This window comes from Collinsella aerofaciens, from assembly GCF_028209395.1.
Taxonomy (GTDB): Bacteria; Actinomycetota; Coriobacteriia; order Coriobacteriales; family Coriobacteriaceae; genus Collinsella; species Collinsella aerofaciens_AZ.
The window spans coordinates 1-57,671 of sequence record NZ_JAQLDQ010000010.1 but is presented as its reverse complement, the minus strand read 5'-3'; the positions used below and the strand labels follow the sequence as shown (position 1 = coordinate 57,671).

Annotated in this window: 45 protein-coding genes and 1 pseudogene (1 of these 46 running past the window's edge); 35 read left to right on the top strand and 11 right to left on the bottom strand. The window is 58.9% G+C overall.

Annotation, left to right across the window (positions count from 1 at the left end; all coding sequences use genetic code 11):
* The 5 genes in view from PMW67_RS05685 to PMW67_RS05665 are tightly spaced (at most 16 nt apart) and all read right to left on the bottom strand, a layout consistent with a single transcriptional unit that may run on beyond the window.
* Window positions 1–1,777: the 5' portion of an FtsW/RodA/SpoVE family cell cycle protein gene (locus PMW67_RS05685; RefSeq protein ID WP_271739031.1), read on the bottom strand. 1,094 nt of this gene lie to the left of the window's left edge; only the first 1,777 of its 2,871 coding nucleotides appear in the window; it begins with the start codon at window positions 1,775–1,777; the stop codon falls past the left edge of the window.
* A 16-nt stretch (window positions 1,778–1,793) separates the two neighbouring features.
* A complete protein-coding gene (locus PMW67_RS05680; protein ID WP_271739030.1) occupies window positions 1,794–3,728 on the bottom strand; it encodes a Stp1/IreP family PP2C-type Ser/Thr phosphatase in 1,935 nt (644 codons plus the stop codon).
* On the bottom strand, window positions 3,725–4,141 hold the full coding sequence (locus PMW67_RS05675; protein ID WP_006235180.1) for an FHA domain-containing protein: 417 nt from the start codon (window positions 4,139–4,141) through the stop codon (window positions 3,725–3,727). The genes PMW67_RS05680 and PMW67_RS05675 overlap by 4 nt, the downstream gene beginning before the upstream one ends.
* Window positions 4,142–4,147: 6 nt before the next feature.
* Window positions 4,148–5,158, bottom strand: coding sequence for an FhaA domain-containing protein (locus PMW67_RS05670; protein ID WP_117564937.1), 1,011 nt, complete (start codon window positions 5,156–5,158; stop codon window positions 4,148–4,150).
* The gene (locus tag PMW67_RS05665) at window positions 5,155–7,008 is read right to left on the bottom strand and encodes a serine/threonine-protein kinase (RefSeq protein WP_271739029.1); all 1,854 of its coding nucleotides are present in this window, start codon (window positions 7,006–7,008) and stop codon (window positions 5,155–5,157) included. Before PMW67_RS05665 ends, PMW67_RS05670 begins: the two co-directional genes overlap by 4 nt.
* 439 nt (window positions 7,009–7,447) lie before the next feature.
* On the opposite strand from PMW67_RS05665, the gene PMW67_RS05660 reads away from it, so the two are divergent.
* The 6 genes from PMW67_RS05660 (at window position 7,448) to PMW67_RS05635 (ending at window position 13,059) form a co-directional block, all read left to right on the top strand.
* Entirely contained in the window at window positions 7,448–9,589 is a 2,142-nt protein-coding gene (locus PMW67_RS05660) for a helix-turn-helix transcriptional regulator (RefSeq protein ID WP_271739028.1), read from the top strand.
* Window positions 9,590–9,698: 109 nt separating this feature from the next.
* The gene (locus tag PMW67_RS05655; RefSeq protein ID WP_271739027.1) at window positions 9,699–10,031 is read left to right on the top strand and encodes a hypothetical protein; all 333 of its coding nucleotides are present in this window, start codon (window positions 9,699–9,701) and stop codon (window positions 10,029–10,031) included.
* A gap of 82 nt (window positions 10,032–10,113) precedes the next feature.
* Window positions 10,114–10,905, top strand: a complete 792-nt coding sequence (locus PMW67_RS05650; protein WP_271739026.1) for a hypothetical protein — start codon at window positions 10,114–10,116, stop codon at window positions 10,903–10,905.
* Between the two features lie 38 nt (window positions 10,906–10,943).
* Window positions 10,944–11,741, top strand: coding sequence for a hypothetical protein (locus tag PMW67_RS05645; protein WP_271739025.1), 798 nt, complete (start codon window positions 10,944–10,946; stop codon window positions 11,739–11,741).
* Window positions 11,742–11,770: 29 nt separating this feature from the next.
* Window positions 11,771–12,382, top strand: coding sequence for an ATP-binding cassette domain-containing protein (locus PMW67_RS05640; RefSeq protein WP_271739024.1), 612 nt, complete (start codon window positions 11,771–11,773; stop codon window positions 12,380–12,382).
* A 5-nt stretch (window positions 12,383–12,387) separates the two neighbouring features.
* Complete coding sequence (locus PMW67_RS05635; protein ID WP_271739022.1) at window positions 12,388–13,059, top strand: DUF5028 domain-containing protein; 672 nt, start codon at window positions 12,388–12,390, stop codon at window positions 13,057–13,059.
* 93 nt (window positions 13,060–13,152) lie between these two features.
* Here PMW67_RS05635 and PMW67_RS05630 read toward each other — a convergent pair whose 3' ends face one another.
* Window positions 13,153–13,869, bottom strand: a complete 717-nt coding sequence (locus PMW67_RS05630; protein ID WP_271739020.1) for a hypothetical protein — start codon at window positions 13,867–13,869, stop codon at window positions 13,153–13,155.
* A gap of 116 nt (window positions 13,870–13,985) precedes the next feature.
* On the opposite strand from PMW67_RS05630, the gene dnaX reads away from it, so the two are divergent.
* Both dnaX and PMW67_RS05620 read left to right on the top strand, forming a co-directional pair.
* Window positions 13,986–16,418 carry a DNA polymerase III subunit gamma/tau gene (dnaX, locus tag PMW67_RS05625; protein ID WP_271739018.1) on the top strand — a complete coding sequence of 811 codons (2,433 nt, stop codon included), beginning with the start codon at window positions 13,986–13,988 and terminating at the stop codon, window positions 16,416–16,418.
* Between the two features lie 54 nt (window positions 16,419–16,472).
* A complete protein-coding gene (locus tag PMW67_RS05620; protein ID WP_089573259.1) occupies window positions 16,473–16,733 on the top strand; it encodes a hypothetical protein in 261 nt (86 codons plus the stop codon).
* A gap of 22 nt (window positions 16,734–16,755) precedes the next feature.
* Here PMW67_RS05620 and PMW67_RS05615 read toward each other — a convergent pair whose 3' ends face one another.
* Window positions 16,756–17,223 (bottom strand): hypothetical protein, encoded by a 468-nt coding sequence (locus PMW67_RS05615; RefSeq protein ID WP_089573258.1) that lies wholly within the window; start codon window positions 17,221–17,223, stop codon window positions 16,756–16,758.
* Between the two features lie 338 nt (window positions 17,224–17,561).
* On the opposite strand from PMW67_RS05615, the gene PMW67_RS05610 reads away from it, so the two are divergent.
* From PMW67_RS05610 to PMW67_RS05585, 7 genes and pseudogenes are all read left to right on the top strand, one after another.
* A complete protein-coding gene (locus tag PMW67_RS05610) occupies window positions 17,562–17,882 on the top strand; it encodes a YbaB/EbfC family nucleoid-associated protein (RefSeq protein WP_006235174.1) in 321 nt (106 codons plus the stop codon).
* Between the two features lie 13 nt (window positions 17,883–17,895).
* Window positions 17,896–18,492, top strand: coding sequence for a recombination mediator RecR (recR, locus tag PMW67_RS05605; RefSeq protein ID WP_089573257.1), 597 nt, complete (start codon window positions 17,896–17,898; stop codon window positions 18,490–18,492).
* Between the two features lie 245 nt (window positions 18,493–18,737).
* Complete coding sequence (locus PMW67_RS05600; RefSeq protein ID WP_117564927.1) at window positions 18,738–19,643, top strand: hypothetical protein; 906 nt, start codon at window positions 18,738–18,740, stop codon at window positions 19,641–19,643.
* Window positions 19,640–21,484 carry a serine/threonine protein kinase gene (locus tag PMW67_RS05595; RefSeq protein ID WP_117736772.1) on the top strand — a complete coding sequence of 615 codons (1,845 nt, stop codon included), beginning with the start codon at window positions 19,640–19,642 and terminating at the stop codon, window positions 21,482–21,484. The genes PMW67_RS05600 and PMW67_RS05595 overlap by 4 nt, the downstream gene beginning before the upstream one ends.
* Window positions 21,485–21,487: 3 nt before the next feature.
* The gene (locus tag PMW67_RS05590; RefSeq protein ID WP_117584186.1) at window positions 21,488–22,426 is read left to right on the top strand and encodes an FHA domain-containing protein; all 939 of its coding nucleotides are present in this window, start codon (window positions 21,488–21,490) and stop codon (window positions 22,424–22,426) included.
* Window positions 22,427–22,750: 324 nt separating this feature from the next.
* Window positions 22,751–23,020, top strand: a pseudogene (locus PMW67_RS09775) (methyltransferase); the annotation flags it as partial.
* A 695-nt stretch (window positions 23,021–23,715) separates the two neighbouring features.
* Window positions 23,716–25,344 carry an ATP-binding cassette domain-containing protein gene (locus PMW67_RS05585; RefSeq protein ID WP_271739017.1) on the top strand — a complete coding sequence of 543 codons (1,629 nt, stop codon included), beginning with the start codon at window positions 23,716–23,718 and terminating at the stop codon, window positions 25,342–25,344.
* Window positions 25,345–26,440: 1,096 nt separating this feature from the next.
* Here the strand turns inward: PMW67_RS05585 and PMW67_RS05580 are convergent.
* A complete protein-coding gene (locus tag PMW67_RS05580; protein ID WP_147357148.1) occupies window positions 26,441–26,644 on the bottom strand; it encodes a hypothetical protein in 204 nt (67 codons plus the stop codon).
* Window positions 26,645–26,813: 169 nt separating this feature from the next.
* A complete protein-coding gene (locus PMW67_RS05575) occupies window positions 26,814–28,172 on the bottom strand; it encodes a radical SAM/SPASM domain-containing protein (RefSeq protein WP_082421808.1) in 1,359 nt (452 codons plus the stop codon).
* 516 nt (window positions 28,173–28,688) lie between these two features.
* Here PMW67_RS05575 and PMW67_RS05570 point away from each other — a divergent pair.
* From PMW67_RS05570 to PMW67_RS05555, 4 genes are all read left to right on the top strand, one after another.
* Entirely contained in the window at window positions 28,689–29,171 is a 483-nt protein-coding gene (locus tag PMW67_RS05570) for an FHA domain-containing protein (protein WP_271739015.1), read from the top strand.
* Between the two features lie 451 nt (window positions 29,172–29,622).
* Complete coding sequence (gene nifJ, locus PMW67_RS05565; RefSeq protein WP_271739014.1) at window positions 29,623–33,162, top strand: pyruvate:ferredoxin (flavodoxin) oxidoreductase; 3,540 nt, start codon at window positions 29,623–29,625, stop codon at window positions 33,160–33,162.
* A 122-nt stretch (window positions 33,163–33,284) separates the two neighbouring features.
* Window positions 33,285–33,800, top strand: a complete 516-nt coding sequence (locus PMW67_RS05560; RefSeq protein WP_271739013.1) for a helix-turn-helix domain-containing protein — start codon at window positions 33,285–33,287, stop codon at window positions 33,798–33,800.
* A complete protein-coding gene (locus tag PMW67_RS05555; protein WP_233504648.1) occupies window positions 33,743–34,648 on the top strand; it encodes an IS3 family transposase in 906 nt (301 codons plus the stop codon). Before PMW67_RS05560 ends, PMW67_RS05555 begins: the two co-directional genes overlap by 58 nt.
* Before the next feature lie 401 nt (window positions 34,649–35,049).
* Here the strand turns inward: PMW67_RS05555 and PMW67_RS05550 are convergent, their stop codons facing one another.
* Window positions 35,050–36,411, bottom strand: coding sequence for an ATP-binding protein (locus tag PMW67_RS05550; RefSeq protein ID WP_271739012.1), 1,362 nt, complete (start codon window positions 36,409–36,411; stop codon window positions 35,050–35,052).
* A gap of 659 nt (window positions 36,412–37,070) precedes the next feature.
* Between PMW67_RS05550 and arcC the strand changes: the two genes are divergently transcribed.
* The 6 genes from arcC (at window position 37,071) to PMW67_RS05520 (ending at window position 43,963) form a co-directional block, all read left to right on the top strand.
* Entirely contained in the window at window positions 37,071–38,033 is a 963-nt protein-coding gene (gene arcC / locus PMW67_RS05545) for a carbamate kinase (RefSeq protein ID WP_006235166.1), read from the top strand.
* A gap of 433 nt (window positions 38,034–38,466) precedes the next feature.
* On the top strand, window positions 38,467–40,362 hold the full coding sequence (locus tag PMW67_RS05540; RefSeq protein WP_271739010.1) for a BglG family transcription antiterminator: 1,896 nt from the start codon (window positions 38,467–38,469) through the stop codon (window positions 40,360–40,362).
* Between the two features lie 119 nt (window positions 40,363–40,481).
* Complete coding sequence (locus PMW67_RS05535) at window positions 40,482–40,808, top strand: PTS lactose/cellobiose transporter subunit IIA (protein ID WP_271739008.1); 327 nt, start codon at window positions 40,482–40,484, stop codon at window positions 40,806–40,808.
* 46 nt (window positions 40,809–40,854) lie between these two features.
* Window positions 40,855–41,148: a PTS sugar transporter subunit IIB gene (locus tag PMW67_RS05530; RefSeq protein ID WP_117648560.1), complete on the top strand. Its 294-nt coding sequence runs from the start codon at window positions 40,855–40,857 to the stop codon at window positions 41,146–41,148.
* Between the two features lie 9 nt (window positions 41,149–41,157).
* Entirely contained in the window at window positions 41,158–42,507 is a 1,350-nt protein-coding gene (locus PMW67_RS05525; RefSeq protein WP_117776361.1) for a PTS sugar transporter subunit IIC, read from the top strand.
* A gap of 1 nt (window position 42,508) precedes the next feature.
* The gene (locus tag PMW67_RS05520; protein ID WP_255413168.1) at window positions 42,509–43,963 is read left to right on the top strand and encodes a family 1 glycosylhydrolase; all 1,455 of its coding nucleotides are present in this window, start codon (window positions 42,509–42,511) and stop codon (window positions 43,961–43,963) included.
* A gap of 468 nt (window positions 43,964–44,431) precedes the next feature.
* Here the strand turns inward: PMW67_RS05520 and PMW67_RS05515 are convergent, their stop codons facing one another.
* Complete coding sequence (locus tag PMW67_RS05515) at window positions 44,432–45,262, bottom strand: C39 family peptidase (protein WP_233505690.1); 831 nt, start codon at window positions 45,260–45,262, stop codon at window positions 44,432–44,434.
* Between the two features lie 565 nt (window positions 45,263–45,827).
* On the opposite strand from PMW67_RS05515, the gene PMW67_RS05510 reads away from it, so the two are divergent.
* The 10 genes from PMW67_RS05510 to PMW67_RS05465 all read left to right on the top strand — a co-directional run bounded on the left by PMW67_RS05510 (window position 45,828) and on the right by PMW67_RS05465 (window position 57,411).
* Window positions 45,828–47,279 carry an APC family permease gene (locus PMW67_RS05510; protein ID WP_271739007.1) on the top strand — a complete coding sequence of 484 codons (1,452 nt, stop codon included), beginning with the start codon at window positions 45,828–45,830 and terminating at the stop codon, window positions 47,277–47,279.
* Window positions 47,280–47,410: 131 nt separating this feature from the next.
* Window positions 47,411–48,688: a metal-dependent hydrolase family protein gene (locus PMW67_RS05505; RefSeq protein WP_271739005.1), complete on the top strand. Its 1,278-nt coding sequence runs from the start codon at window positions 47,411–47,413 to the stop codon at window positions 48,686–48,688.
* A gap of 117 nt (window positions 48,689–48,805) precedes the next feature.
* Entirely contained in the window at window positions 48,806–50,191 is a 1,386-nt protein-coding gene (locus PMW67_RS05500; protein ID WP_271739003.1) for a sensor histidine kinase, read from the top strand.
* Between the two features lie 35 nt (window positions 50,192–50,226).
* Window positions 50,227–50,961, top strand: coding sequence for a LytR/AlgR family response regulator transcription factor (locus tag PMW67_RS05495; protein ID WP_271739002.1), 735 nt, complete (start codon window positions 50,227–50,229; stop codon window positions 50,959–50,961).
* A 92-nt stretch (window positions 50,962–51,053) separates the two neighbouring features.
* Window positions 51,054–51,998, top strand: coding sequence for a zinc dependent phospholipase C family protein (locus PMW67_RS05490; RefSeq protein ID WP_117584174.1), 945 nt, complete (start codon window positions 51,054–51,056; stop codon window positions 51,996–51,998).
* A 101-nt stretch (window positions 51,999–52,099) separates the two neighbouring features.
* Entirely contained in the window at window positions 52,100–53,359 is a 1,260-nt protein-coding gene (locus tag PMW67_RS05485; protein WP_271739000.1) for an MFS transporter, read from the top strand.
* Window positions 53,360–53,530: 171 nt separating this feature from the next.
* The gene (locus PMW67_RS05480) at window positions 53,531–54,718 is read left to right on the top strand and encodes a glycosyltransferase (RefSeq protein ID WP_117743936.1); all 1,188 of its coding nucleotides are present in this window, start codon (window positions 53,531–53,533) and stop codon (window positions 54,716–54,718) included.
* Window positions 54,715–56,058, top strand: coding sequence for a histidine kinase (locus tag PMW67_RS05475; protein ID WP_117655950.1), 1,344 nt, complete (start codon window positions 54,715–54,717; stop codon window positions 56,056–56,058). The genes PMW67_RS05480 and PMW67_RS05475 overlap by 4 nt, the downstream gene beginning before the upstream one ends.
* 72 nt (window positions 56,059–56,130) lie before the next feature.
* On the top strand, window positions 56,131–56,847 hold the full coding sequence (locus tag PMW67_RS05470; RefSeq protein ID WP_006235156.1) for a LytR/AlgR family response regulator transcription factor: 717 nt from the start codon (window positions 56,131–56,133) through the stop codon (window positions 56,845–56,847).
* 96 nt (window positions 56,848–56,943) lie between these two features.
* Window positions 56,944–57,411, top strand: coding sequence for a YfcE family phosphodiesterase (locus PMW67_RS05465; RefSeq protein ID WP_271738998.1), 468 nt, complete (start codon window positions 56,944–56,946; stop codon window positions 57,409–57,411).
* The last annotated feature ends 260 nt before the right edge of the window (window positions 57,412–57,671 follow it).

The following is a 57,671-nucleotide window of genomic DNA, read 5'->3' as shown; positions in this document are numbered from 1 at the left end:
AGCCGGTGAGCGTGTCGTTCATGACACTCTCGATGGCGGTGGTGCCATACTGCTGGCTCACGTAGCCAACCACGTGCGCTGCCAGGTTGCCGTTGGGGTAGGAGCGTACGTAGGTGCCGTCCTCCTGCTGCAGCGACTCGGCCAGCGTCACGCCGTCGGACGTGATGATGGAACCGCGCTGGATGTACTTGGAGCGGGCGATAGTGTGGTTGTTGGTCGGCATATCCTGATAGTCCTTGGCCTTGATGACCTGGACATAGGTGAGGTTGCCGATAAGGATGGCGAACAGCGCCGTAAAGGCGAGCACCGCACGGGTTAGACGGTTGGCGAGCGCAACGCGGCCGAGCACACCGGATTCAGGCGTGTCGAGCAGGCGACGGCGCATGCGCGAGCCGACGGAATGGCTGCCGCTGCCGTAGGAAGACGAGGTGGCAAAGCGCGTGCCCGTCGGGGCGGCGGCGGATGCGACCTGATCATCGGTGATGGCGGTCATGGTGCCGGTGCCGGTAAGCTCGGCCTCGCGTCCGGTCGCTTCGTCACCGGCGCGCAGCAGGAGCGCGACGATGATAAAGCTTGCCAGCAGCGAGGAACCGCCCTGGCTCATAAAGGGCAGGGTGACGCCGGTCAGCGGGATCAGGCGGGTAACGCCGCCCACGATCAAGAAGGCCTGGAAGCTGATGGCGGCCGTAAGGCCCGTGGCGCTAAAGGCGGCGAGGTCGGATTTAGCGCGGGCAGCCGTGGTGAGGCCACGCACGGCAAAGAGCATAAACAGGATGAGCACGGCGCCGCCGCCCAAAAGGCCCATCTCCTCGCCGATAGCCGAGAAGATAAAGTCGGACTCGACGACAGGGATGTTGTTGGCCATGCCGTTGCCGATGCCAACACCGACCAGACCGCCATCGGCAAGCGAGAAGAGCGACTGGACGATCTGGTAGCCCTGGCCCTGGGCGTCCTTAAACGGATCGACCCAAACCTGGAAACGCACCTGAACGTGAGACAGGAACTTGTAGGCGCCCACGGCTCCGACGGCTAAGAGCGCAAGGCCGATAACGACATACGAAAAGCGCCCCGTGGCAACGTAGAGCATCAGCAAGAAGATGGTGTAGAACAGCACGGCAGAACCCAGGTCGCGTTCGAAGACGACGACGAGCAGGCACACACCCCACACGGCAAACAACGGCAGCAGCAGTCGCAGGCGAGGGATCTTAAAGCCCAAGATCTTGCGGTTGGAGATGGAGAGCAGCTCGCGGTTCTCGGCCAGGTACCCGGCCAGGAACAGCACGATAAAGACCTTGGCGAACTCGCCGGGCTGGATGGTAAAGCCTGCGATGCGAATCCACAGCTTGGAGCCCGAGATCGTGGTGCCGATAAAGATAGGCAGCATCAGCAGAATGATGCCGATAATGCCAAAGGTGTACTTGTAGCGCATGACCACGTCGAGGTTTTTGACCAGTGCAAGCGTTCCCACCATGAGCGCCACCGAGACAAACAGGATGATGAGCTGTGAGATGGCGAGAGCGGGGGCGAGACGCGTCACGAACGTGATGCCGATGCCCGAAAGTATAAATACGATGGGTAGGATGGCGGGGTCGGCGCCGGGCGCCAAGATGCGCACGGCGATATGTGCCGCGGCGAAGGCGGCAAAGAGGCCGATCGGCACGGCGAGCGTCTCAAAGGAGATGGCGGCGCCCGCGGTGAGCACGTACATCGCATACAGCAGGATGACGGGGAACGCCGAGGCGATGAGCAAGAGCAGTTCGGTGTTGCGGCGACTCATAAGCGGCACTCCCTTTCTAGTTCTTTTCGGAGGCTTCGGCCTCGGCGGACTGTTCGGCGGTTTTCTCGGAATCTGATTCGGAGGTCGATCCCTGATCGGTGTTGTCGCGAATCGTTTGCGCGTCGATCACCTGGCGGGTCTGTTCCTCGTCGATCTGGTGGCGGTACTTGGATATCGTGTCCTGCGCATCGTCGACACTTGTTTGCGGAATGCCCGCCTTGAGGCGGTTTTGCGTGTCTTCGGGCAGGTCGGACAGCTTAATACTGGTTTCGCTCTCGAGCCAGTGGAGCTTGAGTCCGAGCGGCTTGCCGGGCAGGCCGCGCCAGACGGCGACATTGCCCTGGTAGGTACCCAGGTAGTACGAGCCGGTGACACCCGTGTAGGCCCAGATGCCAGCTGCCAGCACAAAGACGAGGGCCAGGATGGCGGCGATAGTAATGTTGCGGCGACGCACGCGTTGCGCTTCGCGCATAACGCCATCGTCAACCAGGTCAACGACTACTACGGTCACGTTGTCGTGGCCGCCGGCGGCAAGCGCCGCGTCCACTAGGTTGTCGACACAGATTTGCGCGGTTGAGGACTGCGTGGCGATGTTCTCGATATCGCTATCGGGAATCATGCTCGAAAGGCCGTCGGAGCACAGGATCAGGCGGTCGCCTTCCTCGATATGCAGGGTGAAGTGATCGGCATACATGGCGGGGTCCGAGCCCAGCGCACGGGTGATGACCGAGCGGTTGGGGTGGACGCGAGCCTCGTCTGCCGTAATCTCGCCGGCGTCCACGAGCTCCTCCACGTAGGAGTGGTCGCGGGTCACGCGGATGAGCGTGCCCTCGTGGAGCAGGTAGGCGCGAGAGTCACCCACGTGGGCGATGGCGAGCGTGTCGTTTTCGATATAGGCGCAAGTGGCTGTGCAGCCCATGCCGGGCTTGCCCAGGCCATTCAAGGCGGCCTCGATTACGGCGGCGTTGGCTGCCTCGACGGCTGCGGCCAGGCGTGCTGCGTCGGCGGACTGCGGGGCCGTCTTGGCAATAGTCTCGACGGCGATGGAAGAGGCTACCTCGCCGGCGGCGTGACCGCCCATGCCGTCGCATACGCAAAAGAGCGGCGACTGCACCAGGTAGGAATCCTCATTGTGCGGGCGTACGCAGCCAACGTCAGAGCGGGCGCCCCACATGAGTTGCGTGGTGGTGCCGGCATCATAGGTCGAGTCGGTCTCGATGCGCTCCTCGGTCAGGGGCTCAAAGCTCATGGTCGAGCCGGGGTCTTTGAGCTTGGCCTCAACGGCGGCAACGTCGATCTCGGCTGTGTCACCGGGAGAGACGGTGTCGGTCTCGGCGTTTGATTCGGAATCGCCGGTGTCCGGGGAGCCGGGCTCTTCGGACGCGCAGGCGATCGACTCGTCGTCTTGCGGGCTGACGTCTATAGGCTCGGGCGTCGCAAAGTGCGACGGCGCGGGTGTGCTTTGCGACTGGGCGGCGGGCTCGGCCACGGCATCGGACTCGCTTGCGGGCGCAGGCTGCGGGGCCTTGGGTGCAGGGCCGTCCTCGGGGGATGGCCCCGCCTCGGGCGCCGGCGTAGACGCGGGCGCAACCTCGGATGCCGGGGCTATGGGAAACGCCGGCGCGGCGGGTTCGGGTGCCGCAAACACCGCAGCGCTCTCGTTGATTGCCGCGGCGACGGGCTCTGCAAAGTGAGCCGGCGCCGGGGTTGCTTCGGGCGCTGTGGGCTGTTCCGCAGCATGTGCGCCGATGGGCGCCGCTACGGCATCCTCTTCGCCCTCGTTATCGGCGAGATCCGAAATATCATGCGTTACATGCGAAAGAGGCAGGGAGAACACGGTGTCCTCGGGCTCCACGGGTGTGGAGTCCGCCGGAGCGGCGTGGGCCGGTGCAGCTACGGCGGCAGCCGGTGCCTCGGTCATGGTTGCGGACTTGTTCTCCTCGTCGATCATCGACGGTTCACCTTCATGACCACGTCGCCAATCTGGACTTCGTCGCCCTCGCGCAGCGTTGCGGGCTCCACAAGCTGGCGGCCGTTGACGAGCGTGCCGTTAAGCGAGTTGAGGTCTTCGATGATGAGCGCCGGGCCCTGCAGCGAAAAGCGCGCATGCGAGGCCGAGACGAACGGTTCGTTGATGCAGATGTCCGAAGATGGCGAGCGACCGACGATGACGGGGCCGAGCATGTCTACGTGGATGCCGCGGATACCGCGCGGACCCTTGTCCACATCGATCGTCCAGATAGCCGAGTCGCGACGCTGCCCGCGCACAAGTCCCACGCCGGTCTTCATGACGGCGAACAGGAAGATATAGAGCAGGGCGACCAGGACGATGCGGCCTGCAAAAAGGACGATATCGATGTTCATAAGAGACTATCCCCTAAATTCAAAGGTGCTCAGGCCAAACGTCAGCAGATCGCCGTTGCGCAGCGGGCAGCGCGTAATGCGGCGGTTGTTGACGAGCGTGCCGTTGGTGGAATTGAGGTCCTCGATCGACCAATCCGAGCCCGTAAAGGTGAGCTGGGCGTGGCGGCGCGACACGTTGGGGTCGCGCAGGGCAATATCGGAAACTGAGCGCTCGCGACCGATAGTCACCTGTGCGGAGGTGATGCTATGGCTCTCGCCGCTCACGACGTCGACGAGCTGGGCGAGCGGGCGCTGTGGGGCGCGAGTGCTCGCCATGTTGGAGGCGATGCCGGCTGCGGCGCCTAGGCCCACGGCGGCACCGGTCGCGGCGGCTCCGCCCATGCCGGCAAGCGCGTCGCGCGAGACGGTCTGCGGCACCGGGATAGGAGCGGCGGGGTCGGGGACGCTAGGCGCGAAGGGATCTGCCACGGCAAGCGGGTCAGGAGCGGCGGCGCGAGGCGTCGGCTGCTGCTGGGGCATGGCGGCGGGGCGCTGCGGCTGCGGGGCAGCAAACTGCTGCTGGCCGGCGCGCGGGGCGCTGGCGGCACGGCTTGCCGCGGAGTTGTTTTGGCCCAGACCGTTTTGATAGGCGCGCTCTTCTTCGTACAGGCGGCCGAGCGTGGGGGCATCGACGTTCTCGGCAAAGACCGAGAACTTGCCGGCGCGCAGCTGCGGATCGATCATAAAGCGCACGAGGGGCTCGCCGACAAAGACATAGCGGCGCTTTTCGGCCTGCGCCTTCACAAACTCGCGGACCTCGCGCGAAAGCTCGGGGTAGAACGGGGCGAGCATGGGATCGTCGTCGGCGGCGATCAGGATGGTATAGAGTGCCGGCGCCGTGTTGACGCCATTGATCACCAGAGTCTGATCCTCCATGTCGCGAGCGGCCTGCTTGGCAAGCTTCTTAAAGGAGAACGGGGCACGGGTGGCACCGAAGATGCCGGCCACGTGGTCCTCGAAGATGTTCAGGAAGTTCACGAAAGATCACTCTCCGTATAGGTTCTTTGGTATCCGAGCAAATATAGGCATATCCCAACGATTATAGAGGATAGGGTTCCCGCAACTGCCGCCTTGGCGGCGACCGCGGCTGCAAGGCTGGCAATTTCCATATGGTGTGCAAGACAGGATGCCGCTGCGCAGCCGATGCCGGTGACAGCGATGGCGGCGATGGCGGCAAGGTTTGAGCCCTGATCGGCACGCTTGGCATGGGCATTGAGCAGCGCAGATGACGCCGCGGCAGTTGTCGCGACCAGCGCAAAGGCAGCCCAAAGGAGCGGGTCTTCCAGCGCTGCGGCAACGTTGCCGAGCCCCAGCACGCCTCCGGCTGAAAGCGCGACCGTGGCCAGACGGGCAAAAAGCGCGCCCATGCCCGTTGCCGCGGCGGCGCTTGCCGGGCCGAGCCAAAATGACGCGACGCCGGCGGCGACCCCAGCTGCCAGGAAGGTATTGCCGGTCAGACAGCCAAGCGCAAGCGCGCAGGTGAGTGCGGCGCTCGCGGCAGCCTCGGTGCGACCCCAGGCGATCCACCAACCGGACATGGCAGCGGCAAAGATCACCGCGACGGGCAACATCGACAGGATGCCCTGCGCCTGCATGGTGGCGTTGGCCATGAGCACCAAAAAGCCCACAGCCGAGATGGCCGAGCCAATTTGGGGGGCCAGGCCAGCCGCCGCTCCGATCGCGATGGCCGCAATGACCAGGCCGGGAAGCGCCGCGACCCCGGCCGTTTGCATCAGCAAAAAGCTAAAGGCGCCGCACGTTAGCGCCGAGATGGCGCGCATGGTGTAGTCGCGCGCATGGATCCAGCGCGTGCCCGCCCAGCCGAGTGCGGGGTCGACCTCGATGGCGTCGTCCTCGTAGTACGACGGCTCGATATCGTCGAGCTCCTGCTCGTCATCCGAAAGCTCGCCAACCATTTGCTCCAAGCTGCGACGACCCTCGCGTACGCTGCCCAGACCGGCAAGGAGCTGGTCGCAAAATGCCTCGATGCTGTTGGGGCGGTCCTGCGGCATGGGGGAGAGCGCGCTCATGAGCGCGCTCTCGGCTCCCGGGGGAAAGTGTGGTATCAGCTCGCTGGGATAGGTGGCGCCGCCGATGATACGGTCGAGCGAGTCGGCGGGCGTGGCCGCCATAAAGGGAGCGCTGCCGCACAAGCCCTCATAGATAACGCAGGCAAGGGCAAAGACATCGGCGCGCTCGTCGACCGTGCCGGTCTCGATATCGAGCTGCTCGGGCGGCATGTAGCCGATGGTGCCGCCGCGCGAGCCGCCAAAGCCACCGGCGGACGACAGCCGCGCCATGCCAAAGTCGGTGAGCTTTACATTGCCCGAGTGGTCGATGAGCACGTTGGCGGGCTTAATGTCCAGGTGGAGTACGCCATTACTATGGGCGAAGGTGAGCGCCTGGCCCAGGGCATCGGCAATGGCCGCGGCCTCGTCAAAGGTGAGCGAGTGGCCGTCCACGCGATGCAAAAACTCGGCCAACGACATACCGTCGACATACTCCATGACCAAGTAGGCATAGGCGGTGTCGTGCGTAAAGTCGATGACCTGCACGATATTGGGATGTTGAAGCATGGCGGCAGTGTGCGCCTCGCGCAGGACATCCATGATGTCGCTGGCGGGCATGCCGGCGCCGTTGATAAGGGGGATGCGCTTAATGGCGACGCGGCGGCGCAGGTGCGTGTCGCGGCAGATCTCGATGGAGCCAAAACCGCCGGTCGCAAGTGTCTCGAGCGGCTGGTACCGCTTGAGCAGCTCGCGAGAGCTGGTGCCCTCCAAAGGAACGTCCGGCGAGAACCGGGCGGTATGTTGCGAGAAAAGCGGCATGGCCAACCCTCGTGCGTTTAAAGTTCGTTTGCGAGTGGCGGGCGCGGAGCCGAGCCGTTCGCGGTGGCATAGATGCTGCTAGTGTAACACGCTCGGGTGCATGGTGAAGGTAGCGGGGCGAGGTGGCCTATCTGACTTGGCCCTCGTCTCAACGCATACGGAAAGCGCGCCCCAGTTTTCGGTCAAATTGTGGGATGCGTTTTCCGGATGGGGAAGGCTGCGGAAACTGTGTCCCAGAATATTGGCCCAGAATGGGATGCAATTTCCAGATCAGCGCTCAAAAGGAAAGCGCATCCCACTTTGATGCGGGGACTGCGGACAAAAGCTGGACCGTGATCTGGCTCGGATTGGAGTTCGCCTGAATCGTTGATGCTGGCTGGTGTGGGCGCGGAGATAAACGAGCAGTCCGAGCGATATAATGACACGCTATGGAGGCCATATGCTCTTTTCCCGCCGTTCTGATACATCCGCCTGCGCCATTGCGCTTGTCGTAATGGCGGTCACTCCTTATCACCGGTTTTCATCTTCAATCGGCCTGGCATCAGGTGCGATGACCTGGCTCGTTATCCTTGGCGCATGCCTTGCGGCGTTTGTTCATGGTGCTGCGCTATGCAAAGGGAGAGAAATGAGACGGCCGAGGCATCTCGGTGCTATCGGTGTTTTCCTCGGTGTTATTGCAACGGTTCCCGAATGGTCCGACCTAGTTTTCTATGCTCGCGGAGATTCTATCCCATTCGTGTTTGCGCCGATCTGGCTGTTGCATGGCGTTTCGTGCGTCTCGTGCTTTGCTGGGTCGCTGCTCCTCTCATATGTAATTTGGGATACGGCGGGTTTTCCTTTGACGCGGAGGGCGACGCGGACTGACGAAAGAGAGGCCCGTCACCCGCAGAACGCGTTTTTTACAGAAACAATAGCCGTCCTGTCTTGCCTGCTGTTTTGCTGTCGAGTTTCATGGAGAGTCGTTCCCGAGCCATGGGGGATGTCCCCTGTAACGGCCGCATCAATTGGCCTAGTGCTTTTAATTCCTCTGGTCTATCTCATGTTGGCTGTGGCCCCGCTGCTTTGCTGTCCCCGTACCTTTGGTCGGGGACAGAGCGACGTGTTTGCCCGTTCTGTGCTCGTAGCAGTTCCTATTGGCCTTGTTCCGGCTGTTGAGGTGGCATACTTCGCAAACGATGCCACGATCATTGCATTGCTGGCGATGGGATCGGCTATTACTGTTGCTGTCTTCGTGTGCACGTTGCTAAGGGGGAAACGGGACAACAATTCGGATACCCCTCGCACGTCCGACCCATTCGATGCGGGGGTGTTTTCCCCTGCCCTGTCGCCTCGAGAAGAGCAGTTTGTTCGGCTGCTGCTCAAAGGGAAAACGCCGGCGGAGATTGCCAGGGAGACGGGTACGAAGCCATCGACGGTGCGAACAACGCTTCACCGAGCATACGGGAAGGCGTCGGTTGCGGGCTCGCGCGAGCTCGTGGCGTTGTTTGTGGGTGAGGGCGATACTGTAGGGCATGAGCTGCCGCAGCGGCATGCTGACGATATGGTGGCATCAGCTCGGGCGCGCCGGCTGTTTCGATACCTGCTCACGTCATTTTTTATTCTCCTTGCGGCGGGTCCCTTGGTAATGGCGGATAGCGATTGGGGTTCCGGTGTTACGCATGCAATCGCTTTTTCTCTTGCAAGCTATACATTGGGTCTCGGGCTGCTTCTGTCGCTGTGTAGCGCGGGTGGAAAAACGAATCGCGGGGACGATCTGGATAGAGCAGATGAGGCGATTGGACTCGGAAGCCCGTGCGTATGGGCGATACTGTCTGCTGTGGAGTGGTCTTTTGTCTATATCGCGGCATGGAGGTGCATGCGCGATCCGTTGATGGCTGTGCCGGTCCTGTTTTGCGGCATAGCGTCTATGGCTTCGCTCGCCGTTAGGCTGCGCCCGTTTAAGGCCCATGCCCATACTCGGGCTATCGCGCCATTGGTTTCGATAGGTGTGGCTGTTTTAATCTATGCAGCCACTAGGGGGCGAATTCATGGACTTGCGGTACTGACGGGGATGCTGCTCACATATATAGTGCTGCGAAGCTGTCCGCAGCGCAAAACACTTGGGGTATGGATGCTCTGCTTTGGGGCGACGGCTCCCGTCTGGGTTGTCTTGCTCAACATGTCGCAGGATCTGATGGTTTTCGAGCCGTTGTTCCTTGCGTCGTTACTGGGGCAAAGTTCGGCTGTCAATGTCGTCGTGGCAACGGTGATCGTCTGCTGGTCTGTGCCCATGTTCGTCACGCACATCGCGCTCGCCCGCTCGGTTGAGGACGAGAAGGCTGTCTTGGAGTACCGCGCGAACGGGTCCACCGAAACGGCTCGCGTGCGCCAACTGGCTCTGCTTACGTCGCGCTCCCTTTCCGATGTTCAGTCGCAAATCTTGCTGATGACGGCAGAGGGCGCAACGACAAAGACTATTGCGGAGGATGTCGGTTACGCCGTATCTACGGTGCAAGCACTGCGGTCTGCATCTTACCGCCAGTTGAGGATCAAGAATAAAGCGGAGCTTATTTCATTGTTATCGCAGGTAGATAACGTGTAAACACCTGAGCGATCAACTCAATAGCGGGTGTTTACAGACATCTTTCTCTATTCATGCAAAGGTTGCCGTGCGTCGACGCATTGTTAACCGCTTTTGATTGGAGAAGGCCATGATTAAGCCAAGGAGCGCTATTGCTCGAATCGGAGTCGGGTTGGCGATTGCTGCGGGCTTATCGATGGGTGCGCCCGCTGCATCATTTGCTCAAGAGGAGTTTGACACTTCCCAGGTTTCTAGCATTTCGCAGAGCGCGGATGCCGGAATTGCCACATGCAAGAACAACGTAGATAGAGATTTCGCTTTTCAATGTTCTGGCACGAGCGCAACTGGCTATCGCCAGAAAGACGATTCATCTTCAGTCTGCATTCTTGGCGTGATCGGGATGGGGCTGGGCACTGTCGCTCGGCTCCATCCCATCGATGGGAGGATGATGACATTTGAATAGAAATCTAATACGGCACGAGCTGTCCAAGATATTTGGCAATCCTATATTTACGTTGACCCTTATGGTTGCAACTGCAATTTCGATGGCAGCTGCCATCGAGGCATGGTGGACGCTCGAGACTGAACGCAAACAGCTGCTATCTTTTGGCTACGGCATTGGTCTGCAGTCTCAGACATACCTCGGCCAAACGCGTGAAAGTAGCTTTGGTAACTGGATTGTTGTGGGTGCGAACGCGCCGTTGCTAGCGTCGGTGTTTTTCTATGCGCTGCCGTTGCTTGCCATGTTGGCCGGGTCGTGGTCATGCCTGTCCGAGCGTTTGAGCGGTTACGAGGCACAGATCTGCACGCGTGTTTCTAGAAATGCGTACGTGAACGTGAAGATGCTGTCTGCTTTCCTCTCTGCGTTTGCGGTCACGGCTATTCCGCTACTCGTGAACTTTCTGATTGTCTCCATGCTGTTTCCCGCGTATCTCCCCCGGGTCGATGAATCGACTTACGTCGGACTCTATCTGCATAGCTATTTTTCTGGTCTGTTTTATTCCCGGCCTCTGTTATACGTGCTGGTTTATACGCTGTTCGATGCGGTGACGCTGGGGGTTCTATCCATGGCCGTGACCGGTCTGTCGGTTGTGTTTCGCAGCAGAATCAAGGCGATGGTCGTTCCATATCTGATTATGGTTGCATGGCACTTTGTTAACGATTGGATTTTTAGCGTCCTTTCATGCGTCGGCTTTAACTGCAACATTCTTAACAGCATCAGGTCGGAATCGCTAAATAACTGGCCCGACATCCGAGCGGGGGTTGCGGAAATCATCTTGCTGTTCGTCTTTTCTTTGGTTTCCGCGAGATTCTTAAAAAGGCGCGAGGTGGTCTGATGCTGTTTAGGCTGGTCGCCGCGGACCTGAGGACCGTTTTGAAGAAGAACATCATTACTTATATTGCGATCGCGGCAGTGACCGTTGCGAACTTGGTGTACGCCTACGGATTGTCTTCTGTGTATGGGGTTCGGACGGATACCTTGGGGTTTGCGGATAATCTTGCGCTCGTGTTTGCCGGATCTGCTCCGTTTGAGCCTAGGCCCGGGGTCATGTTTGTGCCTCCGCTAGGATGGCTTTTTCTCATTCTGCTTATTCTCTATACAACACTCGATTATCCGACCGAATCGTTGCACGGGTTTGGTTTGCAAGCGCTTGTTCGATGCCGGGCAAGAATCCTTTGGTGGGTCTCGCGTTTTATCTTGGTGGCGGCGGTAACGGCATTTTCGCTGCTCGTGGTGGTTTGCTCTGTTGTGATTTGGAGCTTGGTGGTGAGCTCCTCGTTCAGCGCGGTCGTCCATGGTGAGTCGCTTCAGCTGGCTAATTTGGCGCCGTGGTTTCTCAAAGCTGCCGAGGCGGATGCGCTGCCGTTTTTCGTAGGACTCTTTTTTGCTTTCGAGGCGCTTGCGTTTGCGCAGGCAGTGATTGGCTTTGTACTTGGGCCGTCGGTCTCGTTTGTGGTTTTAACGAGCTACCTGATCTGCTCGGCATATGCGCGACATTGGGCGCTATTGGGTAACGCCTTGATGCTGTTGCGCTGGGGCGGAATTGTCAAAGAGGGAATCGCGGCGGGCTCGAGTGGCTTGTTTTCAATTGTGATTATGTCGTTATGCCTATCGTTGGGTGGACTGTGGTTTCGAAGGGCCGACCTTATAGAAAAGGGGGACAAGATATGAGCGTGATCGTTAGGGACGTATCGAAGCGCATGGGCAAAAACGATGTTCTGCGCAACGTGTCCATCGAGGTTGACCCTGGGACTGTGGTCGGACTTCAGGGGATAAACGGTTCGGGTAAGACCATGCTTATGCGAGCGGTCTGCGGATTGATCAAGCCTACCGAAGGCGAAATCTCTATCGATGGCCAAAGGCTTGGGGCGGACATCTCGTTCCCGCCGAGTCTGGGAATGTTGATCGAGGCTCCTTCCTTTTTGGGATATCTGTCTGGCTACGACAATCTGGAGCTCATCGCTCAGATCAAGGGCGTTGCCACTCCCGAGGACATTCGCTCTGCCCTGCGGCTCGTGGGGCTCGATGCAGACGAAAAAAAGAAGTTCCGAGCATATTCGCTTGGGATGAAGCAACGTCTGGGGATAGCTGCGGCAATTATGGAAAAGCCGAAGCTACTTGTTCTCGATGAGCCAACAAATGCCCTCGACGAAGCGGGCGTTGGAATGCTCAAGCGCGTTGTGGCGATGGCGGCCTCAACGGGTCGCGAGGTTATTCTGTCCAGCCATGACGGAGAGGTGCTCGAGGAGCTGGCCGATCGGGTTTACTGCATGCGCGACGGTGCCGTTGTGAAAGTTCGGGAAAGGTCGTGAGCGCGATGAAGAAGGCCCTGTGGACGAGAAGGGCGGTGCTCGCTCTTTTCGGCTGTGCTGCTACCGGCCTTGCGGGCATGAGGGTGAGCGTCGTTAACGGGAACCGGACGGTCATTCCTGAGAAATATTATGCGGAGGGCGAATGGCTCTCGATGGATGGGGCGTTTCTGGGTTCGAAGGATGTGGCGACTGACGGGTATTCGTTTTGTATAGACGGGGCGGAGCTGCTCACGCCGCGCGAGTATCTCAAGCGTGCGCATGATGATTATTCAAAATATGGCATCGTGGATACGAAAACGAAATTGAAGGACGCCGACACCACATGTGTTATCGCCGTAAAGATGCGTGTCAGGAATAAGGACAATGTCGAAGGCGGCATCAAGACGTATGCTTGGCATTTGGTACCGGAGCACGCGCCAAACTATGACTTTGTGGTCAATACCGATCTGATAACGCAGGCAATGCCGGTCCTGGGCGGTTCTGCTGCGTTTGCTGTACAGGTTGGGGCGGAGAACGAGTTGCTCGTCCCATTCATGATGCAAAACACCAACGACTATTTCGAAGGTTACGAGACCGTTCGTTTTGAGAAAGCATTTCCCGGGACTTACACGATGAAGATGACCGATCTGCCGGAGCGAAGGCTCTTAAGGTTTGAAGTGAAGCAGTTCGAGAGTTAGGCAAAACGGGTCCATCGGCGGTACGCGCGCCCGATTCCAGGCGCCCCGGCCCGGAATCGGGCGCGGGACGAGGCGCCTTCGGTGTCGGCCGGCCTACCGCTTCTTCTTGTTCTTCTTCTGCTTGCGCTGCTTGCCCTTGGTCTCCTGGGGCTTGTCGCCCTGCTTGGCCTCGGCTGCAGCCTTCTCGGCCTTCATTTTCTTCTTCTTGGTCTCGATGCGGAGTTTTTTGTTGATACGGGCCTTGAGGAAGGAGCCAAACTGCTCGGCATCGCCACGGACGAAGGTGTCCTTGGGGATCGTCACGCCCTGGTCGGCGAACATGGCCACAAAGATGCGCTCGCCGTCGAGCACGTGGTCGAGCTTCTCAAACGGGAAGAACTGCGACTTGCCGCTCTTGCCCCAAACCATCAGGCCGTCCTCGTTGGCGGCGACGCGGCGATAGCGGCCGCCCATGGACTCGTCGGCCTCGACGGCGTCGATAAAGTCGCGGGCGAGCGTGTGGTGAAGGTTCTTGCTCCACCAGGCCAAAAAGGCGCCGAATACGATCAGCACGACGCCAAACTTGATCCAGTTGCCGCCGGCCACCAGCATGCCGATGCCGATGAGCGCGGCAATTGCCGCGGCGACATACAGCGAGCCGCGACGCCTGGGCGAGGCGACCAGGCGGGCGAAGTCGGTGACGAGGTCGTTTTCGTACTGATACTCGTTGAGGTACAGAATGCCGTCATCGGCCGCGGCCTGCGCCTCGAGCGCGACCTCGACCTGGTCGGCTGCTTCGGAGGGAATGAGGTTGCTCTCTGCGTCTGCCATGCTCTTTGGACTCCTATCGCGGCGGACTCGCCGTACGGGTTATTATGGAATGCAGTATGCCGTGCGACCGCATGGCCGCCGCGGCAACAAGACTCAGTATACCCGGGGGAGCACCCATGGAATCGTTGTACCGAAAGTATCGCCCGCTCACCTTCGACTCCGTGGTGGGCCAGCAGCATATCGTCTCGACGCTCGAGCACGCCATCACCGAGGGGCGCCTGTCCCACGCCTACCTGTTCTGCGGACCGCGCGGCACGGGCAAGACCACCATGGCGCGCATTCTGGCCAAGGCGCTGCTGTGCCGCAATGCCGAGGCGGCGCGCGCCGAGGGTGCAAGCGGCTGCATGCCCGACGGTGCTTGCGAGGAGTGCGAGCTCATTGCCGAGGGCAACCACCCCGATGTCTACGAGCTCGATGCCGCAAGCCGTACCGGCGTGGACAACGTGCGCGAGGAGATCATCAACTCCGTCAACTTTGCCCCGGTGCGCGGCAAGTACAAGATCTATATCATCGACGAGGTCCACATGCTCACGACGGCGGCGTTCAACGCGCTGCTCAAGACGCTTGAGGAGCCGCCGGCACACGTGATCTTTGTGCTGTGCACCACCGACCCGCAAAAGATTCTGGAGACCATCCTCTCACGCTGCCAGCGTTTCGATTTCCATCGCATCGGCAACGAGGATATTGCGCATCGACTGTCCTACGTGTGCGAGCAGGAGGGATTCGATTACGACGACGAGGCGCTCGCCATCGTGGCGCGCCATGCAAAGGGCGGCATGCGCGACGCGTTGTCCACGCTGGAACAGCTGAGCGTTTTTGGCAACGGCGCTGTGCATGCGGACGATGCCCGCTCGCTTTTGGGCGAGGTTTCGGACCAGATTCTGGGCGAGTTTTCCCGCGCCATTGCCGATCGTGATGTTGCCGAGCTCTATGGACTGATCCGTGCGCAGGTCGAGGAAGGAAACGACCTGCTGGAGCTGACGCGCGACCTGGTAGCGCATGTGCGTGACGTGTACGTTGCCTGCGTTGCCGGTGCCCGTGCCGAGCTGTTTGAGGGCGGCTCCGAGCAGGCCGAGGCGCTTGCTGCCGAGGCCGCTGCCTTTGGCGAGCATCCTGCCGACCGCCTGGCCCGCGTGCTGACGGTGCTCGACGATGCCGCACTGGAGATGAGGGGCGCGAGCGACGTGCGCCTGGTGCTCGAGATTGCCTGTACGCGTCTGGTACGTCCCGAGGCTGATTTAACGATTGAGGCATTGGCCGAGCGCGTGGCACGCCTGGAGGCCATGGTTGCCAATGCCGCGGTGCCGGCGAGCGTGGCTGCTGCTCAGGCCGCCGCGCCTGCAGCATCCGTACCCGCTGCTGCCCAACAGCCGACGCTCATTTCGGGCGCTCGTGCTGCCGCTCCGGCGGCATCCGCTGCCCCCGCTGCTACGTCCGCGCGCCAGGGCGGTATGCCTTGGGACCGTGGTGCTGCTGTTCCGGCTGCTCAGCCTGCGCCGACTCCGACGCCTCAGCCCGTTGCGGCCCCCGCGCCTGCCACCGCTCCGGCACCTAAGCCCCAGTCCAACAACGCCGCCCAGGTTGCCGCCGCCGGTGCTGCCGAGACCTCCGCGGTCGAGGACGCCGGAGAGCTGCAGCGCAAATGGGCCGAGGTTGTCGAGCGTGTCAAGGCGCGTCAGGCTTCCTACGCAGGGCTTTTGCTCAACGCCCGCGCCACGGCCGACGACGGCTCCAAGCTCAGGGTCTCGTTCCCCGCGGGTTCGACTTTTGCCATTAAGATGCTCGGTCGCGCCGATACGCAGTCGGTGGTCCTGCCGACGGTCTGCGCGGTCTTCGGTCGTCGTACCGTCGACTATGTCCTGGGTGGGGGTGGCACGCCGGCTCCTCAACATGAGGAGCATTCTCCATCTGCACGGGCTGCGGCATCTGCGGACCCGCAACCCGTGTCCTCGGCGGCCCCTGTATCCTCGAGCGCCAGCGCGCCGCAGCAGCAAGCGGCGCCGGTAGCGGCATCGACCCCGTCGGCGCCTAAGCCCGCGGCACCCAAACCGGCTGCTCCGACACCCGCGCCCAAGCCCGTCTCGCCCGCGCCCAAGTCGTCTGACCTGGGCAAAGCCCCCTGGCTACGCTCCGACAACCCCGCCGGCGCTCCTGCCACGGGTAAGCTCCCGACCGAGCCCGCACCCCGTGCGCCCGAGCGCTCGGCTGCCCCGAAGGCTCAGCCTGTCGCGCAGTCCGCGCCGTGGGAATCCGAGCAGGTGCCCTACGACGACGCCATGGTCGGCGGCTTCGCTGGCGATGCGAGCGGGGACGATCTGCCTCCGTTCGACGTGCCGGGTGCGACGCCCGCGCCCAAGCCCGCTGCGGAGGCACCCGCGGCCCCCGCAAGCGACGACGCCCCCGCGGCTCCCTGGGAGTCCAACCCCGGTGCGGGCAGCCCCTTCGGCCATCAGGGCGCAGCCCCGAGCATCCCGCAGACCGAGGACGAGGCCAAAGACCTCATCCGCAGCGTCTTCGGTCAGGCCACCATCTTCAAGCCGGTGGAGTAGCTGTACGGGCGGGTATACTGCTCAGGAAGAGACTTCTTTGAACGGAGCGAGCTTATGATGTGGGAATATGTCCGCCTCGAGGACGATACGCAAGTTTCGTATTCCGAAGTCCGTGAGGACAACACAGTGAAGGTCGTTGTGGAGCGCCCGCGCGATTGGGGTTTTGACGCGGCGGAGTGTATCTTGCCGGCATTCAATTGGGTGTCACATGAGGGCTTTAGCGAAGCGGACCTCAAAGAACTCGATGATTTCGTGCGTAACAATGCCCCGCTCATCCTGCGTTTTGCCTACGAAGGCGGACGAGTCTATGCCTAGTCTCTTCCGACTCGGCCATATATCACTTTCTTTTGTCCGGGCGCATCTGTATTTCGGACATGTGTAGTGTGGTGCCGCGTATATCGCATTCGAGCAGACAAGCGCGTGACGGTCGGCCTAGGATGCTGAGGTCGATACGATACGTCGCATGGCCGTCCGTGTACTCGACTTGCTCGGCGTTGACGGTTGCTCCGATTGTAAATAAAGAGCCCAGTTCGGCATCGACAATCTTGGAGTCCTTTATCTTGACCTTGAACTCTTGGTAGAGGGACGGGCTGTTGTAGTAAATGGTTCGGGTTCCGTCGGTGCATTCATCGGTCGTCTCCCATTTGACGACGGGCTGGTCCGAGCTGGCTATCAGCAGTTCTGCTCCAAAAGCTATGGCATGGGTGATGACAACCAGCAATGCCCAGCCGACAAAGAGATAGAGAACCACATATGCAACGGGGTGTTTTGAGCGGATGTTTTGGAGCGCGTCGGGGGCATTCATGGGGCACCTCCAAATTGCAATCTATGACAATCAAATTATACCCTGCCGCCATGTGCTCCGCCTCGAGCAGCGGTTTGGCATTTAGCTATTTAGTGGCACACATGAAATGCCGGATTCGGCTCTACTAGATTGAGTATGCGATATTATGCAACCTTGCATAATTCGACCTTGCATAATCTTGGGCGTGCGTCACGCTCAAGGACATGTATATCGACTGAGGTAGCGTGTCCGCCCCGCTTGCTTGCCCCGCGCCGTGGTACGATTTTTGAGTTTGAAAGTCCCGTCGCGCTCCGGCTGCCCTTGCAGCTTGTCGCGCGGCCGCACGTAAAGGAGCCATCATGGCCGGTATGAACATGCAGCAAATGATGAAGCAGGCTCGCAAGATGCAGGAGCAGCTTGCCGCCGCGCAGGAAAACCTTAAGTCCCAGACCGTCGACGCCTCTGCCGGCGGCGGCATGGTCAAGGTGACCGTTAACGGCGAGATGGAGCTCGTCAACCTCACCATCGACCCCGATGCCCTCGATCCCGAGGACGTCGATATGCTGCAGGACATGATCATGGCTGCCGTCAACGAGGCCGTCCGCGGTGTCAACGAGCTCGCCAACAAGCAGATGGGCGCCATCACCGGCGGCCTCAACATCCCGGGCATGCCGTTCTAAGACACGCATATATATGAGTGCCAACCATAGTCTGCAAAAATTGCTCGATGAGCTGGGCCGTCTGCCGGGCATTGGTCCCAAGTCGGCCCAGCGCATCGCCTATTACCTGCTCGAGGCCGATGCCGAGGAGGCGCGCCGCCTGGCCGAGGCTATCCTGGAGGTTAAGCAGGAGGTTCACTTTTGCAGCCGCTGCTTTAACTACGCCACGGCCGACGAGTGCTCCATCTGCCAGGATTCGATGCGCGATACCACTCGCATTTGCGTGGTGGGCGAGCCGCGCGATGTCCAGGCGATTGAGCGCACGGGCAGCTACCACGGTCTCTACCACGTATTGGGCGGCGTGATCAGTCCCATGGACAAGATTGGTCCCGAGCAGTTGCACATTCGTGAGCTGCTGGCACGCTTGGGCCACGAGGACATCCACGAGGTCATCATCGCCACCAACCCCAATATCGAGGGCGAGACCACGGCGAGCTACCTGGCCCGCACTATCAAGCCGCTGGGCGTTGAGGTATCGCGTCTGGCGAGCGGCCTTCCCGTGGGCGGCGACCTGGAGTATGCCGACGAGCTTACGCTTGGGCGCGCCATCGAGGCCCGTCGCACGATTTAGGTGGCGAGCCTGCTCCTGCCGTATGTCTTCATCGCGACGCACGGGGTAGCCATAATTTCCCCGTGCGACTGTAAGTTTGTTGTGCAACAAAGATGCTTTGTATCCGCTTATCGCATGGATGCTTCCACTCGCATCCTTAATTTGCCCATTCGTTGCGCAGCCTTTTGGGTTCGCTGATACACTCAAATATGGATTCGAATGAATGCGCCGCTCCCGAGCGGCGTGTTTTTGTTGGAGGAGAACGCATGCGGCCCGGTGGCACTCAGACAAAGCGCGGCGCCGCGGTGCGCATGCGACGCCGACTGGGCTTGGCGCCGCGGGCGTACGCACTGCTGTCTTGCTCGCTGGTGCTGGTCATAGCTGGCGTTTCTGCCTATGGCATGACCGTGCCGTCCATGATGCAGGCACATGCCGCACGCGAACCGCGCGTGGGGCATGAGGTCAAAAGTGACCTGGGGACCACGACTGGATATGCTTGGGCAAGTGTGGTCGCGCATATTGTGTTTGGCACCGGCGACGCGGACGGCGCCGAGGCCCCGGACAACGAAGTCACGCTTGCCAATGGCAAAACCATCGTGCTCACCAACACCAAGATCATCGATCGGTTGTCCAACAATAGCGTGGCGGCAACGGTGAATAAGGTCGAGCAGCAGAAGGAGCAGGACGCCCAGCAGTCCGGAAAGCCCGGTAGCTCGGATACTTCTGGCTCCGGCTCGGATTCGTCGAGTTCGGGCGGTGGCTCTGGGTCGGGTTCCTCTGCCGGAGGGTCTGGAAACGGCGGCTCGACGGGCGGCAACACTGACAACGATGCAAACTCCGGTGGCCTTTCCGCTGCTGAGGAAGAGAGCATTCACAGCTGGCTTGTGACCAAGTACAACATGCTCGACGGCTATGTTTCTCGTGCCAATGACGTGGTCTCGACCTATAACTCTACGGGAGATCCCAGGCCGTGCGACAGCCTGGTCGGGGAGATGTTTGTCATTCGAGCCGAGTTCGGTCGTCAGACATTCTCGCCCCGGTCAAAGTGGTATCAGCAGTATGCCAATCTGTGGGGCTGTTACACCAACCTATGTCAATGGGTCGGCCATTACGGCGATGATGACGTCGCGCTCGGTAACTTCAACAATAACGTGGCGGCGCTTGCCCTATGATGACCGATCTTGCATCCACCACACCACAATCGCTCGGTCGCGATCCCATGGTCGGCCTGCGCCTGGCGCGTGTCGACGGGTTTGAGCCGGCCATTGCGCTCGGTCAGGACGAACTGCCTGCCTATCTGCGTCGTTTTACGATACTGTTTGCCGACGATGCCACCATGCGCCGTGGCGGTATCGGCCGCGTGACGCGTGCCGTCAACGCCCAAGGCGAGGCCGTGGCACTCAAGCAGCTCATCTTGCCAACGTGCGATGAGTTTGACGATGCCGCCGCCCATGAGGCGCTGGTCGCCAAGTTCAAAGCGGCGTTTCGCGAGGAATACGAATGCCATCGCGCCCTTTCGGGCCTTAAGGGCTTTCCCCGCCTCTATGGCTGGGGCGAGGTCGACGGTGTGCCTGCAATTGTCATGGAATGGGTCGAGGGCGAGACGCTCGCCCGCTTGCGCTCGCGCTTTGCCGTGGACGATGCCGGCCGCCTATCGCCGCTTGTGGCGGCGCGTCTGGGTCGCGACCTGTTCGATCTGCTCTGCCGTATGAGCCTGGTGGGCGAGGGCTTTGTCCATCGCGATATCTCGCCCGCTAATATTATGGTGCGTACGGCGCGTCTACCGCTTGACCGGCAGCTTGCCGAGGGCACCTTTGACCTGTGCCTGATCGACTTTGGCTCGTCGCTGGCGCTTGAGCCTGCGTCGGCCGTGGCCGGTACCGGCGGCAAGGCGTCGTTTACGGAGCGCTATGCCACGCTGCGTCGCGCGACGGTTGCCTATGCCCCGCCCGAGATGCTCACCGACGATATTCCCGACCTGCGCGCTTTGCGTATGTCGCCGGCGATCGACGTCTATGCCGCAGCAAGCACGGTTTACGAGCTCATTGCCGGCGCCGCGCCATACGAAGCCGCGCCGAGCACTTCGGGCACCTCGGGTTCGCGCAAAAAGACGCGCGACATCGCCAGCCCCTACCGTCTCAAGATGGACACGCTGCCCGACTATCCCATTGGTGCCCATGCGCCCGGTTGCGATTTGACTCAGCTGCTTCGTCGTGAGCCCGATGTGGCGCTCGCTGCGGCCGAGCAGGCCCAGCAGCTGGGGCTTGAGCCGGATTCCGAGGAGCTACGCGATGCGCTGGCGTTTGTCGATGCCCAGCTGTTCGACGTGGTGATGGCCTGTCTGTCCAGCCATCAAAAAGATCGTCCCGAGCCGGCGGCGGTCGAGGCGGCGCTCTCGGCGTTTTGTGACCACTATGCGCAAAATGTCGGTCGTTCGCTCCGCGGCGAGCCGCTCACGCCGTGCCCCATGGATGCGTCTGGCCGCGCGGTTCGTCGCGCGCTGATGGTCGGCGCGACGGTCGTCTGTGGCGTGGTTTGGGCTGTGGTCGTGGTTTCGGCCGCGCTGCTGGCGTCGGGCGCTCGCGTGACGGCGACTTTGGGATCGCTCGTGTGGTCTGGGTCGCTACCGGGTATTATTGCCGCACTGGCGTTGGCGCTGCCAGGCATAGCCGGCGTTGCCGCGGGGGCACTTGCGCGCGATCGGCGCTCGGGCTTCCTGCAGGGTGTGCTTGCGCTTTCTGCCTGCGAGGTTCCGGTGCTGGTTGTGGCTGCATGTAGCGTATTTTCCCAACGCGCCGTGATGGGCGGCCTTGTTGCCGCTCTGGTTGCAACCTATACGCTTACGTGGTTTTTGCTTGCGATGGGCTTTGCCTTTGAACTTCCCGTTTCGGCACCGCGACGCACAAAAGCCCAGATGGCGACTCCGCTTGCCGGTGGAGCCGCAGCTGTCCGTACTTTTGGCGGACCTGTCGAAGTATCGTCCGATTCTATTTCTACGACCAAGGAGGCCTAGGTCATGGCATCTCAAGTTGAGCTCACCCCATGCGGGGCCATGTTTGACATCTTTAAGCGCGCAGCGCATCTGAGCCATATCGAGCTGTGCGGCTTGGTGCTTTCGTCCCGTCCGCTCGCCGACGGCCGCAGCCCGCAGAGCCGAGCCGCCGATCGCTCTTGGGTTTCCCGCTTTATCGTTCGCGCGCCGGTCGGCACGCTTCAGCAGCGCTACTTTGCCGAATACGGTACCTCGGCTGCGCGTATTATGTCGCAACTGGCCCTGCGCCAGCGCAATCCCATGGACTCCACGGCTGTAATCAATATGGTGTGCGGTCCTGCAGGTGAACCGATGGTACGCGCGCTCGAAGAGTGCCACCAGGACACGAATCTCTATCGCAACGCGCTCGATCGCCTGTCCCAGGCGGCGGAACTCATGCCCGCCGAGCGCGCCGAGGTCGTGCTGGTGCTGTTTGTCGCCGTCGGTTGTTCGGCGGATGTGCGGTCCTCGGTGAACTATGCCATCGACTACGCGAACGCGACCTGCGGCGGAGGCACATCCACGCCGCGTTCGCTTGGCATGTCGCTGACTGCGGGCGAACGCGAACCCGCCCCGGCGCACCCTTTGGGCTTGCTGCGCGTGCAAAACAGTTTTGTCGTGAGCGCCCCGCGCTGGATTCAGCCGAGTGAGCAGGGTGTTGAGATTGGCGCGCTGGCCACTGGTGAGGGCGATATTACCGACGTCGGCGACGATGTCTCGGCCCGCCATGCCCATATCTGGTGCGATGCTCAAAATATCTGGCACGTCGAGGACTTGTCGTCCACCAACGGAACCGTGGTGGTAAACGGGGCCACGCGCGTTTGCATTCAGGTCGAGCCCGGCCGTTCCGCCCAGCTCAATCCCGGCGACGAGCTCAAGCTCGGCGAATCCACTACCTATGCCATCCTCTTCGGTGCCCTCTAGCCGGCAGTTAAGGACGTTCCTTTTCTGCCGGCACTTAGGGACACTCCTCGGCGCGCCAGAGCCGGTCGCCTGGGGATGGAGAGGCCATTTTGGCCCTTGGCGGTCAGTCGGGGCGAAACTAGAAGATCTTTCCGATTCGCGGCTGTTCATGCTTGTAGAGCATCTAAAACAATAGGATGTTATTCTGGAATATGCCGGGTGCGTGAACTTGCCTGTCTTAGCCTTAATAAGGTATAGGGGAGTTTGGCTCAGGGGTTCCGTGTTGTTCTTCAGCGCAGTATTGTGGGACAGATTTGCTGAGATTGGCGCCTTACACCGCAGAGCGCACGGAAGGCTCTCGATTTGTGTTCTGGCCCCAGAATACAGGGCCTGATACTTACCAACTGTGGCATGGATGTAACATCTGTAGAAATCAACCCTTTTGTTGTCGACCTTTGTAAGAAAAACACTGCCATCAACTCTTTGGATGACGAAACTAGGGTGCTTGAGGGGAGCCTTTACTCCCCTCTGAGAGATGACTCATGTTTTTCGCTTGTCGTTGTGAATCCTCCGTTACTGCCGATTCCGGATGAGATTCCTTATCCCTTCGTTTGAGATGGAGGACAATCGGGTCTGGATAAAACACTTCGTATTCTTAAGGGTGGCGATACGCATTTAGAGAAAAACGGTAAATACTGCTAATAGGGGTGACGACGATGGTGCAGGGGCGACCCGCGATGCTCTCATCAATACGTCGGATACTTGGGAAATCAGGTCTAGATGCATGTATGATGATGCTGTGTGGCTATTCAATTAATCCGCGTTCCGAATGGGTGCAGGGTATAGCTGCGACATCGTATGCTTTTGACCCGGCGCGATACTCAGTTATTTCTGAGGCGGTTGACGAAGTTTATACGCACTATGCCGCGCAAGGCGTTTCGGAAGTTTGCACATCTACGTTACGGGCTTAGGTTTCTTCAAGCGAGCAGGCCGGTTGCGTTATTTCGAGCGATTTTTCTAGTCTAGACGACAAAAGGCAAAGGATTTGATGGGTATAAAACGCGGACGTTTGTGGGCGGATGCTCAAATCTATTGTGGCAATCGGGCGGTTGAAAAAGATATTTTAACCGCCCGATTGCCAGGTTCGTCGGAGGAGATGTCCGATTCCGACTCTCTTGTAGGAAGAGCTTGAGATCGTATTGGCCCAAGGCAATCTTAAAGCAGTCTCATTGGCAAATCTTCGCTCCTGTTGTGTTGAGGTGTAAGGTATCAGTGATTGATGTTTTGTGGCGGGTAGATTGGGGCCTTCCTTGATTCGATGCGTTCTCTCGAGGTTCATCAGAGCAAAAGGGGCTTTCGTCTTCATTGCTATCACGGTGATTGGAACCGCTCTCTCCTATGCCATGCCATACGTGAACGGGAAATTCTTAGATTTTCTTCTCGGTAACCGCAGCGAAAGAGACGCCGTACTCTTCGCGCTCCTGGTTGCGTCAATAGGAGTTTTCTCCACCCTCTTTACTTATTTTGCAGGAACACTTTCCATTCGCATAACCACGAGACTTTCCTTTGATCTTCTCAGGGAGGCCGTCTTGCGTTTTGAAAGAGACGATTACTTGGTGAGTCGGACCATCGATCCAGCCTATACAACGCAACGGATTATTTCCGACTCCAGCGTGGTCTCATCCTTCGTTTTGGCGAATTTTATCAGTGCGCCGCTGTCCATTGTAGCCATTCCCATCGTATTGCTTATCATATGGTCAATTGATTCAACTCTCGCGGTGTTTTCCATCATTCTCCTCATCGTGTATTTCTGTGTAATTACTGGGTTGAGGAAACTTTTGTATAGGATCACGTATGAGAAGAAAGAGGCGGACAGCGCCTTTTACGCCGCAATTGCATCGCAGCTTAATCAGATTCTCAACATTCAACTGACATCTTCGTACGGCAAGAGCGAACAAGCGCTCGACGCTGGGTTTAAGAGCTATTTTCCCAAAGTTTTGCGCTCCGGAAAGCTATCATATTCTCTGACATCGCTCGATGGTCTTTTCGCAGCGTTGTTTCAAGCGGTGATACTTGTTGTTTCCGGAGTACGAATCATTAACGGAACTATGTCAATAGGCGAGTACACTATCATCGGTACATACTTCGCGGTTCTCTTTAAGACTTTGAAAAGTATGATGTCATTGTTCAAATCCTATCAAGATGCCAAAGCATCATGGGATAGGACGGCTATCGCGACGAGAGAAAAGGAGAGATCGGGGTGGAATCGGACCGATTTAGCTAAACTCGATGAAATAAATGACATTTCGGTATCTGATTTGGAATTCTCGGTTGCCCTTCCAGACGGATCTGTCCGAGAGGTCCTCGGCGGGTTTTCTTTCAAGTTTTCCGGTCCTGGTACATATTGCATAGTTGGGGAAAACGGAAGAGGCAAGACGTCACTTCTTTACTTGATGCTCGGGCTATACTCATCGAAAGGCAAAGTAAAATACAACGGCGTGCCAATCGAAGAATGCGACTTGGATTACATACGTGCGAGAGAGATATCGTGCTGCCCACAGTCGTGCTTCGCGCCGGACGAAACGGTGAAAGAGCTGTTAGAGTATTTCGACACGCCCTTTTCTTCCTATCACCGGGGTGTAGATGGCCTACTTTCGCTGGAAAACAGCGTGAAGGAGTTGCTCGGGAAACGTTGCTCCGCGCTTTCGGGCGGTGAGCTGCGCCGAGTGTACTTATGGTCGGCGATTTCACGCAAGTCGTCAGTTTTGGTACTCGACGAGCCCACGACTGGGTTAGACGCTGTAAGCCGCGCCGAGCTTGCGGCCTATGTTAAGCGCAACAAGCAAAGCCAGCTGATCATCGTTGTCTCTCACGATGACGAGATGGTCGGCGCGGTAGAAGGGGTAGTGGATTTAGGCAGCATGTACCAGGGTAAATGATGACAAGTGTAGTGCTACCCAACTGGCAGAGATAACAAAAAGGCGATGCAGATGCACGTAGCATTCAGGCGGTTCGGACTCGGTGCCTTCACGCCATCGCAACGCTTTCAGATATAGTTCTCGTTCTCTTACTAAAGGAAACTTTAGTCTACGTCATCTTGTCGAGACAGAGGTGAAGCGAAGTGTTGTCGCGACGTATCTTATTCCAGGTGGCTCAGTATCAGCGTGAGAATCGCACCAAAGTGTACTTACGATTCTCGTGTCCCACGGACAACATGAGCTGAGCATTGAGGTTCCACCCTTTGCTGCAACTACACGGGGTTGGACGGCAATGAATATGCCGGGCCGCATACCACGCGCAGCGGGGGTCCATGTCCCAGTATGTTGCCTACAGCAGCCTCGATGTCCACGCACACATCATCTCTGCCTTCGCGTTCAATCCATTTGCCGGAGAGTGCGAGGGTTGCCAGGCCGTAGAATTCGAGCCGAACAAATGAAATGCGGTATCAGCGCATAGGATTAAACTGACGATTGCTTTGCACTGAGAATACGCTTGGAAAGCCGCTATGGGTGGCGGCCCGGGTTAAATAGAGAAGCCCGTCCGATCACTTTCATGTGGCGAACGGTCGGGCTTCTTATTCCACTTGCCAATGCTCGGCTCATATTGGAAGAAAGCTACGCTAATGTTTGCGTGACACTCCTATTTTCTCCGAAGAAAGAGTCGGATAATGAAGAATAGAATTAAAAAAGGTGCCAGATATAACGCAAGTATAAAGGCTAATCCAACGAGACCTTGCAATAATGGCATAACTCCTCCCAGACACGAGATTTTGGTATTTGTTCCCATCTTATTCTGAATTGGACCAAATAGTTCCTAGCCACAAAACTACTCGTCAACTGGATCGCACCAATCTGCTGGCAAAACACAGCTTGATTCTTTATCGACATAGCACCAATCCGCAACAGGGCACTCGGCGATGTCGTAAAAATTGCATATATCAACTCCAAGACAACAAGGCTCAACGGGAGGATGTTCATTTGAACCAACAGGATGGATATGCTTCATAACAGCTCCTCACCTTAATCCAATTAGAGACTACGTTTGATCAATGCCACAGTGATCTACAACGCAGATGCTGCCGCCATCCATGTCATAGTCGCAGTAATCGTATGCACCACAGCCATCTGCTTTATCATAAACAGTACAGATGTCAGTAATGCCCAAGAGGCAGTCAAAAGACATCGGCTTCACGCCTGCCTCGTCGCCACTTCCTAGATTAATCGGATGAATATGCTTCACGACTACCTCCCTTTGAGTGCAGAAAAACCTCAATATTGTGTATAACAAACCAAGATGTCTAGTTCACCATATTTCTAGAATGGTTTCGGCGAACGTAGCAATAAGCTTCGCAGACGGTAATCAGAAGAACGAACACCTCCACAATGGTGACAGCAATGCGCTGAACCGCTTATTCCGATACAGTAGCTTCTCGTTGATTTTTCTCCTGCGAAGATGAGTGGCGGGAAATAAGGTCAAAAGCCATCTCGTAGCACATTTTTCTATATTCACATGATGCAGGGTGTAGACTCTTGGGCAAGTAGCCGTGCTCGTCTGCAGCCTCCCAGCTACAGCCCCCACCACAGAAAGACCGAGCCCAACAGTCCGTACAGTCAATTCTTTTTTCGACACCCTGACTCCAGTTTTCAATATACCTAGTTTCGTCAATTCCGGTGACGATGTTGCCCATTTTGAATCGCATCATCCCGACAAACCTGTGACAGGGGTATACGTCCCCTTCGGGAGTCACGGAAATAAAACGCCTGCCAGCCCCGCATCCGACAAAGGCGATCCTGTTGCTCATAATCAAATCAACTGCAGTTTTCAATGTTCTAAACAAGGGCTTTTCCCCTTGATCAATCTGTTTGAGATATTGATCCGCCAAATCTATTAGGCCCGCCCTGATTTTGTTTAATGAGTGTTCGTCGAGTTTGATATTCTCATCGAATGAGCTCACGGGCGAGAAGTAAATCCTTCTGAAGCCCATCTCTTTAAACTGAAGATAGTCTTCAACAAGGTTACAGTTATTATTTGTTAAGGTCGCTCTTGCGCCGAAGGGGAACGACTCGGAAAAACGACGAACGTTTTTGTCGATATCGGAGAAAGAGCCGCCTCCCGTCTTGTACGGGCGCGATGCATCGTGCTTGCATCCTGTACCATCGAGACTAATCAGAACAGAAAACCCGTGCTCCTTGAAAGAATTCACAGCAGTGTCATTCAAAAGCGTTCCGTTGGTCGTAATAGAATAGGTAAAGTTTCTATTGGGGTATATTCTTTTTGAATAGTCGACCGTTTTCCATATCAGCGGCTCGTTAATCATGGGTTCCCCACCAAAAAAGACGATCGCAAGCGTTTCGTTTTCCGATGAACTTGCGACGAGGTAGTCGACCGCCTTGAAGGCTATCTCGTCTGTCATCAGCAGAGGAGACGTTCCATAATCTCCTTTACCGGCAAAACAGTAACTACAACCAAGGTTGCATGCATGTGAAACGTGGAGTTCGATGGATCTAAGTTTTCGAGGCGTGTCTTTTGTTAAGAAAGTCCGCTCAGACAATCGTTGATACTCATCAATGTCGTCTTCAAGTTCTGCTATGGTCGTTTGGTCGTAGCCTTTCGCAGCAAGTGACTTTGTTAGCAACTTCGAGTTGACCGTTCTTCCCGATGCTTCAAATATGCGAAGCGCATCTTCTGATGCTTGGTCAACCTGAAAGCAATTGCGAGTGACCTCATCGAAGCAGTAACGACGATCACTTACTGAGAAAAAATGCATACGTTCCTCAATTTCATGCTGGACTGGCACTAACCTTGTTTATTGTTGCGCAGCTATAAAAAACCACCAGCGGGGATTCGGTGTGCGGCCCAATCGGACTCCCAAAAGGTTCTATTTGAGACTGGCAAGCTTTGTGTTGTTGGCACTTCGACAGCGCTCTTTATTCCAACATGGAGCCTCGCAGTTTGAGTCGACTTGCCTCTGGAAGGTCCGATCTTAACTTGATTTAGGATGAAAACAGATTACAGGCGCGCTCCTCTAGAAAGAAAGGAAACCAATCGCCGCCTTTCACCAGGAAAGTTTTTATAGCCCACCTCGAGCAAAATGAAAGATGCGAGAGCGATTGGGGAACAACGCGAATCTCCCCTTTTGGGTGGGAGCGAGCCTTCAGCCACCGGCGAACGACTCGCCCTGGTCAGAATCTGGAAGTGGTGCCGGGCCGCTTGGGCCTCCCCGGTGACTTCGTGGGGCTTACCTGCCTGACGTCGAGGAGTACATCCGCAAGATTCGTTCCCTATGCCGTTTGCTCTCACGCCCGCCTTAGTTCCAAGTCGGGCGAGCCGCCGCGCTCATGCGACCCGTGGCGGCGACACGTCGACGCCGCGCTCGCTGAGCACATCTTCGGTCGCGGGCGAGCACGAGGTCGCGCCGGCGCATCCGCTGGGACTGCTGTGCGTGCAAAACGGCTACGTGGTGAGCGCTCCGCGCTGGATTCAACCGAGCGAGGAGGGCGTCGAGATCGGCGCGCTGGCCACGGGGGAGGGCGACATCACCGACGTCGGCGACGATGTCTCGGCTCGCCATGCCCATATCTGGTGCGATGCTCAAAATGCCTGGCACGTCGAGGACCTGTCGTCAACCAACGGCACAGTGGTAGTAAACGGGGCCACGAGCGTCTGCACCCAGGTGGAGCCCGGCCGCTCCGCCCAGCTCAATCCCGGCGACGAACTCAAACTCGGCGAATCCACCACCTACGCCATCCTCCTCGGCGCCCTCTAGCCGGCAGACAGGGACGTTCCTTTTCTGCCGGCACCCCGGGACACTCCTTGGCACGCCGGGGCTGATCGCCTGGGGACGAAGGAATCATTTTGACCCTTGGCGGTCACCCGAGGTAAACCTTTACCGCCCACCTATATTTGCCGAAATATGGCTTGGCGGCGGGGTACAATAAACCCGCATGCGGATTTCCGTTGCGGGCGCTTCCCATCGCCGGGGCGTGCCCGGGAGCATCCGGTATGCGGCCTTTGCGGCGCCCGGTCATGTGCAAGACGGGCAGCTGGGCCTGTGGAGTGCGTGCAGCCCTCCTCGCCTCGGCATGCCTTCTCTCCACGCCATGTACCTGCTGCTCAGTCTGCCTGCCAGATGATTGGAAGCAACAGCGAAAATCCCATCACGCCAATATCCCGGCGATCGCCGGGGCCTGTATACCTATATGAGAGGAGAGGGGTATATGGCGCGTAAGTTTAAGTCTATGGACGGCAACGAGGCGGCCGCATATGTTTCGTATGCGTACACCGAGGTAGCGGGAATCTATCCCATTACGCCGTCCAGCCCGATGGCCGACCATGTCGACCAGTGGGCGGCCCAGGGTCGCAAGAACATCTTCGGCACCCCGGTCAAGGTCGTCGAGATGGAGTCCGAGGCGGGTGCAGCTGGTACTGTTCACGGTTCGCTGGGCGCCGGTGCTCTGACCACCACCTACACGGCTTCTCAGGGCCTGCTCCTGATGATCCCGAACATGTACAAGATCGCGGGCGAGCAGCTCCCGGGCGTCTTCCACGTCTCCGCGCGTTGCGTCGCTTCCCACGCCCTGAACATCTTTGGCGATCACTCCGACGTCATGGCTTGTCGTCAGACCGGCTTCGCCATGCTCGCTGAGGGCAACGTCCAGGAGGTCATGGACCTCTCGCCGGTGGCTCACCTTGCCGCCATCGAGGGCAAGACCCCGTTCCTTAACTTCTTCGACGGCTTCCGCACCAGCCACGAGATCCAGAAGGTCGCCATGTGGGACTACAAGGATCTGGCCGAGATGTGCGACATGGACGCCGTCCAGGCTTTCCGCGATCACGCGCTCAACCCTGAGCACCCGCACACCCGCGGTAGCCACGAGAACGGCGATATCTTCTTCCAGAACCGTGAGGCCTGCAACAAGGTCTACGACGAGCTTCCCGCCGTCGTCGAGGGCTACATGAAGAAGATCAACGAGAAGCTCGGCACCGATTACGGCCTGTTCAACTACTACGGCGCTCCCGATGCCGATCGCGTCGTCGTGTGCATGGGCTCCTTCTGCGACGTGCTTGAGGAAGTCATCGACTACCTCAACGCTCACGGCGAGAAGGTCGGCCTGGTCAAGGTTCGTCTGTTCCGTCCGTTCTCCATCAAGCACTTCGTCGACGTTCTCCCCGAGACCGTCCAGAAGATCGCCGTCATGGACCGTACCAAGGAGCCGGGTTCCATCGGCGAGCCGCTCTACCAGGACGTCGTCTCCGCTCTCTGCGAGGCCGGCAAGACGGGCATCAAGGTCGTCGGCGGCCGTTATGGCCTGGGCAGCAAGGACACGCCTCCCGCGTCCGCCTTTGCTGTCTTCGAGGAGCTCAAGAAGGACGAGCCCAAGCGCGAGTTCACCATCGGCATTGTCGATGACGTGACCAACCTGAGCCTGCCCGAGGCCGAGGATGCGCCCAACACCGCAGCCCCTGGCACCATCGAGTGCAAGTTCTGGGGTCTGGGTGGCGACGGTACCGTCGGCGCCAACAAGAACTCGATCAAGATCATCGGCGACCACACCGACAAGTACGTCCAGGCCTACTTCCAGTACGACTCCAAGAAGACCGGCGGCGTCACCGTCTCGCATCTGCGCTTTGGTGATTCCCCGATTCGTTCGCCGTACTACGTGACCAAGGCCGATTTTGTCGCCTGCCACAACCCCAGCTACATCGTTAAGGGCTTCAAGATGGTCCGCGACGTCAAGCCGGGCGGCACCTTCCTGGTCAACTGCCAGTGGAGCGACGAGGAGTTCGCCGAGCACATGCCCGCCGTGGCCAAGCGCTACATCGCGAACAACAACGTCAACGTCTACCTGATCGACGCTATCGACCTGGCCGCTAAGGTCGGCATGGGCAAGCGCACCAACACGGTGCTCCAGTCCGCCTTCTTCGCGCTGGCCAAGGTCCTGCCCGCCGAGGACGCCCTGCAGTACATGAAGGACGCGGCTACCAAGTCCTACATGAAGAAGGGCCAGGCTATCGTCGACGCCAACCACAAGGCCATCGATGCCGGCGCTACCGCTTTCCGTAAGTTCGAGGTTCCGGCCGACTGGGCTACCGCCGAGGACGCCGCTCCCGTCGAGCTCTCCGAGGAGACCAAGTCCGCCATCGCCCAGCAGGTCAAGAACCTGCTCGAGCCCATCGATCGCATGGATGGCGACAGCCTGCCCGTTTCCGCCTTTGTCGATTGCGCCGACGGCCAGTTTGAGCTGGGCGCCTCCGCATACGAGAAGCGCGGCGTCGCCGTGGTCGTTCCTCACTGGGACGAGACCAAGTGCATCCAGTGCAACCAGTGCGCCTATGTGTGCCCGCATGCCACCATCCGTCCGTTCGCGATGACCGAGGACGAAGCTGCCGCCGCGCCCGAGGCTACCCGCACGCTCGACGCCATGGGCCCCAAGGCCAAGGGCATGAAGTTCACCATGGCCGTGTCCCCGCTCGACTGCATGGGCTGCACCAACTGCGTCAAGGTCTGCCCCAAGGGCGCCCTCGAGATGGTTCCCACCGAGCAGGAGATGGACCAGCAGCCCGTTTGGGACTACATGGTCGAGAACGTCTCCGAGAAGAAGGAGCTCATCGCGGCCAACGTCAAGGGCAGCCAGTTTAAGCAGCCCTACCTGGAGTTCTCTGGCTCCTGCGCCGGCTGCGCCGAGACCGCCTATGCACGTCTGGTGACCCAGGTCGCCGGCGACCGCATGTTCATCTCCAACGCCACCGGCTGCTCCTCCATTTGGGGCAACCCCGCTGCCACCGCTCCTTACTGCAAGGACAAGGACGGCCACGGCCCGGCGTGGAACAACTCCCTGTTCGAGGACAATGCCGAGCACGGTCTGGGCATGGCCGTGGGCTATGAGGCTGTTCAGCACAAGCTGATTGCCGCTACCCAGGACATCATCGCCGCCGATGGTCCGTCCGACGAGCTCAAGGCTGCCGGCCAGGCTTGGATTGACTCCGTCAACGACGCCGAGGCCTCCAAGACCGCTGCCGCTGCCTACGTTGCCGAGCTCGAGAAGTGCGGCTGCGACGCTTCCAAGGCGATCCTCGCCGACAAGGCTTACCTCACCAAGAAGTCCTTCTGGATCTTCGGCGGCGACGGCTGGGCCTACGACATCGGCTTCGGTGGCCTGGACCACGTCCTGGCTTCCGGCCACAACGTCAACGTCTTCGTCTTCGACACCGAGGTTTACTCCAACACCGGTGGTCAGGCCTCCAAGGCCTCGAACTTGGGCCAGGTCGCTCAGTTCGCCGCCGCCGGTAAGGTGACCAAGAAGAAGTCTCTGGCCGAGATTGCCATGAGCTACGGCTACGTCTACGTGGCACAGGTTGCCATGGGCGCCAACCCGGCTCAGACCCTCAAGGCCATCCACGAGGCCGAGGCCTACGACGGCCCGTCCCTCATCATCGGCTACAGCCCCTGCGAGATGCACTCCATCAAGAAGGGCGGCATGCAGAACTGCCAGGCCGAGATGAAGAAGGCTGTCGAGTGCGGTTACTGGAACCTCTTCCGCTTCAACCCCGAGGCTGCTGCCGGCAAGAAGTTCTCGCTCGATTCCAAGGAGCCCGCGGGCGGTTATCAGGAGTTCCTGATGAACGAGGCCCGTTACGCTTCGCTGACGCGTTCCTTCCCCGAGCGCGCCGAGGAGCTCTTCAAGGAGAACGAGCAGGCCGCTATGGATCGCTATCAGCACCTGCTGAAGCTCAAGACGGTGTACAACGAGGCTTAGGTCTCCCACCGCAGGATCTGAGGGCTGACCTTCGCGGACGTCCTCGGACATGAAAGAACCCCCGCTGCGCACTACGTGAACTGCCTCCCATTTCTTGGACACAAGAAATGGGAGGCTTTTTTATGGCTGGAAACGCTTTGTACGACGTCGGGATGAGACTGCGAGCGGCAGAGCTGCACGACGGGGGGCACGGCCGCACGGCGATCGCGGCCCTTCTCGGGATGCCGGAGGAAACCGTGAGAGAATGGCTGTGCACCTACAGGTCTGCTGGTATCGAGGTTCTGGCCATGATGGGAAAGAAGCACACCGCCTATTCGTTCGAGACGAAGCTGGCCGCCGTCAGGGCGGTCGTCGACGATGGCATGACGAAGCCCGAGGCCATGGAGAAGTTCGGGATAGCCTCGCCAAGCCCTTTCAAGAAATGGCTGAAGGCGTACAGGGAGGAGGGCCCGGAGGCGCTCAGGCCAAAGCCCAGGGGGAGGCCGAGGGGGTCCGGCTCCCCGTCCGGGGAGACGACGCGCGAGCAGGAGCTCGAGCGCAGGATCAAGAGGCTCGAGGCGGAGAACGCCTACCTAAAAAAATCGATCGCCCTGAAGGCGGAGAAACGCTCTCGAACGGCGAGAAGGCCGCGGTCGTGAGCGGGCTTTCAGGGCAATACCCCCTCGCCGACCTGCTCGAGTGCGCCGGCCTGGCGAGGTCGAGCTACTACTACGCGCTGTCGCACCCGAAGGCTCCCACCAGGCCCGAGCTCTGGGAGGCCGCCGCCGAGATATTCTCGCGCACCGCCAACGGGTGCGGCCACAGGCAGATCGCCATGTGCCTGCGCGCCGAGCAGGGCGTGCGCATAGCCGACAAGACGACGCTGAAGATGATGCGCGAGATGGGCATCAGCTGCGGGATCCGCCGCGAGACCGACTACCACAGGTACAACTCGTACAGGGGCAAGGTCGGAAAGACCTTCGAGAACGTCATCGGCAGGGACTTCGCCGCCGACGGGCCGTGGGAGAAGATGGGCACCGACGTCACCGAGTTCAAGCAGCCCTGGGGCAAGGCCTACTTCGCGCCGGTCTACGATTTCGGCAGCAAGGAGATCGTCGCCTGGTCCACGTCGCTGCATCCCAACATGGCCCAGCAGCACGAGCTGCTCGACCAGCTCGTGTCCAAGATGCCCGAGGGCTCCAGGCCGGTCCTGCACTCGGACATGGGCTGGCAGTACCAGCAGGCCGGGTGGTGCAAGCGGCTGGAGGAGGCCGGCGTGGTGCAGAGCATGTCCCGGAAGGGCAACTGCATCGACAACGGCGCGACGGAGCAGGTGTTCGGCCATATGAAGGACGAGTTCTTTCGCGGAAGAAAATGGCCTTGCTTCGAAGACTTCAAGAGAGACCTGGACGAATACATCATCCATTGGAACACGAGAAGGAGGCAGGTTAAACTGAAGGGACTGACCCCGGAGGAATTCCGGAATCAGTCCCTATGTGCGGCGTAGGCCGCTTATTAGCCCGTCCAAGAATTGGGGCGCAGTTCAGTGTGCAGCGGGGGTTCTTTCATGTCCGAGGACGTCCGCGAAGGTCAGCCCTCAGATCCTGCTACGACTACGTCCTCGGATTGTGGGGCTGAATGAAGGACGTGGCTGTGGGGGTGCCTTGTCCCGGTCGCTGTTTCGCGGCGTGGCCGCGAAACCACGCGCCACTTTGGGCATGGAGGGCTAGCTGATTGTGGCCTTCTGCTGCCCCAGTGCTGTTTCGCGCTTTGCGCGAAACATCGCAGCACTTTGGGCATAGTGGGGGAGTTGGTTGTCGCTGCCTTCTATCCCCTTGCTGTTTCGCGCCTTTGGCGCGAAAGGCGCAGTACTTTGGGCGTGGGGGCTGGCTTGCGGACTCAGATGACCTAGAGAGATATGGGTGCAAACGAGAAATCGTTGTTGGGGTCGTCCTTTTCCATAAACTCATCGAGACAGAATGTCATATAGATTGGAACGTAAAGGATCTTGCCCTCTTTGCAAAGGTTTTCGTGGCTCAGCACAACGGCCTCGGGAATTTTGTACTCGCCCACACTCATCAAACGGTCGAGGGCTGCATGTGCTCGAACTTTCTTGCCCGATTTGACTTCGATTGGGACAACATGCCCGCGGGCACCTTCGATTACAAAGTCGACTTCACCGACCTCACGCGTTTGGTAGTACCACGTATCTGCTCCGAGGGCAACGAGTTCCTGTGCGACCACGTTCTCATAGAGGCCGCCGAGGTTGGGGGTTTTCATGTCAAGGTAGACGGCGCGTGCCGTGCTGCCGGGATACCGCGATGCGAGCATACCTGTATCGGACTCGTATAGTTTAAAGGCCGTCGTTTTCTCCGTCCTCTTGAGAGGACTTCGTGCCTCCGTCACCTGGGGGACCATCAATCCAACGCCTGCGTTCACCAGCCATAGGAAATCCTGCTCGTATTTTTGAAGACGAGCTCCCTCGCCTAGAGACGAGACGATAAAGCGATGGGACTCCGCCTCAAGCTGAACGGGAATTTGCTCGAAAATGGAGCGAACGTTAAACGCTCGAGTCGATGCATATTTAGAGATATCGCTTTTGTACTGATCGACTAGCTGAATTTGAAGCTCACGCGTTCTCACGAGCGAATAGCCCGAATCGATATAGTTCTGAACGACCTCCGGCATGCCGCCGCAAACGATATAAGCTCTAAAGTTTTTGAGCATCACCTCATGAATATAGTTTTCGACGGGACGCCTCTCGACAAGGCAGCTGCGGATGTCTGCAAGCACATTCTCGCTGATGCTGTTTGCCCAACAAAACTCTTCAAAATCCATTGGCCGCATAACAATGTGCTCGACATACCCCACCGGGAAAGAAGAGATCCCCTTAAACTCAGTCCCAAGCATAGACCCCGAGAAGACATAGCTAAAGCGCCCGTCCTCGACCAACGCCTTCATGAGCGTGACGATCTGCGGATACTCCTGTATTTCATCGACAAAGATAAGCGTATCTCCCTCAACAAGCGGTGCATCCGCAAGAAGGGCCACGCGGTTGATAAAGTCAACGGCGTTCTTAGCGCCAATGAGCACATCTCTTGCCTCGGCATCGAGCAGCAAATTGGCCTCAAAATACGACGCGTAGTTGTCTTTACCAAACGCTCGAATCGCATAGCTCTTGCCAATCTGACGCGCACCAGTAACAAGCAACGCTTTATTGGAGTTGTTCTTCCAGCTCAAAAGCCTGTCAGTGACCTTACGGCGTAGCATAAAACCCCTCAATGACAAAAATTGGCAAATAGATTTGCCCCTAATCATACAAAAATTGGCAGATAGGAATGACCCAAATCATACAAAAATTGGCAGATAGCAAAGATTCGCTTAGGTCCCAGAGCCATCGAGCCGGCGCGGTGCCATGCAAAAAGACTGGGGACGCCGCTGATGTTCTCGATTGCCTGGGCGCGCAGGAGCGAGAGGGCGTCGACGGCGTTCATGCAGTACCCGACGGTAAAGTTCCATACTGCGAACTCACAATCGCTTGCCGCAAAGTGAAGCGCGTTCGGCTATCCCTTTTGTTGGATGAAAAGCCCCGTGTTATTGCAGGGGTGCATACTTGTCTTGCAAGTGCATAGAATCTCGTATAGTGCGAGTAAATAATTGCAGTGTCCGTTATGTGTTTAGCAAAGATATAGTTTGCATAATCTGGCCCAATCACTGCTCTAATTAAATAAAGTCGCACGTAGATGACGTAAACATGTGTGAGCTGGGCTTCTTTACGCTGAGCGGGTAAAAACGACCGTTCACCGTTAAACTATTTTCAAAATGAATAAAATGAGCGATAAAGAGAATATAAACCTTAATAAACTCGCGTATTGCACGGACGCGGGTTATTAATGGGTTGTAGGCCTTTTACAGAAAGGATTCCAGCAATGTCTAAGCCTCTTGGCAAGCCCGACCGCATCGTCGTCGCCCTCGGCGGCAACGCCCTCGGCAACAACCCCGTCGAGCAGATCGAGGCCGTGAGCAACACCGCCCACGCGCTCCTCGGCCTCATCGAGCAGGGCAACGAGATCATCATCACCCACGGCAACGGCCCGCAGGTCGGCATGATCCAGAACGCCTTCGCCGCTGCCCACGACGCCATCGGTACCCCCGAGATGCCGCTGCCCGAGTGCGGCGCCATGTCCCAGGGCTACATCGGCTATCACCTGCAGCAGGGCATCGGCCGCGAGATGCACAAGCGCTATAAGCGTTGGCACGCCGCCACCGTCGTCACCCAGATCGAGTGCGACCCGGACGATCCCGCGTTCAAGAACCCGACCAAGCCGATCGGCCCCTTCTACACCGAGGAGCAGGCCAAGGAGTTCATGGCCGAGGATCCCTCCAAGGTCTTCGTCGAGGACTCCGGCCGCGGCTGGCGTCGCGTCGTCGCCTCCCCCGATCCCAAGAAGATCGTCGAGGCTGACTCCATCCTCAACCTGCTCGACAACGAGTTCATCGTCATCGCCTGCGGTGGCGGCGGCATCCCCGTCGTCCGCGACTACGAGAACAAGGGCTGCTACAAGGGCGTTCCCGCCGTCATCGACAAGGACCTGGGCGGCGAGCTGCTGGCCGAGGACTGCGACGCCGACGTCCTGTTCCTGCTGACCGCCGTTGAGCATGTCGCCATCAACTTCGGCAAGCCCAACCAGGAGGAGCTCGAGGACCTCACCGCCGACGAGGCCGAGCGCCTGGCCGACGAGGGCCAGTTCGGCAAGGGCTCCATGGAGCCCAAGGTCCGCGCCGCCATCAAGTTCGCCCGCTCCCGCAAGGGCCGCACCTGCATCATCGGCGCCCTGGACAAGGCCGCCGAGACCATGGCCGGCCTCTCCGGTACCCGCATCCACGAGTAGTCCCTGCTCTGTTGCCTCTCCCGTGGGCGCCAGGCAAAGCGCCCACAAACTAGCCTCTCTTCATGAGCCCCGCAGTCCGCTCCGACTGCGGGGCTTTTGCTATTCACCTAGTCATTGGGGACAAACCCGGCACTTGGGGACGGTCCTTTCCTGCCGGCAGCTTGGGACAGTCCTTAATAGTCATTGGGGACGTTCTTAAACGACTAGTCAAACAAGAACGTCCCCAATGACTACTCATTTAAGTCTGTCCCCAATGACTGCACAATGGCTGGGAAGGCGCATCCCACACCGACGCATTGCCTTCGGGCCCTTTCCCCAGGCTCTCCATAGCTCAGCTGGACTCCCCGCAACCTGTTCCGAGTTGGCGGAACGAGCGCGACGTGGAGTGTCATTCTTTACCGCGTTAGACTAGACGCAGGGAAAGGAGGAGGACATGGATGCTCGCGTCAAGCAGCTTGTAAATATGATCGAGGACGCTCAGCCTGTCGCTGTCGCGGTACTTGCCAAGCGTCTCGAGGTAAGCGAGCGCGCCGTGAGAAACTATATCCATCGCGCAAACGACAACCTTGCAGGGGTTGCACGCATCGTTGGCAGCAAGGGGCAGTATCGTATCGATGTTGCACGTGCAGATGAGCTTGCTCGCTTGCTAGACGGTGCGGCTCTGGCCCATCCGGGCATTCCTGATACGCGCGACGGCCGTGTGTCCTTCCTTCTTAACGACCTCCTCATGCGGTCCCAGTGGGTGACGATTGAGGAGTATGCGGATTTACTCTACGTTTCGGCGCGGACTCTGTCCAATGACATGCGTCTGGTAGAGCAGAAACTCGCCCAATTTGACTTAACGCTTGAAAAGCGCCCACGCTACGGAATCCGCGTTGCGGGCGGGGAGTCGCAACGGCGCCTGTGCCTGGCCTCGCTGGTGAGGCCCGTGTTGCCCGACACCGACGATGCAAAGCTCGCCGAGCACCTGCGGTCCATCGCCGCATGTGTGGACGATGCTCTGACGGCCTCGCCCGTCACGGTGAGCTCGCTGGCATCCCGCAATCTCATCATGCATCTTTACATCGCTCTTGGCCGCATCGAGCAGGGCTGCTATGTCCCAGCTGCAGAATCGGACGTTCAAAAACTGGAGGGAACGCGCGAATACGCCGCGGCTTTCCAGATTGCCGCAAACATCAAGGATGCCCTGGGCGTGAGCATGCCCCGAGAAGAGGTTGCCTTTATCGCAATCCATTTGCTCGGCAGGGGCACGGGCGTGCCCGAGAAGGGCTCTGCCGTTATCTCGGACGAGATGTGGGAGATTGCTTCCGAGATGGTACGTACGGTCAACGATGAGTTTAGGTTTGACTTTAGCAGCGATCTTGAACTTCGCATGAACCTTGCTCGGCATATTGGCCCTCTGGGTTATCGCCTTGAATATCACATGCATATGGATAACCCCATGCTGCCCGATATCAAGACGAGGTTTCCGTTGGCCTATTCGATGGCGGCCGGCACCTCGCAGGTACTCGAGCGTCATTTTGGCAGCCAGCCCTCTGATGAAGAGCTCGGCTACATCGCCATGGCATTTGCCCTGGCCCTCGAGCAGCAAGCCGACCAGCCGCGTCGCAAGCGCATCCTGATCGTGTGCGCCTCGGGAGCGGGAAGCGCCCGTATGCTCGAGCACCAGTACCGCAAGCAGTTTGGCATGTATATCGATTCGATTGAGACATGCGATGTCGCCCGCGTGGGAACGTTCGATTTTTCGCACATCGACTACGTGTTCACAACGGTGCCGCTCAACGTCAAGTTGCCCGTGCCCGTCCGCGAGGCCGATTTCTTCTTGGAGACGAGCGATGTCAACGCTATCCGCAAGGTGCTGAGCGACGACACTGCGCAATCGGACTCCGTGAGCTCTTTCTTTAGCCGTGCCCTGTTCTTCAACCGCGTTGAGGCGTCGTCGAAGCAGGCCGTTCTCCGATATCTCTCCGAGCGCGCCGTCGAGAGCGGCCGTGTCGATGCCCAGTTTGCCCAAGAGGTTGCCGAGCGCGAGAGCGCGAGTGCCACCTCGTTTGGCAATGGGGTGGCCATGCCCCATGGGATGCATCCTTTGAGCGCCGAGGCCTTTGTTACCGTGGGCCTGCTCGAACATCCCATTCTTTGGGACGAATACGGCCATGAGGTCGATATCGTCTTTATGGTGTCGTTTGCCCGGTCGGGCGGCGATGAGGCGCGGATCTTGAGCTCGCTGCTCGCTGAGATCTTTATGGACCGCCAGGGGGTCGAGCGCTTACGCGAGCGCCGGTCCTGGCATGAGCTGATGGCGCTTGTGCAAGCGCATACGGCTTAAGACTTCTTTTGTCGATGACCCTGTCAGTCTACCTGCAATAAACCTCGAGGATTGCGGGCGGGAGATAGGTGTTTCGAATATTCAAGTACAAACCAGACATCACGGGAGAGGAGACCGTTATGGACGATCAGGGAACCGAGATGGTTTCGTTTCAGCTGGTCGCTGCAGCGGGAGAGGCACGCAGCCTTGCCTTCGAAGCCCTTGAAAAGGCAAAAGCGGGGGATTTTGACGTCGCCGCCAAACTCATGAAGCAGTCAAAGGATGCGGGAATCAAGGCTCACCACATCCAAACGCAGCTGCTTTCGACTGAGGCAGCGGGCGAGCATCTGTCGGTGGATGTGTTGCTGGTCCATGCTCAGGACCACCTCATGTGCTCCATGCTTGCTCAGGAGCTCGTGCAGGAGCTGATCTGCCTATATGAGCGCACTGCAGCCAAGAACGCCTAGCGGCGTGCGGTGACTATCCAACCAATCAATGCGAAGGGAATCCCTTATGAAGATCCTTCTTGTTTGCGCAGCTGGTCTGTCTACAAGCATTCTGATGAAGAAACTCGAGAAATATGCGGAGCAAAACGGCATCGAGCTCGATATCGATGCGGTGGGTATCGGCGAGTATCAGGAGACGTGCGCCAATTATGACGTGCTGCTCTTGGGGCCGCAGGTGTCCTACCAGCTCAACACCGTCAAGCAGGGGAGCGGTAAGCCGACCGCGGTCATCCCCGCACAGGACTACGGCATGGGCAACGCCGCCAACGTGCTGGCACTCGCCCAGTCGCTGTTGGGTTAGGAGGCAACCATGGAGAAGTTCATGACCCTGCTTCAGGAAAAACTGACCCCTATCGCCAATTTCTGCGGCACCGAGCGCCACTTTGCCTCCATGCAAAAGGGCTTTATGAGCGCGATCAGCTTCATCTTGGTATCTGCCGTCTTTATGATCCTCGCCAACCCGCCGGTCACGGCCGACCTGGTGGCGCAGGGCGGGTTCTGGTCCGTCTTTGGCCCTTGGCTCGATTTTGCGACGGCCAATAAGCTCACGCTGCTCATCCCCTTCAATATGACGATGGGCATACTGTCGGTGATCGTGACGTTCGCAATCGCCTATAACCTGGCGGGCACCTACAAGATGCCCAAGCTTAACGCCGGCATGACCTCGCTGGTGATGTTCCTGATCGCCGCGGCGCCGTCGTCCTACTACCAGCTTGCTGACGAGTCCGTGCTCCAGGCGGTCCCCTGCACCTATCTGGGTGCGCAGGGCCTGTTTACCGCCATCATCGTTGCCTTGGTCTCCGTCGAGGTCACGCGCTTCTGCCAGACCAAGGGCATCACCATCAAGATGCCCGATGGCGTGCCGCCGTTTTTGTCCGAAACCTTTGGCGCCATCGTACCTATGCTCGCCAACATCCTCATCTTCTTTGGCGGCAACCTGCTGATCCAGATGATCGATCCCGCGCTGTCCATCCCCTCGGTTATCGAGAAGCTGCTCGCTGCCCCGCTTTCCGTCGCAGTTGACTCTGTGCCCGGCGCACTGCTTATCTGCTTCATGACGCTGCTGTTTTGGTGCTTTGGCGTCCACGGCAACATGATCGTAATGCCCATCACCGCCCCGGTCTCGCTTGCCGCCTTTGCCGCCAACGCCTCGCTCTATGCTGCCGGGCAGCCGCTTGAGTTCCACCCGGTGCTCATGTCGTTGGCCATCAACCTCATCGGCGGCACGGGTAATACGTTCTCTTTTGTGGCGCTCTGCGCGTTTAGGGCAAAGTCGCAGCAGCTCAAGGCATTTGGCAGGGCATCGATCGTGCCGAGCTTCTTCCGTATCTCCGAGCCCGCGATCTTCGGCGCGCCCATCATCTTCAACCCGATCCTCATGATTCCGTTTGTGCTAGGCGGCATGATCTCGGCCCTGCTGTATTGGGGTGCGGTCTCACTGGGTCTTGTCTCTAACTTCTACATCTTGGTGAGCGGCACGTTCCCCATCTTCGTTCAGGGCTTTGTCCAGTGCCTCGACCCGCGCATCTGGGTGTTTACGATCGTTTTGATCGTGGTCATGGCTGTGGTCTGGTACCCGTTCTTTAAGGTGTACGATAACCAGCTCCTGGCTCAGGAGCAGGAGAACGCCGCGGCAGCTTCTGCCGAGGATGCTGAGTAGCATGAGTTACTTTGACAGAACGTCTGCCGCCGGTATGCCCGAGGGCTTTTTGTGGGGTGGTGCCCTCGCCGCCAACCAGGCCGAAGGGGGCTGGAACGAGGGCGGCCGCGGCATGTCGCACTCCGACCTGATCCCACAGGGTTCCGACCGCTGGGATGTAATGTTTGGCAGGCAAAAGCCCGTGGACGATCCGGACAGGCTGTATCCATGCCGCTGGGGCAACGACTTCTTCCATCATTGGCACGAGGATGTCGAGCTCTTTGCCGAGATGGGCTTTAAGTGCCTGCGTCTTTCAATTTGCTGGAGCCGTATTTTTCCCACAGGGATGGAGACCGAGCCCAACGGCGAGGGCTTGGAGTTTTACCGTCAGGTATTCGAGGCGCTGCGCGAGCATGGAATCGAGCCGCTTGTGACGCTGTCGCACTACGACTATCCGTTGGCTCTGGTCGAGCGCTATGGTGGCTGGCAAAGCCGAGAGATGATCGAGCGGTATGCGCACTACGTCGAGACCGTCGGACGCGCGTACCAGGGCCTCGTGCGTTATTGGCTTACGTTCAACGAGATCAACAGCGTGGCGCTGTCCTATCTCAACGCGGGTGTCACGCTCGAGGATGAGCGTGACCGTGCAGCCGTGACCGCGGCGTTCTCGCACCATATGTTTATGGCGAGCGCTCGCGCTGTCGAGATTCTGCACAAGATCGATCCCGCAAACAAGGTGGGTTGCATGGTCGCTGCCGGTGCGACCTATCCGTACCGTTGTGCGCCCGAGGACGTATGGCTTGCGTATGAGGAGGACCGCGGCCGCTACTTCTACACAGACGTGATGGCTGCGGGCGCCTATCCTGCTTGGAAGCTGCGTGCACTCGAGAAAGAGGGTGTTCACGTGCCCTTTGAGCCGGGCGATACGGAGTATCTGGCAGAGCATACGGTCGACTTCATCTCGTTCTCGTACTATTGCTCGCGCTTGGTGTGCGCCGATGATCAGGTGATCGCCGAGAAGGCGGAGGGCAACGTGTTCCCGACGTTGCGCAATCCGTACCTCAAGGATAAAGAGACTGCCTGGAAGTGGCAGATCGATGCGCTGGGTTTGCGCGTGACGCTTGCCGGCTACCACGATCGTTACCATCTTCCGCTCTTTATCGCCGAGAACGGTGTGGGCGGACTCGATGCGCTGGAAGACGGCAAAGTCCACGATGCGTATCATATTGATTACCTGCGAAGGCATATTCTTGCGCTGCGCGATGCAATTGTCGAGGACGGTGTTGACCTGATGGGATACACGCCGTGGGGCTGTATCGATTTGGTGTCGGCCTCGACGGGGCAGATGAAGAAGCGCTATGGCTTTGTTTATGTTGATGCCGATGATATGGGCAAAGGCACGTTCGATCGCTACCGAAAGGACAGCTTCTGCTGGTACCAAAAGGTCATTGCATCAAATGGCGAGGACTTGAGTTAACTCTTGCAGGTCTGTTGCCCCCGCGGTCCGCTTCGGCCGCGGGGGCTTTTGCTATTTACCTAGTCCCCGATGAGACCCTCATTCTGTGGGTAGTCGTTGGGGACGTTCTTAAACGACTACTCATTTAAGTCTGTCCCCAATGACTGCGGAAACCCGGCACTTGGGGACGTTCCTTTCCTGCCGGCAGCTTGGGATAGTCCTTAAAGCCCGCATCGATCAACTGCGGAAAGCGCATTCCAGAATGAGCTTCCAACATGGGACGCGGTTTCCCTTGAGGGCCTCAACCGGAAAATGCATCCCGGAATGTTGCCGGAAAGTGGAACGTAGTTTCCCAAACGGGCCGCTAACGGAAAGTGCATCCCGCTATTGAGCTCCAAAATGGGATGCGCTTTCCGTGTCGGCAGTTCCTGGCAGCCTGGGGCTACTCATTTAAGTCTGTCCCCAATGAGTGCAATGAGTGCCCAATGACTAGTAGTAGGCCCACATGGCTTCGATTTCGTTGAGGACTTCTACGACACCCCAGCGACGGGCGCTGCGGCTGGCCGAGTTGGGGTCGTAGACTCCCACTTGATCGGCATCGTCGATGCCCCAGAGCACGATATAGTGTCCAACACTGGTAAAGGTGCCGGGACGAACCGATGCGATAATGGGCGCACCCGAGCGCAGCGCCTGGGTGATAGAGCTGCGATCGATATGGAGCTCCGTTGCGTTAAGGCCCAGCTGCCATGCGCCGCGCGTCATAAATGACCATTCGGTGGCGCCGGTGGGGGCATAGTTGCCTGCCTCGGAAAGCGCGCACATATCGACGGGAGTCATATCGGTGCGTCCCGTCTTAAAGATATAGACCATGGTGAGGCACGTAGGCCCGCAAGCATTTTGGCGGATGGTACCGCCGGCGTAAGGCAGCTCCGACCATGCAGGGTCGATCTGATAGATATGGGGCATCGTGCCGGCTTGCCATTGCGAGCGCGGGGTCGAAAAGGCGAAAGAATAACCGGGCGCGACGGGGGCCTTGAGCAGCTTGTCCTCGGCGGTGGGCTCGAGACCGGCCGAGCCGTGGGACATACAGGAGCTCATAAGCACAAAGACCAGACAGATGAGGATAGAGCACAGTGCGAGGCAAAGCCGACGAGCCGGCAGGGCGGGGGCATTCACGTACGATGTCGAGCGGTAGGGCTTGCCGTCGCGTCCGCCTTGGGGATGCGAAAAGAAGCGGTTGATATGGCTGCCGGGCTGACGTGCGCCGTTGCGGCGCAGTTGCGGAACCTCGGCTTGGCGCTGTCGAGTGCGCGCGCCCAAGCGGCTATCTTGCTGTGCGCTTGTGCCCGTGCTCGGACGGCCACTCTGCCGTGTTCTGTTTGTCTGCTGCCGAGACGAAGGCCTGGGTTGCTCTTGAGGGCGTTGCGGATTGCTGCTCGTGGCACTTCTGGGCGTCGGCGTGGTGCGGCCAGCAAGGCGAACGCTTTGTCGCCGTTGATCACCGTCGTTGTATCCGTATGCCATTCGTACCGCCTTGTCTCATGTATAACCTGTCTATCCTACAAAAAAGATGTGCAACAAATGGGTCCGCGCGTCAAAAGCTCGGTAAACGGTACGAAAGGCGCAAAACACACGGCCTCAAAAACATCTCTATATGCGTCCGATGAGCGTACGCCCGTCGGACGGGCGACAACAATGAGCGGCAAACCGTGCCGTTCGTCCCAAAAACGGCGCCGCTCGTTTTGCAGTTCTGCCTTCGGTCGAGCCACAAGCGGCGCTGCTGTGCCAAGGCCGTATTGTAAAGCCACGAAATAAAAGCGCGCGGCAAAACAGACCGCGCAAGGGGTGACGCCAAAGAGGCGTCAATAAGGAAAGGAGGGGAACAATGGCGGACAAGAACGCAGAAGTTGCAGTCGAAGGTAACGGCGGCATGAAGAAAACGCTTTCGCTCTGGAACTTCTTCACCATCGGTTTCGGTGCCATCATCGGAACTGGCTGGGTTCTGCAGGTCGGCGACTGGATGGTCGTGGGCGGCGGTCCCGTTCCCGCTATGATCGCATTCCTCTTGGGTGCAATCTTTCTCGTGCCCGTCGGAGCTGTTTTCGGTGAGCTCACGGCTGCTATCCCCATCTCGGGCGGCATCGTCGAGTATGTCGATCGTAGCTTTGGCCGTACGCTGAGCTATATCACCGGTTGGCTCCTGGCCCTGGGCAACGGCATCCTGTGCCCGTGGGAGGCAATCGCTATCTCGACCCTCGTGTCCGAGATGTTCGGCAGCCTGCCCGGTCTTGAGTGGCTGCGTGCCGTCAAGCTCTATACCATCCTGGGCGCCGACGTTTACCTGTTCCCGACGCTGATCGCGCTCGGCTTTGCAGTCTACGTCATCTTCCTCAACTTCCGCGGTGCCAGCTCGGCCGCCAAGCTCCAGGCCTTCCTGACCAAGGCCCTGCTCTGCGGCATGCTGCTCGCCATGGGCGTCTCGCTGTTCACCGGTTCGCCGGAACACGCCATGCCCGTGTTCTCCCAGGTCACCGGCGCTGGTGGCGGCAAGCCCGCTACCGAGGGCACCAGCCTGTTCGCCGGCATCGTGTCGGTCCTGGTTCTGACCCCGTTCTTCTACGCCGGTTTCGACACCATTCCTCAGCAGGCTGAGGAAGCAGCCGAGGGCCTCAACTGGAACAAGTTCGGCAAGATCATCTCCCTGGCCCTGTTGGCCGCCGGCGGTTTCTACATGGTCTGCATCTACTCGTTCGGCACCATCCTCGACTGGCATGAGTTTGTTAAGAGCCCGGTTCCCGCGCTTGCCTGCCTCAAGGGCATCAACATGCTCCTGTACCTGGCCATGCTCGTCATTGCCACGCTTGGACCCATGGGCCCGATGAACTCCTTCTACGGCGCCACGAGCCGCATCATGCTCGCCATGGGCCGTAAGGGCCAGCTGCCCGAGAAATTCGCCGAGGTCGATCCCAAGTCCGGCGCCCCCAAGCTCGCCTGCGTCGTTCTGGGCGTCATCACCGTCATCGGTCCGTTCCTGGGCAAGAACATGCTCATTCCTCTGACCAATGTGTCGGCTCTCGCCTTCATCTTCTCCTGCGGCATGGTCGCCCTCGCCTGCCTGCGCATACGCTTCACCGAGCCCGACCTGCCTCGTCCCTACGAGGTGCCCGGCGGCAAGTTTGGCATCAGCCTCGCTGTTGCTGCCTGCGCCGTCATCATCGGCCTGCTCGTGGTCCCGTTCTCTCCCGCCTCCCTCAACATGGTGGAGTGGAGCATCGTGATCGGCTGGCTGGCCGTTGGCCTGGCCCTCATGGCCTTCACCAATTCCCGCAAAAAATAACGCCTAGCCGGGGCGGATCGGGTGCGCGGACCCCTCTCTTCCGCGCACCGAACCCGGCACCACTTGGGTAGCTTTGTGAGGCCATAACCCAACATGGCCTCGCCCACTATATGGATCCATAAGGAGGAACCATGTCCACTAAGTACGCAATCGTTGGCGGCAAGCTCATCGACGGTACCGGTGCCGAGCCGGTCGAGAACTCCCTCGTTCTCGTCGACGACAACGGCAAGATCGAGTATGCCGGTGCTATGCAGGACCTTCCCGAGGGCGTTGAGGTTATCGACGCCGCCGGCAAGACCGTCCTTCCCGGCCTGATCGACACCCACCTGCACTTCTCGGGCAATCTGACCGACGATGACACCGACTGGGTCATGCAGCCGCTCCTCGAGAAGCAGGCCGTCGCCGTCAAGCAGGCCTACGACTGCCTCACCCACGGCCTCACCACCGTCTGCGAGATCGGCCGCTTTGGTATCCAGATTCGCGACTGCATCGACAAGGGCGTCTTCAAGGGCCCGCGCGTTCTGGCCACTGGTCTTGGCTTCTGCCGCGTTGCCGGCCACGGTGACTCCCACCACTGCACCCAGGAGCTCAACAAGGAATCCCATCCCTGGGGCGACCAGGTCGATGGTCCTTGGGATCTGCGCAAGGCCGTCCGTCGTCGCCTGCGCGAGAACCCCGATGCCATCAAGATCTGGGCTACCGGTGGCGGCATCTGGCGTTGGGATTCCGGTCGCGACCAGCACTATTGCTCCGAGGAGATCCAGGCCGTGGTCGAAGAGGCAAAGATGGTCGGCATCTCCGTGTGGAGTCACTGCTACAACAACCACGCCGCCGCCTACGACTCCGTTCGCTTTGGCTGCGAGCAGCTGATTCACGGCTTCGATATCGATGAGCGCACCATGGACCTCATGGCCGAGCAGGGCACCTTCTTCACCCCGACGATCGCCTTCCTGCCCACCTGGTACGCCACCTATCCGCCCGTCTACGTCCCCGAGCTGCACGACAAGTACGAGGGCACCCTGGTCGAGAAGGAGCTGCAGCGCAACTACGACTGCCTGCGCGAGGCCAAGAAGCGCGGCGTCGTCATGACGATCGGCTCCGACTCCTTCTCCTTCGTCACCCCGTACGGCACCTGCTCCATCGAGGAGATGTACGAGTTCGTCGACAAGATCGGCTTCACCCCGGTCGAGACCATCACCTGTGCCACCCTTAACGGTGCCAAGATGTGCCACATCGAGGACGAGACCGGTTCCATCGAGGCCGGCAAGTGCGCCGACCTGCTGGTCGTCAACGGTGACGTCGCCGCCGACATCCACGTGCTCAACACCGACAACATGGACGTCATCATGAAGGACGGCTGGATTGTCGAGGCCGGCAGCTTCGGCGAGGCAAACAAGTACAGCGCCTAAGCTACCGTTCATCGATGGCTGGATGTAAAACACAGTATTTGATTGCATAATGCAATGGAGAGGGTCGCTTGCGGCCCTCTCCATTGCTATGGGTGCGTCAGTAAGAAGGGGATGACGGTGGATCTCAATAGGCTGATTCTGGGCAAGAGCTACAACTCTACCAAGGTCTTTCGTACCGCTCAGCATGTGGTTCAAGCCATCTTGCTCGGTATTGTCGTTCCGCTGCTTATCCTGCTGCTCATCTGGGATCTAACTGATAATCCCAATCCCGTTCCGGCCGTTGTCGTCATTGCCGGCTTGGTCATGCTGTGCTTCTTCTTCTCGTACGTCTTTGTCGTTCCCGACGACCTCACGTCGAGCGCTACCGACCGCACACTCGCCATCGCATCGAAAATATTCGCCTATACGTCGCGAGGCCTTACGCCCGAAGCGGCCCTGGGCGCTTCCAAAATCATCCTTTCCGAGACCATTGCCTCTGCCATCTGCTTTACCGACGGCAAGCAGGTGTTGGCAAGCTGGGGCGAGGATTCGGCAAAGTGTCCCGCCGGCACCCCGGTGGTGCTCAAGACCACGCTCAACGTGATCAACAGCGGTGAGCAAAGCGTGTTTTCGCGCGACGCCTCCAATGAGACGGGTGGCTACTTTCCGCGCCTGCGCGCCGGTATTGTCGCACCGCTTACCGTGCGCGGGCATTGCGTGGGCACGCTCGAGCTGTATTATCCCCGTCTGAGCAGCATCGATATGCGCCAGACGGCGCTTGCCTCGGGCTTTGCCGACCTCATTTCCACGCAGCTTGCGAGCTTTGAGCTCGAGCGCCAGGACGAGCTCGCGGCCCGCGTGGAGCTGCGCGCCTTGCAATCGCAGGTCGATCCTCATTTTCTGTTTAACACCATCAGTACCATCGTGTCGCTCGTTCGAACCGAGCCCGACAAGGCGCGGTCGCTGCTGATCGACTTTTCCAATTACTATCGTCAGACGCTTTCTGATTCCGATACGCTCACCACGCTCGAGCACGAGGTGGAACAGGGCACTCGCTATATCAATCTAATGCAGGCTCGTTATGGCGACGGCCGTCTGCGCGTTTCGGTCGACATCGACTTTGAGGTGCGCGACAGCCTGGTGCCGCCGTTTATCTTGCAGCCGCTGCTCGAAAACTGCATCAAGCATGCGCAGCGCGAGACCGAGCCGCTTTCTATTCGTGTTAGGGCTTTTGAGACCGATGACGGCTTGGAGATCATCGTCGAAGATGACGGCATCGGTATGAGCGAAGAAGTCTGCGCGCATCTGTTTGAGCAACATCGCCGAGAGGAGCCCGAGAGCATTACCGCCGACGGCTCCATCAAGCGAGGTTGCGGCCTGGCGCTCTTCAACGTGCTTCAGCGCATCCATTTCTTTTACGGAGAAGATTCCGGCATGCGCGTGGAGTCCCAGGAGGACGTGGGGACGCAGGTTATCGTCGAGCTGAACGGCGAGCCGCATGAGCCGGCGCCGTTGACGGCGTAGCACGCGAGTATATTGAGGAGAGAGAGGAAGCGCACATGTCCGAGGGCTGGAACATCCTGGTGGTTGATGACGAGCCTCCCATCAGGGCTGAGCTACGCTATCTATTGGAGAAGGACGCGCGCGTGGGGCATATTGCCGAGGCGGGCAATGTCACCGAGGCCGTGGAGTCGATTCTCTCGAGCAAGCCCGACGTGTTGTTTTTGGACATCACGATGCCCGGCCGCTCGGGAATTGAGCTTGCCGAGACGCTGCAGAACTTAAAGACGCCGCCGGTGGTTGTGTTTGTGACGGCGTTTGCCGAGTTCGCCGCCGATGCGTATAACCTCGATGCGGTCGACTATATCGTCAAGCCGGTCGAGGACGCACGCCTGTCAAAGGCACTCGGCAAGATCGAGGCAGCCTTGGGTGCCCGTCGTGTTGTCCACGCTCCGCGCCAGCCTTTGCGTCTGACGGTGGATCGCGGGGGCAAAAAGGTGTTCATTCCCGCCGCAGACGTCTGTTACTTTGAGGCGCGCGCCGATTTTTGCAACGCCATCTGCGCCGAGGGAACCTACCTGATCAATGAGTCGATCTCTTCGCTCGAGCGTCGCTTGGGCTCCGAGGGCTTTATTCGCGTTCATCGGAGCTATCTGGTCAATTTGGAAGACGTGCACAATGTTGAGATTGGTTCCACGGGGTTGATGGAGCTCAGGCTCGACCGCGTGAGCTCGACGGTGCCGGTGTCCCGTCGTCGTGCCGCCGAGGTCAAGTCGCACCTGGGGCTTGCGTAAGAGGCTTGCGTGTCGTCGTTTACCATCGCAGGTTTGGCATGGGCGCGCGGTGGGCATAATGGGTGGAATCGAATGAAATCGAAAGGATTATTATGCCCGCGCTTATCACCCATCATCTGTTTGGCGAGGAAAGCATCGACCGTCTTCCGCAGGGCGTCATCACGTCAGATGAAGAGCGCATTGCCTTTATCTTGGGCAACCAAGGTCCCGACCCGTTTTTCTTTCACATTCTGACACCGCGTGTTTCCGACTGTACGCTGCTGGCGCAGGTCATGCATCGCTCGCGCATGTCTCGCCAGTTCGCGTGCCTGCGCGACGGCGTGTCGCATCTGCTGCCGCGCGACGCCAGCTTGGGTCGCGCCTTTGCGCTGGGTCTGCTGTCTCATTACGTGCTCGACCGCAACGCCCACCCCTTTGTCTATGAGCAGCAGTTTGGCATCGTGGAGTCCGATTCAGAGCTTGAGGATTCGAGCAGTCAGGTCCATGCCGTGATCGAGAGCGACCTGGATGTACTGATGCTGCAGCTTAAGCGCGATGGCGCTACGGTCGACGATTACCCGCCGGCGGGCGAGATCGTCACCACCGATCGCATCAGTCGCGTGGCCGGCGTGCTGATGAGCTATGTTGCCGGACGCGTGTACGGCATTGACATTCCGGCGGGGGAGTACGGTGCTGCCGTTGCCAATATGCAGCGACTTTACCGTGCGATTGAGCCGGCCGGCTCCGTAAAGACGCGCGCGATCTCGCTGGTTGAGGGGTTGGTGCACGACTACTCGCTGCTCGACGGCCTTGCCCATCGCGTGACGACGGAGCTGCCCGAGCGCACCGGTAACCTGGGCCATCTGACATGGAAGAATCCCTTTACCGATGAGGTCTCGAACGAGAGTTTCCCCGAGGTCTTTGATCGCGCGCTGGTCGATTACGAGTGCACGGTCGCGCGTTTTATCGAGACCGGTGACATGGAGGCCGTGACCGGTCACGTCAACTACAGCGGCCGCGTGCTCGGCACCGACGAGGAGTTCGACCGCGAGGAGTAGGGTCCGCTCCTGTCTCTTTGCCGAATCCTTACCGGCGCCTCCGTGCAATTGGGGTACGATGAACTAGCTGCATATCGGGCGAATACGAAGGGTCCCTGTCCATGAAATACACCAAGCTCGAGCGTAACTGGGTCATGTACGATGTGGGAAACTCGGCCCTCGTGCTGCTCAATACCTCGGTGGTGCCCATCTACTTTAACGCCATCAATACCGGCGCTTCCTCGGCAGACCTGGTGGTCGCTTGGGGCAACGCGCAGACGATTGCCTCGCTGGTCATTGCCATGCTCATGCCCATTCTGGGCGCGCTTGCCGATTACGCCGGCAACAAGATCAAGTTCTTCTTGGGCTTCTTCCTCACGGGCCTGGTTCTTTGCCTGGCGCAGGCTATCCCAATGTCCGCCATGGCATTTTTGACTGTGTACGTGCTGTGCACCATCGGCCTCAACTCTTCTATGACGTTCTACGACGCCATGCTGCCCGACATTACCACCGACGAGCGCATGGACGTCGTGTCCAGCTCGGGCTATGCCTGGGGCTACATCGGTTCCACTGTGCCGTTCATCATCTGCCTGGCGCTTATCATGGGTGGTCCCGCTCTTGGTGTCCCCACCATGCTGGCAACGCGTCTGTCGTTTGTCATCACTGGTGCCTGGTGGCTCATCTTTACCCTGCCGCTCATTCGCACCTATAAGCAAAAGTACGGTCGCGAGCGCGGTCCCGAGGATACTATCGGCCACATCGTGGGCGGTGTGTTCTCCGAGGTCGGACACACCATGCGCGAGATCGCCCACAACAAGACCGTGCTGATCTACATGATCGCGTTTTTCTTCTACATCGACGGTGTGCACACGGTTATTTCCATGGCAACCAGCTACGGATCGGCTTTGGGCATCGACTCGACCCAACTGGTGCTGGCTCTGCTCGTTACGCAGTTTGTGGCCTTCCCGTCCGCCATCATCTACGGCAAGCTCGCCGGCCGCGTGGGCACGCTCAACATGATCTTGGTGGCAGTCGCCGCCTATATGGGCATCGTGCTCTTTGCCGCGTTCTTCCTAAAGACCGCCTTTGAGTTTTGGGTGCTTGCCATTTTGGTCGGCCTGTTCCAGGGCGGCGTGCAGGCGCTCAGCCGCAGCTACTTTGGCCGCATTATCCCCAAGGAAAAGTCCAACGAGTACTATGGCTTCTTTGACATCTTTGGTCGTTACGCAAGTGTTATGGGCACCTTCTTGGTGTCGGTCGTCACCTCGCTGACCGGCAACCCCTCGCTGGGCGTCCTGTCTATCGGCGTGCTGCTGGTGGTGGGCTTTGCGCTGCTGGTCCGTCTGTCCCGCATGTCTCAGACGGCAGAGCAGGCCGCATAGGAACCTGCCGGTAATTGCGTCCGCCGCGATACTCTTTTGGGGTTATCCGCAATAAACATTCTGACTTTCGAACAATGATTAGCCCAAGTGGGTATGATGGAGTCAGCTAGGTCGCGGGGCGTCGCCTGTGTTTGGCGGCGTCCCGTTTTTGTGTTGCAGGGAGGGTAAGGCATGAACGCCACGGTCGTGATTCCAACGTATTGGGCGGGCGATGACGCTCGCGCAAACGCCCCTGGCACCTATGACCATTCGACACGACTCAACGCCGACAATCCCGAACTCGACCGCTGCCTGGCCTCGCTTGAGCAGGTACGTGACATCCCGCGCATCATCCTTTTGGTGGTCTGTCCCGTTTCTGCCACAGCCGATGTGTCGCTGCGCGTGCACGAGATTGTCGACGCGCATCCCACGCTCAAGGTCACCGTTGTCACCAACACCCAGGCCTCGCGCATCGCAGACCGGGTTGCTCAGATCGCACCCAAGGGTTCGGGCGAGTGCGTGAGTCTGCGAGGCTACGGCGCCATCCGCAACATGGGGCTAGCCTGTGCCGCTGTGCTGGGGCATGACGCGGTTATCTTTTTGGATGACGATGAGACTGTCATCGACGCCGACTTTATGAAGCGCGCGACCTACGCGCTGGGACAGCAGACGCGTCAGGGCTTGCCGATCTTGGTCAAGAGCGGCTATTTCTACGATCGCGACGGCTCGCCGTTGGCTCCCACGGATAAGGCGGGCATCTGCCATCGTTGGTGGACCAAGCGCATCGAGTTCAACCGTTGGATGAAAAAGGCGCTCTCGGGCACCCGCATCTCGCGCTCCAACTACGTGTGCGGCGGCCTGATGGCCCTGCACGCCCGCGCCTTTACGCGTGTGGCCTTTGACCCGTTTATCACCCGCGGCGAGGACTTGGATTACCTCTTTAACATGCGCATGTTTGGCTACGACGTGTGGTTCGATAACGAGTGGACCGTGCGCCATCTGCCTCCGGAGTCCGAAAAGCGCTCACCGCGCTTTATGCAGGATGTCTACCGTTGGTACTACGAACGGGCCAAGTTGACATTCGCCGCGCATCAAAAGGAGCTCATTCCCGTTACGGCAGCATCGCTCATGCCCTACCCGGGCCCGTGGATTTCGCGCGAGCTCGACGACCGCGTGCGCAAGACCGCTATGGTCCGCAGCGTGTTTACCCGCGAGCATGAGGGCTACCTGCGCATCTGGCGCCATGGTATCGACGAGGCAAAAGCCTATGCGCGCCAAAACGCTGCAAGCTACCTGCGTTTCCAGAGCTTTTGGCCCAAGATCATGGACGGGCTTTGGCGTGACGCACAACTGATCAGTATCCTGGAGGGGGCCGAATGATCGACCGCCGCGCCCAGCGCGATAGTTCAATATCAATCTTTCGCATCATTGCCGTTGCCTGCGCCATTTGCGTGTTGGTGTACTTTATTTTTGCCTTGGCGACCGGAATCGAGCCGATTGCCACGGTGATTGCCTGCGCGCTGCTGTGCATCTTTCTGTGCATCTTTATCTTTTTGACGCTCAATCCCGATTCGGTGCGCTCCCAGTACACCGAGGAGACGCTCTCGGTGGCCTCGGCCATGCTCGAGGACATTAAGGGCGGTCTGACGCAGGAGTCGGCGCGTTTGGTGTGCCAGCGCATTTTGCCCGAGACGCGCGCCATGACGGTGGCCATCACCGACGAGGACAACGTGCTTGCCTGCGCGGGCGAGTTTGAGGAAAAACTACTGCCAGATTCTCCCATCCACACGCTTGCCACACGCTACGTTATCGAACATGGCATCGTGCAGTCGTTCAACCGTATGGTGGATGTCGTGGGCTCGGACGGCTCGCACAACCAAGTCCCCGCCGGCATTATCGCCCCCATCAAGGTGGGCGATCGTACCGTCGGCACGCTCAAGTTCTACTACAAGACCCCGCGCGCCGTCGACCGTACCCAGTACGCGCTTGCCTCGGGCTTTGCCGAGATCTTGTCCACGCAGCTCGCCATCCACGAGCTCGAGGTGCAAAAGGAACTCACAGCGCGCGCCGAGGTGCGTGCGCTGCAGGCGCAGATTAACCCGCATTTCCTGTTCAACACACTGAACACCATTGCATCGTTTACGCGCACCGACCCGCTGCGGGCCCGCGAACTGCTTCGTGAGTTCTCATCGTTCTATCGTGCCACGCTCGACAACTCGGGATCGCTTATTCCGGTCTCGCGCGAGGTCGCACAGACCAAGCGCTACCTTACCTTTGAGAAGGCCCGCTTTGGCGAGGACCGTGTGCTTGCGACGTTCGATGTGTCCGAGGACGTGGAAGATACGCTGGTGCCGGCGTTCGTGATCCAGCCGATTGTCGAGAACGCCGTGCGTCATGGTATGGGCGATGACGACGCCCTGAGGATCGACGTGACCGTTCACCAAGACGGCGAGGATGCAATCTTGATTGCCGTGGCCGATAATGGCGTGGGCATGGATGAGGGTACCGCCGCCAGACTGTTTGACGAGCGCTCTGCCCGTCCCGACGCCAGCTCTCCCCAGGGTGGCGGCGCCGGTGTGGCCATGCACAATATTTCGGAGCGCATCCATCGCTTTTTTGGGCCGCACTCCTATACGCGTGTCGAATCGGCGCCGGGCAAGGGCACCAAAGTGCTTCTTCATCTTGATTTGTCAGAGAGCATCTTTGACATTCAAGAGTAAAATAAAAGGCTACGGGCCCAACGTCATGCGACGGATGCCCGGCGTAGTTAGTTGACGAAAGGTTTTATCCCTATGCTGCGTGCGATGATTGTGGATGATGAGGCGCCGGCTCGCTCGGAGCTTCGCTTCCTGCTCGAGCAAACGGGCAAGATCGGCACGATCACGGAGGCGTCGAGCGTCCGCTCCGCCATCGAGATGCTTATGGAAAGTCGCGTGGATGTCGTGTTTCTCGATATCTCGATGCCCGGTGCCTCGGGCCTGCAACTTGCCGAGGCGCTGCATAAGCTCAAAAATCCGCCGGCGATCGTATTTGTGACTGCGTATAGCGACCATGCGGTCGAGGCATTCGACGTGGATGCCGTCGATTATCTGATGAAGCCGGTCGAGGAAGCTCGCTTGGATCGCGCGATCGAGAAAGTCATGCAACGCGCCAAGCCGGTTACGGACAGCAAGGTGACCATCGAGCGTATCCCGGTGGAAAAGGGCGGCCGCAAGGTGCTCATTCCCGTGGACGACATTCGCTTTATTATGGCCAAGGACGATTACTCCTGCATCTATACCGTCGATGATCGCTTTTTGTCGACGACCTCGCTGGCGCAGTTTGAGGCCAAGCTCTGCGACTTTGGCTTCTTCCGTGTTCACCGCCGCTATATCGTCAACTTGGCGTGCGTCACGGACGTTGAGACGGTGCCCTCGGGCGCCATCCAGCTGGGCATTACGGGCGTCGACGAACGCGTGCCGGTTTCGCGCCGCCGCGTCGTGCCGCTCAAGAAGGCCCTGAGTCTCTAGCGCACTGGCCCCGCAGCCCTGTAGACCCATCGTCTGCGGAGCCGTGGGGCCTATTTTGTATGTATCTGCCGAATCGTTTTTTGCGGAAGGGATTCCATGAACAGTGCAAGCGCCAAGCGTATCGACATCATCTCGGACACCCACGGCTATTTATCGCCTGCGCTTCTGGATGAGCTTGAAGGCGCAGACCTGATTATCCACGCCGGCGACCTCACGTCAGAGATGGACTACGAGCACCTATGCACCATCGCCCCCGTGCGGGCCGTCTTGGGCAACAACGATTACTACCGCGACTACGGCCCCGATGTAGACCGTCTTGCGCTCTTTACCTACGAAGGCCTCAAATTTGCCGTAGCCCACTACCGCGAAGACCTTCCGGTGGGATCCGTAGACGTAGCCATCAACGGCCACACCCACGTAACCAAAGAAGCCCAGGTGGGCCGCTGCCTAGTCCTCAACCCGGGCAGCGCCAGCTACCCCAGAGGCAGCCGAGGCCCCACCATGGCCAGAATGCTCGTTAAAGACGGCAAGATCCTAAGCACCAAGTTTATTGACTTGGACTAACCGCAACAAAAACGGGGGATGCACAATGCATCCCCCGTTTTCTTTGAGCCAAAGGCAGAGTCTCAACAAGAATCTAAGACAACCCCGCCACGGAGAACGGGGCCGCCGAGCCGCGAAGCGGCGAGCAACAAGAACTGGTTGAAGAAAGTGACGGCAGGGAGGGTCTCCGGGGCTGAGGGCGGAGGTTAAGTTTGTCGCGAGTTCCGCACGCAAAGGAAAGCACTTAATGTGCTTTCCGTCTTGCGCAGGACTGTAGAGCA

What these genes read in the sequence shown, in the direction of transcription:
- PMW67_RS05680 (WP_271739030.1), bottom strand. Translation starts at nt 3,728, where the DNA reads ATGATCGACGAGGAGAACAAGTCCGCAACCATGACCGAGGCACCGGCT.
- PMW67_RS05675 (WP_006235180.1), bottom strand. Translation starts at nt 4,141, where the DNA reads ATGAACATCGATATCGTCCTTTTTGCAGGCCGCATCGTCCTGGTCGCC.
- PMW67_RS05665 (WP_271739029.1), bottom strand. Translation starts at nt 7,008, where the DNA reads ATGCCGCTTTTCTCGCAACATACCGCCCGGTTCTCGCCGGACGTTCCT.
- PMW67_RS05660 (WP_271739028.1), top strand. Translation starts at nt 7,448, where the DNA reads ATGCTCTTTTCCCGCCGTTCTGATACATCCGCCTGCGCCATTGCGCTT.
- PMW67_RS05655 (WP_271739027.1), top strand. Translation starts at nt 9,699, where the DNA reads ATGATTAAGCCAAGGAGCGCTATTGCTCGAATCGGAGTCGGGTTGGCG.
- PMW67_RS05650 (WP_271739026.1), top strand. Translation starts at nt 10,114, where the DNA reads ATGGCAGCTGCCATCGAGGCATGGTGGACGCTCGAGACTGAACGCAAA.
- PMW67_RS05640 (WP_271739024.1), top strand. Translation starts at nt 11,771, where the DNA reads ATGGGCAAAAACGATGTTCTGCGCAACGTGTCCATCGAGGTTGACCCT.
- PMW67_RS05635 (WP_271739022.1), top strand. Translation starts at nt 12,388, where the DNA reads ATGAAGAAGGCCCTGTGGACGAGAAGGGCGGTGCTCGCTCTTTTCGGC.
- PMW67_RS05630 (WP_271739020.1), bottom strand. Translation starts at nt 13,869, where the DNA reads ATGGCAGACGCAGAGAGCAACCTCATTCCCTCCGAAGCAGCCGACCAG.
- dnaX (WP_271739018.1), top strand. Translation starts at nt 13,986, where the DNA reads ATGGAATCGTTGTACCGAAAGTATCGCCCGCTCACCTTCGACTCCGTG.
- PMW67_RS05620 (WP_089573259.1), top strand. Translation starts at nt 16,473, where the DNA reads ATGATGTGGGAATATGTCCGCCTCGAGGACGATACGCAAGTTTCGTAT.
- PMW67_RS05615 (WP_089573258.1), bottom strand. Translation starts at nt 17,223, where the DNA reads ATGAATGCCCCCGACGCGCTCCAAAACATCCGCTCAAAACACCCCGTT.
- PMW67_RS05610 (WP_006235174.1), top strand. Translation starts at nt 17,562, where the DNA reads ATGGCCGGTATGAACATGCAGCAAATGATGAAGCAGGCTCGCAAGATG.
- recR (WP_089573257.1), top strand. Translation starts at nt 17,896, where the DNA reads ATGAGTGCCAACCATAGTCTGCAAAAATTGCTCGATGAGCTGGGCCGT.
- PMW67_RS05600 (WP_117564927.1), top strand. Translation starts at nt 18,738, where the DNA reads ATGCGGCCCGGTGGCACTCAGACAAAGCGCGGCGCCGCGGTGCGCATG.
- PMW67_RS05595 (WP_117736772.1), top strand. Translation starts at nt 19,640, where the DNA reads ATGATGACCGATCTTGCATCCACCACACCACAATCGCTCGGTCGCGAT.
- PMW67_RS05590 (WP_117584186.1), top strand. Translation starts at nt 21,488, where the DNA reads ATGGCATCTCAAGTTGAGCTCACCCCATGCGGGGCCATGTTTGACATC.
- PMW67_RS05575 (WP_082421808.1), bottom strand. Translation starts at nt 28,172, where the DNA reads ATGCATTTTTTCTCAGTAAGTGATCGTCGTTACTGCTTCGATGAGGTC.
- PMW67_RS05570 (WP_271739015.1), top strand. Translation starts at nt 28,689, where the DNA reads ATGCCGTTTGCTCTCACGCCCGCCTTAGTTCCAAGTCGGGCGAGCCGC.
- nifJ (WP_271739014.1), top strand. Translation starts at nt 29,623, where the DNA reads ATGGCGCGTAAGTTTAAGTCTATGGACGGCAACGAGGCGGCCGCATAT.
- PMW67_RS05560 (WP_271739013.1), top strand. Translation starts at nt 33,285, where the DNA reads ATGGCTGGAAACGCTTTGTACGACGTCGGGATGAGACTGCGAGCGGCA.
- PMW67_RS05550 (WP_271739012.1), bottom strand. Translation starts at nt 36,411, where the DNA reads ATGCTACGCCGTAAGGTCACTGACAGGCTTTTGAGCTGGAAGAACAAC.
- arcC (WP_006235166.1), top strand. Translation starts at nt 37,071, where the DNA reads ATGTCTAAGCCTCTTGGCAAGCCCGACCGCATCGTCGTCGCCCTCGGC.
- PMW67_RS05540 (WP_271739010.1), top strand. Translation starts at nt 38,467, where the DNA reads ATGGATGCTCGCGTCAAGCAGCTTGTAAATATGATCGAGGACGCTCAG.
- PMW67_RS05535 (WP_271739008.1), top strand. Translation starts at nt 40,482, where the DNA reads ATGGACGATCAGGGAACCGAGATGGTTTCGTTTCAGCTGGTCGCTGCA.
- PMW67_RS05530 (WP_117648560.1), top strand. Translation starts at nt 40,855, where the DNA reads ATGAAGATCCTTCTTGTTTGCGCAGCTGGTCTGTCTACAAGCATTCTG.
- PMW67_RS05525 (WP_117776361.1), top strand. Translation starts at nt 41,158, where the DNA reads ATGGAGAAGTTCATGACCCTGCTTCAGGAAAAACTGACCCCTATCGCC.
- PMW67_RS05520 (WP_255413168.1), top strand. Translation starts at nt 42,509, where the DNA reads ATGAGTTACTTTGACAGAACGTCTGCCGCCGGTATGCCCGAGGGCTTT.
- PMW67_RS05510 (WP_271739007.1), top strand. Translation starts at nt 45,828, where the DNA reads ATGGCGGACAAGAACGCAGAAGTTGCAGTCGAAGGTAACGGCGGCATG.
- PMW67_RS05505 (WP_271739005.1), top strand. Translation starts at nt 47,411, where the DNA reads ATGTCCACTAAGTACGCAATCGTTGGCGGCAAGCTCATCGACGGTACC.
- PMW67_RS05495 (WP_271739002.1), top strand. Translation starts at nt 50,227, where the DNA reads ATGTCCGAGGGCTGGAACATCCTGGTGGTTGATGACGAGCCTCCCATC.
- PMW67_RS05490 (WP_117584174.1), top strand. Translation starts at nt 51,054, where the DNA reads ATGCCCGCGCTTATCACCCATCATCTGTTTGGCGAGGAAAGCATCGAC.
- PMW67_RS05485 (WP_271739000.1), top strand. Translation starts at nt 52,100, where the DNA reads ATGAAATACACCAAGCTCGAGCGTAACTGGGTCATGTACGATGTGGGA.
- PMW67_RS05480 (WP_117743936.1), top strand. Translation starts at nt 53,531, where the DNA reads ATGAACGCCACGGTCGTGATTCCAACGTATTGGGCGGGCGATGACGCT.
- PMW67_RS05475 (WP_117655950.1), top strand. Translation starts at nt 54,715, where the DNA reads ATGATCGACCGCCGCGCCCAGCGCGATAGTTCAATATCAATCTTTCGC.
- PMW67_RS05470 (WP_006235156.1), top strand. Translation starts at nt 56,131, where the DNA reads ATGCTGCGTGCGATGATTGTGGATGATGAGGCGCCGGCTCGCTCGGAG.
- PMW67_RS05465 (WP_271738998.1), top strand. Translation starts at nt 56,944, where the DNA reads ATGAACAGTGCAAGCGCCAAGCGTATCGACATCATCTCGGACACCCAC.